This window comes from Streptomyces sp. NPDC006339 (assembly GCF_040612775.1).
Taxonomy (GTDB): Bacteria; Actinomycetota; Actinomycetes; order Streptomycetales; family Streptomycetaceae; genus Streptomyces.
The window spans coordinates 54,040-103,843 of record NZ_JBEXQW010000030.1 but is presented as its reverse complement, the minus strand read 5'-3'; the positions used below and the strand labels follow the sequence as shown (position 1 = coordinate 103,843).

At 71.8% G+C, this 49,804-nt stretch carries 49 protein-coding genes and 1 pseudogene (1 of these 50 cut by a window edge); 25 read left to right on the top strand and 25 right to left on the bottom strand.

From position 1 onward, the window contains the following. Positions 1 to 207: 207 nt before the first annotated feature. The gene (locus ABZ135_RS24315; RefSeq protein WP_356698344.1) at positions 208 to 753 is read left to right on the top strand and encodes a helix-turn-helix domain-containing protein; all 546 of its coding nucleotides are present in this window, start codon (positions 208 to 210) and stop codon (positions 751 to 753) included. An 83-nt stretch (positions 754 to 836) separates the two neighbouring features. On the opposite strand, the gene ABZ135_RS24310 is transcribed toward ABZ135_RS24315, so the two are convergent. Both ABZ135_RS24310 and ABZ135_RS24305 read right to left on the bottom strand, forming a co-directional pair. Next, positions 837 to 1,814, bottom strand: a complete 978-nt coding sequence (locus ABZ135_RS24310; protein ID WP_356698343.1) for a DeoR/GlpR family DNA-binding transcription regulator — start codon at positions 1,812 to 1,814, stop codon at positions 837 to 839. A 188-nt stretch (positions 1,815 to 2,002) separates the two neighbouring features. Further along, a complete protein-coding gene (locus tag ABZ135_RS24305; RefSeq protein ID WP_356698342.1) occupies positions 2,003 to 3,442 on the bottom strand; it encodes an NAD(P)H-quinone dehydrogenase in 1,440 nt (479 codons plus the stop codon). A gap of 229 nt (positions 3,443 to 3,671) precedes the next feature. Here ABZ135_RS24305 and ABZ135_RS24300 point away from each other — a divergent pair, with 229 nt between their 5' ends. From ABZ135_RS24300 to ABZ135_RS24285, 4 genes are all read left to right on the top strand, one after another. Next, a complete protein-coding gene (locus ABZ135_RS24300) occupies positions 3,672 to 4,109 on the top strand; it encodes a gamma-glutamylcyclotransferase (protein ID WP_356698341.1) in 438 nt (145 codons plus the stop codon). A 217-nt stretch (positions 4,110 to 4,326) separates the two neighbouring features. Next, positions 4,327 to 5,130 (top strand): purine-nucleoside phosphorylase, encoded by an 804-nt coding sequence (locus ABZ135_RS24295; RefSeq protein WP_356698340.1) that lies wholly within the window; start codon positions 4,327 to 4,329, stop codon positions 5,128 to 5,130. A 186-nt stretch (positions 5,131 to 5,316) separates the two neighbouring features. Then, the gene (locus ABZ135_RS24290; protein WP_356698339.1) at positions 5,317 to 6,975 is read left to right on the top strand and encodes a phospho-sugar mutase; all 1,659 of its coding nucleotides are present in this window, start codon (positions 5,317 to 5,319) and stop codon (positions 6,973 to 6,975) included. 266 nt (positions 6,976 to 7,241) lie between these two features. Next, positions 7,242 to 8,402: a mannosyltransferase family protein gene (locus ABZ135_RS24285; protein WP_356698350.1), complete on the top strand. Its 1,161-nt coding sequence runs from the start codon at positions 7,242 to 7,244 to the stop codon at positions 8,400 to 8,402. 60 nt (positions 8,403 to 8,462) lie between these two features. On the opposite strand, the gene ABZ135_RS24280 is transcribed toward ABZ135_RS24285, so the two are convergent. The 3 genes from ABZ135_RS24280 to ABZ135_RS24270 form a co-directional block, all read right to left on the bottom strand. Then, complete coding sequence (locus ABZ135_RS24280; protein ID WP_356698338.1) at positions 8,463 to 9,113, bottom strand: PH domain-containing protein; 651 nt, start codon at positions 9,111 to 9,113, stop codon at positions 8,463 to 8,465. Between the two features lie 62 nt (positions 9,114 to 9,175). Next, positions 9,176 to 9,832 carry a class F sortase gene (locus tag ABZ135_RS24275; RefSeq protein WP_356698337.1) on the bottom strand — a complete coding sequence of 219 codons (657 nt, stop codon included), beginning with the start codon at positions 9,830 to 9,832 and terminating at the stop codon, positions 9,176 to 9,178. Positions 9,833 to 9,928: 96 nt separating this feature from the next. Then, a complete protein-coding gene (locus ABZ135_RS24270) occupies positions 9,929 to 11,116 on the bottom strand; it encodes a hypothetical protein (RefSeq protein ID WP_356698336.1) in 1,188 nt (395 codons plus the stop codon). 263 nt (positions 11,117 to 11,379) lie between these two features. Here ABZ135_RS24270 and deoC point away from each other — a divergent pair, with 263 nt between their 5' ends. From deoC to ABZ135_RS24255, 3 genes are read left to right on the top strand one after another with little or no spacing between them, the layout of a single operon-like run. Continuing rightward, positions 11,380 to 12,339, top strand: a complete 960-nt coding sequence (deoC, locus tag ABZ135_RS24265) for a deoxyribose-phosphate aldolase (RefSeq protein ID WP_356698335.1) — start codon at positions 11,380 to 11,382, stop codon at positions 12,337 to 12,339. A 5-nt stretch (positions 12,340 to 12,344) separates the two neighbouring features. Then, positions 12,345 to 13,781 (top strand): aldehyde dehydrogenase family protein, encoded by a 1,437-nt coding sequence (locus ABZ135_RS24260; RefSeq protein ID WP_356698334.1) that lies wholly within the window; start codon positions 12,345 to 12,347, stop codon positions 13,779 to 13,781. Next, entirely contained in the window at positions 13,774 to 14,664 is an 891-nt protein-coding gene (locus tag ABZ135_RS24255) for an aldehyde dehydrogenase family protein (RefSeq protein WP_356698333.1), read from the top strand. Before ABZ135_RS24260 ends, ABZ135_RS24255 begins: the two co-directional genes overlap by 8 nt. A 52-nt stretch (positions 14,665 to 14,716) precedes the next feature. Here ABZ135_RS24255 and ABZ135_RS24250 read toward each other — a convergent pair whose 3' ends face one another. Beyond that, a complete protein-coding gene (locus ABZ135_RS24250) occupies positions 14,717 to 15,460 on the bottom strand; it encodes a TetR/AcrR family transcriptional regulator (protein ID WP_356698332.1) in 744 nt (247 codons plus the stop codon). Between the two features lie 125 nt (positions 15,461 to 15,585). Between ABZ135_RS24250 and ABZ135_RS24245 the strand changes: the two genes are divergently transcribed. Both ABZ135_RS24245 and ABZ135_RS24240 read left to right on the top strand, forming a co-directional pair. Then, on the top strand, positions 15,586 to 16,176 hold the full coding sequence (locus ABZ135_RS24245) for an NAD(P)H-dependent oxidoreductase (protein ID WP_356698331.1): 591 nt from the start codon (positions 15,586 to 15,588) through the stop codon (positions 16,174 to 16,176). A 2-nt stretch (positions 16,177 to 16,178) separates the two neighbouring features. After that, positions 16,179 to 17,732, top strand: coding sequence for an MDR family MFS transporter (locus ABZ135_RS24240; protein ID WP_356698330.1), 1,554 nt, complete (start codon positions 16,179 to 16,181; stop codon positions 17,730 to 17,732). Here the strand turns inward: ABZ135_RS24240 and ABZ135_RS24235 are convergent. After that, on the bottom strand, positions 17,665 to 18,057 hold the full coding sequence (locus ABZ135_RS24235) for a hypothetical protein (RefSeq protein WP_356698329.1): 393 nt from the start codon (positions 18,055 to 18,057) through the stop codon (positions 17,665 to 17,667). The genes ABZ135_RS24240 and ABZ135_RS24235 overlap by 68 nt on opposite strands. Positions 18,058 to 18,120: 63 nt before the next feature. On the opposite strand from ABZ135_RS24235, the gene ABZ135_RS24230 reads away from it, so the two are divergent. Beyond that, positions 18,121 to 18,819, top strand: a complete 699-nt coding sequence (locus ABZ135_RS24230; RefSeq protein WP_356698328.1) for a uridine kinase — start codon at positions 18,121 to 18,123, stop codon at positions 18,817 to 18,819. 143 nt (positions 18,820 to 18,962) lie between these two features. Here the strand turns inward: ABZ135_RS24230 and ABZ135_RS24225 are convergent, their stop codons facing one another. Further along, on the bottom strand, positions 18,963 to 19,685 hold the full coding sequence (locus tag ABZ135_RS24225; protein ID WP_356698327.1) for a SigE family RNA polymerase sigma factor: 723 nt from the start codon (positions 19,683 to 19,685) through the stop codon (positions 18,963 to 18,965). 169 nt (positions 19,686 to 19,854) lie between these two features. Here ABZ135_RS24225 and afsQ1 point away from each other — a divergent pair, with 169 nt between their 5' ends. The 5 genes from afsQ1 to ABZ135_RS24200 all read left to right on the top strand — a co-directional run bounded on the left by afsQ1 (position 19,855) and on the right by ABZ135_RS24200 (position 23,650). Further along, on the top strand, positions 19,855 to 20,532 hold the full coding sequence (gene afsQ1 / locus ABZ135_RS24220) for a two-component system response regulator AfsQ1 (protein WP_265869013.1): 678 nt from the start codon (positions 19,855 to 19,857) through the stop codon (positions 20,530 to 20,532). Beyond that, positions 20,529 to 22,094, top strand: coding sequence for a HAMP domain-containing sensor histidine kinase (locus ABZ135_RS24215; protein ID WP_356698326.1), 1,566 nt, complete (start codon positions 20,529 to 20,531; stop codon positions 22,092 to 22,094). Before afsQ1 ends, ABZ135_RS24215 begins: the two co-directional genes overlap by 4 nt. Next, a complete protein-coding gene (locus ABZ135_RS24210) occupies positions 22,091 to 22,720 on the top strand; it encodes a hypothetical protein (RefSeq protein ID WP_356698325.1) in 630 nt (209 codons plus the stop codon). Before ABZ135_RS24215 ends, ABZ135_RS24210 begins: the two co-directional genes overlap by 4 nt. 119 nt (positions 22,721 to 22,839) lie before the next feature. Continuing rightward, complete coding sequence (locus ABZ135_RS24205; protein ID WP_356698324.1) at positions 22,840 to 23,361, top strand: VanZ family protein; 522 nt, start codon at positions 22,840 to 22,842, stop codon at positions 23,359 to 23,361. An 88-nt stretch (positions 23,362 to 23,449) separates the two neighbouring features. Then, entirely contained in the window at positions 23,450 to 23,650 is a 201-nt protein-coding gene (locus tag ABZ135_RS24200; RefSeq protein ID WP_356698323.1) for a PspC domain-containing protein, read from the top strand. 77 nt (positions 23,651 to 23,727) lie between these two features. Here the strand turns inward: ABZ135_RS24200 and ABZ135_RS24195 are convergent, their stop codons facing one another. Further along, entirely contained in the window at positions 23,728 to 24,159 is a 432-nt protein-coding gene (locus tag ABZ135_RS24195; RefSeq protein ID WP_356698322.1) for a hypothetical protein, read from the bottom strand. Between the two features lie 184 nt (positions 24,160 to 24,343). After that, positions 24,344 to 25,498 (bottom strand): adenosine deaminase, encoded by a 1,155-nt coding sequence (locus ABZ135_RS24190; RefSeq protein WP_356698321.1) that lies wholly within the window; start codon positions 25,496 to 25,498, stop codon positions 24,344 to 24,346. 108 nt (positions 25,499 to 25,606) lie between these two features. On the opposite strand from ABZ135_RS24190, the gene ABZ135_RS24185 reads away from it, so the two are divergent. Then, entirely contained in the window at positions 25,607 to 26,380 is a 774-nt protein-coding gene (locus ABZ135_RS24185; protein ID WP_356698320.1) for a GNAT family N-acetyltransferase, read from the top strand. An 88-nt stretch (positions 26,381 to 26,468) separates the two neighbouring features. Next, positions 26,469 to 27,242, top strand: coding sequence for an alpha/beta hydrolase (locus ABZ135_RS24180; RefSeq protein WP_356698319.1), 774 nt, complete (start codon positions 26,469 to 26,471; stop codon positions 27,240 to 27,242). Here the strand turns inward: ABZ135_RS24180 and ABZ135_RS24175 are convergent. Further along, the gene (locus tag ABZ135_RS24175; RefSeq protein ID WP_356698318.1) at positions 27,231 to 28,184 is read right to left on the bottom strand and encodes a LysR family transcriptional regulator; all 954 of its coding nucleotides are present in this window, start codon (positions 28,182 to 28,184) and stop codon (positions 27,231 to 27,233) included. The two genes, ABZ135_RS24180 and ABZ135_RS24175, sit on opposite strands and share 12 nt — an antisense overlap. A gap of 62 nt (positions 28,185 to 28,246) precedes the next feature. Here ABZ135_RS24175 and ABZ135_RS24170 point away from each other — a divergent pair, with 62 nt between their 5' ends. The 3 genes from ABZ135_RS24170 to ABZ135_RS24160 all read left to right on the top strand — a co-directional run bounded on the left by ABZ135_RS24170 (position 28,247) and on the right by ABZ135_RS24160 (position 31,333). Beyond that, positions 28,247 to 29,506: an MFS transporter gene (locus ABZ135_RS24170; protein WP_356698317.1), complete on the top strand. Its 1,260-nt coding sequence runs from the start codon at positions 28,247 to 28,249 to the stop codon at positions 29,504 to 29,506. Positions 29,507 to 29,585: 79 nt separating this feature from the next. Beyond that, on the top strand, positions 29,586 to 30,281 hold the full coding sequence (locus tag ABZ135_RS24165; protein ID WP_356698316.1) for a L,D-transpeptidase: 696 nt from the start codon (positions 29,586 to 29,588) through the stop codon (positions 30,279 to 30,281). A gap of 101 nt (positions 30,282 to 30,382) precedes the next feature. Then, positions 30,383 to 31,333 (top strand): sigma-70 family RNA polymerase sigma factor, encoded by a 951-nt coding sequence (locus ABZ135_RS24160; RefSeq protein ID WP_356698315.1) that lies wholly within the window; start codon positions 30,383 to 30,385, stop codon positions 31,331 to 31,333. Positions 31,334 to 31,388: 55 nt separating this feature from the next. Here ABZ135_RS24160 and ABZ135_RS24155 read toward each other — a convergent pair whose 3' ends face one another. Both ABZ135_RS24155 and ABZ135_RS24150 read right to left on the bottom strand, forming a co-directional pair. Further along, the gene (locus ABZ135_RS24155; RefSeq protein ID WP_356698314.1) at positions 31,389 to 33,473 is read right to left on the bottom strand and encodes a hypothetical protein; all 2,085 of its coding nucleotides are present in this window, start codon (positions 33,471 to 33,473) and stop codon (positions 31,389 to 31,391) included. 128 nt (positions 33,474 to 33,601) lie between these two features. Continuing rightward, the gene (locus tag ABZ135_RS24150; protein ID WP_356698313.1) at positions 33,602 to 33,958 is read right to left on the bottom strand and encodes an STAS domain-containing protein; all 357 of its coding nucleotides are present in this window, start codon (positions 33,956 to 33,958) and stop codon (positions 33,602 to 33,604) included. Between the two features lie 44 nt (positions 33,959 to 34,002). Between ABZ135_RS24150 and ABZ135_RS24145 the strand changes: the two genes are divergently transcribed. Further along, positions 34,003 to 34,662, top strand: a complete 660-nt coding sequence (locus ABZ135_RS24145) for an HAD family hydrolase (protein WP_356698312.1) — start codon at positions 34,003 to 34,005, stop codon at positions 34,660 to 34,662. Positions 34,663 to 34,770: 108 nt separating this feature from the next. Here ABZ135_RS24145 and ABZ135_RS24140 read toward each other — a convergent pair whose 3' ends face one another. The 6 genes from ABZ135_RS24140 to ABZ135_RS24115 all read right to left on the bottom strand — a co-directional run bounded on the left by ABZ135_RS24140 (position 34,771) and on the right by ABZ135_RS24115 (position 41,772). Next, positions 34,771 to 36,048 (bottom strand): thymidine phosphorylase, encoded by a 1,278-nt coding sequence (locus ABZ135_RS24140; RefSeq protein ID WP_356698311.1) that lies wholly within the window; start codon positions 36,046 to 36,048, stop codon positions 34,771 to 34,773. A gap of 82 nt (positions 36,049 to 36,130) precedes the next feature. After that, positions 36,131 to 36,475 (bottom strand): cytidine deaminase, encoded by a 345-nt coding sequence (locus ABZ135_RS24135; RefSeq protein WP_356698349.1) that lies wholly within the window; start codon positions 36,473 to 36,475, stop codon positions 36,131 to 36,133. A gap of 56 nt (positions 36,476 to 36,531) precedes the next feature. After that, entirely contained in the window at positions 36,532 to 37,821 is a 1,290-nt protein-coding gene (locus ABZ135_RS24130; RefSeq protein WP_356698310.1) for an ABC transporter permease, read from the bottom strand. Continuing rightward, a complete protein-coding gene (locus tag ABZ135_RS24125) occupies positions 37,818 to 38,930 on the bottom strand; it encodes an ABC transporter permease (protein ID WP_356698309.1) in 1,113 nt (370 codons plus the stop codon). Before ABZ135_RS24125 ends, ABZ135_RS24130 begins: the two co-directional genes overlap by 4 nt. Next, positions 38,927 to 40,534: an ABC transporter ATP-binding protein gene (locus tag ABZ135_RS24120; protein WP_356698348.1), complete on the bottom strand. Its 1,608-nt coding sequence runs from the start codon at positions 40,532 to 40,534 to the stop codon at positions 38,927 to 38,929. Before ABZ135_RS24120 ends, ABZ135_RS24125 begins: the two co-directional genes overlap by 4 nt. A gap of 197 nt (positions 40,535 to 40,731) precedes the next feature. Next, on the bottom strand, positions 40,732 to 41,772 hold the full coding sequence (locus ABZ135_RS24115) for a BMP family ABC transporter substrate-binding protein (protein WP_356698308.1): 1,041 nt from the start codon (positions 41,770 to 41,772) through the stop codon (positions 40,732 to 40,734). A gap of 570 nt (positions 41,773 to 42,342) precedes the next feature. Here ABZ135_RS24115 and ABZ135_RS24110 point away from each other — a divergent pair. From ABZ135_RS24110 to ABZ135_RS24100, 3 genes are all read left to right on the top strand, one after another. Beyond that, positions 42,343 to 42,639 (top strand): hypothetical protein, encoded by a 297-nt coding sequence (locus ABZ135_RS24110; protein WP_356698307.1) that lies wholly within the window; start codon positions 42,343 to 42,345, stop codon positions 42,637 to 42,639. Between the two features lie 33 nt (positions 42,640 to 42,672). Next, positions 42,673 to 43,002 carry a hypothetical protein gene (locus ABZ135_RS24105; RefSeq protein ID WP_356698306.1) on the top strand — a complete coding sequence of 110 codons (330 nt, stop codon included), beginning with the start codon at positions 42,673 to 42,675 and terminating at the stop codon, positions 43,000 to 43,002. Between the two features lie 607 nt (positions 43,003 to 43,609). Continuing rightward, positions 43,610 to 43,873: a hypothetical protein gene (locus tag ABZ135_RS24100; RefSeq protein WP_356698305.1), complete on the top strand. Its 264-nt coding sequence runs from the start codon at positions 43,610 to 43,612 to the stop codon at positions 43,871 to 43,873. 14 nt (positions 43,874 to 43,887) lie between these two features. Here the strand turns inward: ABZ135_RS24100 and ABZ135_RS24095 are convergent. The 6 genes and pseudogenes from ABZ135_RS24095 to ABZ135_RS24070 form a co-directional block, all read right to left on the bottom strand. Continuing rightward, positions 43,888 to 44,753, bottom strand: a pseudogene (locus tag ABZ135_RS24095) (IS5 family transposase). Between the two features lie 31 nt (positions 44,754 to 44,784). Further along, complete coding sequence (locus tag ABZ135_RS24090; protein WP_356698304.1) at positions 44,785 to 45,369, bottom strand: S1 RNA-binding domain-containing protein; 585 nt, start codon at positions 45,367 to 45,369, stop codon at positions 44,785 to 44,787. Between the two features lie 101 nt (positions 45,370 to 45,470). Next, positions 45,471 to 46,706: an amidohydrolase gene (locus tag ABZ135_RS24085; RefSeq protein ID WP_356698303.1), complete on the bottom strand. Its 1,236-nt coding sequence runs from the start codon at positions 46,704 to 46,706 to the stop codon at positions 45,471 to 45,473. A 116-nt stretch (positions 46,707 to 46,822) separates the two neighbouring features. Then, entirely contained in the window at positions 46,823 to 47,920 is a 1,098-nt protein-coding gene (locus ABZ135_RS24080) for a hypothetical protein (protein ID WP_356698302.1), read from the bottom strand. Further along, the gene (locus ABZ135_RS24075) at positions 47,917 to 48,813 is read right to left on the bottom strand and encodes an N-acetylneuraminate synthase family protein (RefSeq protein WP_356698301.1); all 897 of its coding nucleotides are present in this window, start codon (positions 48,811 to 48,813) and stop codon (positions 47,917 to 47,919) included. The genes ABZ135_RS24080 and ABZ135_RS24075 overlap by 4 nt, the downstream gene beginning before the upstream one ends. 14 nt (positions 48,814 to 48,827) lie before the next feature. After that, positions 48,828 to 49,804: the 3' portion of an acylneuraminate cytidylyltransferase gene (locus ABZ135_RS24070; RefSeq protein WP_356698300.1), read on the bottom strand. The gene runs 214 nt beyond the window's last position; 977 of the gene's 1,191 nt are visible here — the last part of the coding sequence; the start codon falls outside the window, past its right edge; its stop codon occupies positions 48,828 to 48,830.

Below are 49,804 nucleotides of genomic sequence, written 5' to 3'. Positions count from 1 at the left end.
TCAACGCCCACAAGTCCGGCACCATCAAGGGCCTCACCGCCGAGGTCGGCGCCTCCCTCACCTCCGGCGCCGCCATCTGCGAGATCAAGGACTGACGTCCGGCACCGGTACGGTACGCGTACGGTACGAAGGGCCCGCAGGCATCCACCGCCTGCGGGCCCTTCGTGACACCCGGCCGGTCATCGGCGGAAGGAGCAGGGAGGAAGGATGCGCGCCGACGCCCGCCGCAACCACGCGCGCCTGCTCGCCGAGGCCCGCGCCGCCTTCGCCGCGCACGGCACGGATGCCTCCCTGGAGGACATCGCCCGCCGCGCCGGAGTCGGCATCGGCACGCTCTACCGGCACTTCCCGAGCCGCGAGGCGCTGCTCGGCGCCGTCTTCCAGGACGCCCTCGCGGCGCTGCTCGACCGCTCGGCGGAACTCGCCGAGGCGCCCGACCCGTGCGCCGCGCTCGTCAGTTGGCTGCGCACGCTGATCGCCCATGCGGGTGAGTATCGCGGGCTGGCGATCGTGCTCATGTCGGTGGCGGAGGACGGGAGTTCGGTCCTCGCGGGATGCGGTGAACCGCTCCGTGCGGCGGGCGAGCCGCTGCTCGCCCGGGCCCGCGAGACCGGTGCGGTGCGGGCGGACGTGTCGATCGGCGACCTGATGAAGCTGACCCACGCCATCGCCCTGGCCGCCGAACGCTCACCGGAGGACCCGGAGTTGGCCGACCGGCTGCTCGACCTGACGGTACGGGGACTGCGGGCCTGACGGTACGGCCGCAGGGGCCCGGCGGGACTCGTACGAGAACGGCGCGGTCGTACGAGCACGGCGGAAGGGCCGACCGGTCGGGGTCAGCGGCGGCGCATGTCCGCGACGCGCGCCGTCCGTTCGGGCGCCAGCACCTCGTTCGTGAGCGCGCCGCCCGGTCCGCCGGGGCCGCCGCGGAACTGGCCGCCCGGCATCCGGCCGCGCTGCCCGGGCAGCGGAAGGTCACGGCGCGGGCGTCCGCCCGGGGGGTGCGGCTGCTCGCCTCCGTGCGCCGGGGCGCCCGTGCCGGCGACCGCGATCTGCACGCCCTGGTCGGCCAGGGCCTGGAGCTCGGTGGCGGCCCGCTCGTCGTGGGCCGGCGGCTCGTCCGTGACGAGACGGGTGATGACGTCGGTCGGCACCGTCTGGAACATGGTGTCGGTGCCGAGCTTGGTGTGGTCGGCGAGGACCACGACCTCCGCCGCCGCCTGCACGAGCGCCCGGTCCACGCTCGCGGAGAGCATGTTGGACGTGGACAGGCCGCGCTCGGCGGTCAGTCCGCTGCCGGAGAGGAAGGCGCGGGAGACCCGCAGGCCCTGGAGGGACTGCTCGGCCCCGCTGCCCACCAGGGCGTAGTTGGAGCCGCGCAGGGTGCCGCCGGTCATGACGACCTCGACCCGGTTGGCGTGGGCGAGGGCCTGGGCGACCAGCAGCGAGTTGGTCACGACCGTGAGGCCGGGCACGCGGGCGAGCCGGCGGGCCAGCTCCTGCGTGGTGGTGCCGGCGCCGACGACGATGGCCTCGCCCTCGTCGACGAGGCTCGCGGCGACGTCGGCGATGGCGGTCTTCTCGGCGGTCGCGAGATGGGATTTCTGCGGGAAGCCGGACTCTCGCGTGAACCCGCCCGGCAGTACCGCACCGCCGTGCCGGCGGTCGAGGAGTCCTTCTGCCTCGAGCGCCCGCACGTCTCGCCGTACGGTCACTTCTGAGGTCTGGACGACGCGGGCGAGCTCGCGGAGCGACACGGCTCCATTGGCGCGCACCATTTCGAGGATCAACTGGCGACGTTCTGCAGCGAACACGAAACTGACAGTAACGTGACCGGCCGATAGTTTTCAGCACTATGCGCCGAATTGCAGAAGATGCACACAGGCGGGGTCCCCAAGTGGTATGGGGGACCCCGCCTGTGATCGTTCTATGCCCCGGCTTGCCGGGGGTTGTCCGAGTCGGCGAACCGTTCCCGCAGGCGGGACGGTGTCCGGACGGGCCGTTACGCCTCGCCCGCCGTCTTTCGGGTGTGCAACTGCCGTGCCACTTCCGCGATCGAGCCCGACAGGGAGGGGTACACGGTGAAAGCATTTGCGATCTGTTCGACGGTCAGATTGTTGTCGACCGCGATCGAGATCGGGTGGATCAGCTCGCTCGCGCGCGGGGCGACGACGCAGCCGCCGACCACGATCCCGGTGCCGGGACGGCAGAAGATCTTGACGAAGCCGTCCCGGATGCCCTGCATCTTGGCGCGCGGGTTGCGCAGCAGCGGCAGCTTGACGACGCGGGCGTCGATCTTGCCGGCGTCCACGTCGGCCTGGGTGTAGCCGACCGTGGCGATCTCCGGGTCGGTGAAGACGTTGGAGGAGACCGTCTTCAGGTTGAGCGGGGCCACCGCGTCGCCGAGGAAGTGGTACATCGCGATCCGGCCCTGCATGGCCGCCACCGAGGCGAGCGCGAAGACGCCGGTGACGTCACCGGCCGCGTACACGCCCGGCGCCGAGGTCCGCGAGACCCTGTCGGTCAGGATGTGACCGGAGTCCTTCAGCCGGACCCCGGCCTCCTCCAGGCCCATCCCGGCGGTGTTCGGGATGGCGCCCACAGCCATCAGGCAGTGGGTGCCGGAGATGACCCGGCCGTCGGAGAGGGTGACCTCGACCCGGTCGCCGACCCGCTTGGCGGACTCGGCGCGGGAACGGGCCATGACGTTCATGCCGCGACGGCGGAAGACGTCCTCCAGGACCGCGGCGGCGTCCGGGTCCTCGCCCGGGAGCACGCGGTCGCGGGAGGAGACGAGGGTGACGCGGGAGCCGAGCGCCTGGTACGCGCCGGCGAACTCGGCACCGGTGACACCGGAACCGACCACGATGAGCTCCTCGGGGAGCTCCTTCAGGTCGTAGACCTGCGTCCAGTTCAGGATCCGCTCGCCGTCCGGCTTGGCGTCCGGCAGCTCGCGCGGGTGACCGCCGGTGGCGATCAGGACGGCGTCGGCGGTCAGCGTCTCCTCGCTGCCGTCGGCGGCGGTCACGACCACCTGGCGGGAGCCGTCCATGGCCTGCCGCCCGGAGAGCCGGCCGCGGCCGCGCAGCACGCGGGCGCCCGCCCGGGTGACGGAGGCGGTGATGTCGTGCGACTGGGCGAGCGCGAGCCGCTTCACACGGCGGTTCACCTTGCCCAGGTCCACGCCGACCACACGGGCCGACTGCTCGATGTGCGGGGTGTCGTCCGCGACGATGATGCCCAGCTCCTCGTACGAGGAGTCGAAGGTGGTCATCACCTCGGCGGTGGCGATCAGGGTCTTGGAGGGCACGCAGTCGGTCAGGACGGACGCGCCGCCGAGGCCGTCGGTGTCGACGACGGTCACCTCCGCGCCGAGTTGGGCGCCCACCAGGGCCGCCTCGTATCCGCCGGGTCCGCCGCCGATGATCACGATCCGGGTCACTGGGATCTACGCCTCGCGCTCTCGTTCTGCCGGGGGGTCCCCCCGCTGGGATGCAGTGCGTACGCCATTGTCCCGCACGCTTCAAGTGCGTACCGCATTGTCCCGCATCGCACGGGCGCGCCGCGCGCCGGGGTGGAGCCGGGACGTCCGCCGCCCTCCAGGCCGAGCATAGGCGGCGGACGCCCCGGACGGGGCCGGTCACCCGGCGCCCTCCCGTACCCTCGACCCCATGTCGCTCTACGCCGCCTACGCCGGCAACCTCGACGCGCGGCTGATGAGTCGCCGCGCACCGCACTCGCCGCTGCGCGGCACCGGCTGGCTGAACGGCTGGCGACTGACCTTCGGCGGCGAACAGATGGGCTGGGAGGGCGCCCTGGCCACGATCGTGGAGGCCCCGCGCTCCCAGGTCTTCGTGGCGCTCTACGACATCGCCCCCATGGACGAGGACTCCATGGACCGCTGGGAGGGCGTCGGCCTCGACGTCTACCGCCGCATGCGCGTCCGGGTCCACACCCTCGACGGCCAGGAGCCGGCCTGGGTCTACGTCCTCAACGCCTACGAGGGCGGTCTCCCCTCGGCCCGCTACCTGGGCGAGGTCGCCGACGCGGCCGAATCCGCGGGCGCCCCGCACGACTACGTGATGGAACTGCGCAAACGCCCCTGCTGACGGGCCGGGCGCGCGGGGGGACGCGGCGGGTCGGCGGGACCGGGGACCGGGCCCTCCCTCTCTCGCCCCGCACCTCTCGTCGGAAACGACAAGACAACGATCGCAGGTCCGTGCGGGCCGTCATCTACGCGCGTAGGGATTCTCGGGCTAGGCTTCTGCGCGTATCAAATCCGTCCGGGGCTTCCCTCGGACCCCCCTCCCCGAGGCGAGAGAGTCAGTGAACGCTACTGCCACCCCGTACGAGGCCGCCGAGGCCGCCGCAGCGCGCCTCCGCGAGCTGACCGGCGTCGAGAACCACGACGTCGCCCTGGTCATGGGCTCCGGCTGGGCCCCCGCCGTCGACGCTCTGGGCGCGCCCGAGTCCGAGTTCCCGGTCACCGAGCTGCCCGGCTTCCCGCCGCCGGCCGTCGAGGGCCACGGCGGCAAGATCCGCTCGTACAAGATCGGTGAGAAGCGCGCCCTGGTCTTCCTCGGCCGCACCCACTTCTACGAGGGCCGCGGTGTCGCGTCCGTCGCCCACGGCGTCCGCACCGCCGTCGCCGCCGGCTGCAAGACGATCGTCCTGACCAACGGCTGTGGCGGTCTGCGCGAGGGCATGCGCCCCGGCCAGCCGGTCCTGATCAGCGACCACATCAACCTGACGGCCGCCTCCCCGATCGTCGGCGCCAACTTCGTCGACCTCACCGACCTGTACTCGCCGCGCCTGCGCGCGCTGTGCAAGGAGGTCGACGAGACCCTGGAGGAGGGCGTCTACGTCCAGTTCCCCGGCCCGCACTACGAGACCCCGGCCGAGATCAACATGGTCCGCGTCATGGGCGGCGACCTGGTCGGCATGTCCACGGTCCTGGAGGCCATCGCGGCCCGTGAGGCCGGCGCCGAGGTCCTGGGCATCTCCCTCGTCACCAACCTGGCGGCGGGCCTCTCCGGCGAGCCGCTGAACCACGAGGAGGTCCTCCAGGCCGGCCGTGACTCGGCGGCGCGGATGGGCGAGCTCCTGACCCGGGTGCTGGACCGCATCTGACGGCCGGCGGGCCCACCGCCGTGAGGCTCCTCCCCGGCCCCGCCCCGTCCCGCCCGTCCCGTACGGGGCCGGGGGCCTGCCCCCGGTTCGGGAAGGGGCGGGGTGGGGAAGGCGCTCCGCGCAGCGGCCCCCGTCGCCCGCACCGCCCCGCACCACCCGCCCGCACCACCCGAAAGGCACACCACCGTGACGCAGGACGACCTCCTCGCCCGGGCCCAGGCGTGGCTCGCCGAGGACCCCGACCCGGAGACCCGTGAGGAGCTCGGCGCGCTCCTCGACCGCGGCGCCGCCGCGCACGACGAACTCGCCGCCCGCTTCGCCGGCACCCTGCAGTTCGGCACCGCCGGACTCCGCGGCGAGCTGGGCGCGGGCCCGATGCGGATGAACCGCGCGGTGGTCATCCGCGCCGCCGCCGGCCTCGCCGCGTACCTCAAGGCCAAGGGGCAGGACGGCGGGCTCGTCGTCATCGGTTACGACGCCCGCTACAAGTCCGCCGACTTCGCGCGCGACACCGCCGCCGTGATGACCGGTGCCGGGCTGCGCGCCGCGCTGCTGCCGCGCCCGCTGCCGACGCCCGTCCTGGCGTACGCCATAAGGCACCTGGGCGCCGTCGCCGGCGTCGAGGTGACCGCGAGCCACAACCCGCCGCGCGACAACGGCTACAAGGTGTACCTGGGCGACGGCTCGCAGATCGTGCCGCCGGCCGACGCGGAGATCGCCGCCGAGATCGACGCGGTGCGCGCGCTCGCCGACGTGCCCCGGCCGGACAGCGGCTGGGAGGTGCTCGGCGACGAGGTCCTGGACGCCTACCTGGCCCGTACGGACGCCGTCCTGACCCCCGGCTCCCCCCGGACCGTGCGGACCGTCTACACGGCCATGCACGGCGTCGGCAAGGACGTCCTGACGGCCGCCTTCGCCCGGCACGGCTTCCCGCCGCCGGCGCTGGTCGCCGAGCAGGCGGAGCCGGACCCGGCGTTCCCGACGGTCGCGTTCCCGAACCCGGAGGAGCCGGGCGCCATGGACCTCGCCTTCGAGGCGGCCCGGGCCGTGGACCCCGACATCGTGATCGCCAACGACCCGGACGCCGACCGCTGCGCCGTGGCCGTGCCGGACGCCTCCGTCGAGGGCGGCTGGCGGATGCTCCGCGGCGACGAAGTGGGCGCGCTGCTCGCCGCGCACCTGGTGCACAAGGGTGCGCGGGGCGTGTTCGCGGAGTCGATCGTGTCGTCCTCGCTGCTCGGCCGGATCGCCGCGGCGGCGGGCGTCGGCCACGAGGAGACGCTGACCGGCTTCAAGTGGATCGCCCGTGTCGAGGGCCTGCGGTACGGCTACGAGGAGGCGCTCGGATACTGCGTCGACCCGGAGGGCGTGCGCGACAAGGACGGCATCACGGCGGCGCTGGCCGTCGCCGAGCTGGCCTCGGAGCTCAAGGAGCAGGACCGCACGCTCACCGATCTGCTCGACGACCTGGCGGTGGCGCACGGTCTGCACGCCACGGACCAACTGTCGGTGCGGGTCGAGGACCTGAGCGTCATCGCGAACGCGATGGCGGCGCTGCGCGGGAAGCCGCCGGTCAAGCTGGCCGGGCTGACGGTCGTCTCGGCGGAGGACCTGACGAAGGGCACGGAGTCGCTGCCGCCCACGGACGGTCTGCGCTACTACCTGGAGGGCGACTACAAGGCCCGGGTGATCGTCCGTCCGAGCGGCACCGAGCCCAAGCTCAAGTGCTACCTGGAGGTCGTGGTGCCGGTCGCGGACGCGAGCGGGCTGGGTACGGCGCGGGCCACGGCCGCCGACATCCTGGCCGCGATCAAGAAGGACCTGGCGGAGGCCGCCGGCCTGTGAGGCCGCGGCCCTCGCCTGGGACCGGCGCCCGTGAACGCCGGAGGGCCCGTACGGAATCGTTTCCGTACGGGCCCTCGCCTGTTCCCGGCACGCGCCCCCGTCCCCCGGCCCCCGCCCTCCGTCCCCGTACGGCGGCCCCTCCCGCTCCTCTTCCGAGTGAATCGGGTACGGCAGGTGACGTAACGCGCGTCCTCCTCCCCGGACGCCGGGGCGAGGGTGACCCGGTGTCCTCCGTGTCCTCCGTGTCCTCCGTGTCCTCGGTGCTGATCCCGCGCCCCTCCGCCCCCACCGGGCGCGGCCCCGTCCCTGGACCTCGCCACGGGCTGCTGCGGCGGGCGGCCCCCGCCCTGCTGGGCTATCTGGCCGTACGGCTCCTCGGCCTCCTCGTCCTGGCCCGCTGGACGCACCTCAAGGGCCACGGCGTGTGGCCGACGATCGCCACCTCGTGGGACTCCGGCTGGTACCTGGGGATCGCCGACCACGGTTACGACCAGGAGCTCGGCACCCGCACCAACCACAACAACCTGGCCTTCTTCCCGCTCTACCCGGTCCTGATCAAGGCCGTCGCGGCCGTCACCCCGGGCTCGCGCGCCTCCGTCGCCCTGGTGCTCGCCGTGCTCTGCTCGCTGGTCGCCGCGCTGGGGGTGTTCGCGGTCGGCGACCAACTGCACGGGCCGCGTACGGGCGCGGTCCTGACGGTGCTGTGGGGTGCGGCGCCGGCGGCGGTGGTGCAGTGGATGGGCTACACGGAGTCGCTGTTCACGGCGCTCGTGGCCTGGTCGCTGTACGCGGTCCTGGACGGCCGCTGGACGTGGGCGGCGGGCCTCGCGGTGGCGGCGGGACTCACCCGCCCGACCGGGATCGCGCTGGCCGCGGCCGTGTCGGTGACCGCCCTGCTCGCGGCGCGCCGGGCCACGGGCCGGGCCCGGGCCGTGGCGCTGGCGGCCGCCTGCGCGGCCCCGCTGGGATGGCTGGGCTTCGTGGGCTGGGTGGGGCTGCGGCTCGGCCGGTGGGACGGCTACTTCGCGGTGCAGCGGACCTGGGAGAACGAGTGGGACGGCGGGGTGCGCACCCTGGAGGTGCTGCGGGAGCTGCTGGTCTACTCGCGCCGCCCGCACCTCTTCCTGGTGGCGGTCTCCGTGGTCCTGATCGTCTTCACGGCCCTGTACGTGCTGTCGCTGGTGGACCGGCAGCCGCTGCCGCTCCTCGTCTTCAGCGGGGTGCTGCTCCTCGTGGTCCTGGGAAGCGGCGGTGTCTATTTCCCCCGGGCCCGCTTCCTCCTGCCGGGCTTCCCGCTGCTGCTGCCGGTGGCCCTGGCCGTGGCCCGCGCCCGCCTCCCGGTCGCCGCCCTGGTGCTCGGCGGGGCGGCGCTGTCCTCGGCGTGGCTGGGCGGCTACATGCTCCTGGTGTGGCCGGGCCCGCCGTGAGCCGTACGGCGGGGCCGGGAGAGCGCGTCAGCGCAGGGCCAGCAGGATCGGGAGAGCGCGTCAGCGCAAGGCCAGCAGGATGACGAGCAGGACCAGCCCGACGACGGCCGGCGCGATGATCTCGTACGCCCATCGGATGAGGGGCTCGCCCTGGGCCTCGGGCCGCCTGCCGAGGCGCTCGGCGAGCTCGCGCAGATCGGCGACCGTCTGGTCGGCGGGGGCGATGCGGGACTCGGTGTCGGTGACGTCGGCGGTGGCCGAGGTGCGGCCGAGCGGGTCGTCCTGGGAGGCGGTCGCGGCGCGGCGGGCGGCGCGCTTGCGCTGGCGCAGGGAGACCGGGATGGCCCAGAGCTGGTACTTGGTGCCGTCCTGGCCGAAGACCTCGCTGGAGTAGCTCGCGCGGATGTCGGCGATGGAGGCCCAGGGCAGGGTGATGCTGCGGAAGGGGTTGCGGATGCGCAGCCGCCGGTCGTCGGCGTAGACGGCGGGCCGGATGGTGAAGGCGACGATCAGCGGGACGAGGAAGAGCAGCGTCGCGAGCGACACCCAGGGGGTGCTGCCCTCTCCGCGGATGATCGAGTCGGCGCCGAAGAACAGGGTGAGGGCGAGCAGGAAGACTCCCCCGGCGATGCCCATGCGCGAACGGAACACCTGTTCCTTGCGGGCGGGCTCGGAGGGCTGTGCGGCGGGCGGCGGCTCGGGCGTCGTCATGCGCCCGATTCTGCCTCAGCCCCCGCCCCGCCGTCGCAGACGGCCGGGGGCCGACCTGCCGATCAGGCGGCCGGGGGCACCAGGTCGGCGTAGACGACGATGTTGTCGGGGCGATGGCCGTCGACGAGCTCGCCGCCGCAGGTGATCAGCCGCAGCTCGGGGCGCGAGGTGTCGCCGTACACCTTGCCGGTCGGGAACGCCTTCTTGGCGACCTGTTCCAGCTCGCGCACCCGGAACACGGCGTCGGTGCCGTCGGCGCGGGTGACGGTGATGCGGTCGCCGACCCGGATCCGGCCGACGTCTTTGAGTACGGCGGGGCCCTGCGCGGTGTCGTAGTGGCCGATGAGGATCGCGGGCCCGGTCTCGCCGGGTGTGACGCCCTTCTCGTACCAGCCGATCCGGTCGGCCTGGCCGACCGACGGCACCTCCACCGTGCCGTCGGCGTTCAGCCCGAGCCGCAGCACGGGGCCGGTGTCGACCCCGGCGGCGGGCACCTTCACACGGACGGGAAGCGAGCGTGGCATCGGTGCCGCCGCCCGGCCCGTCGGCGCGGGTGCGGCGGTGACCGTGACGCGGGGGGCCGGGACGGCGTGCCGCGCGGATGCGGGGCGGCCGGAGCCTTCGGAGCCGTCGGGGCCGGGCGCGGGTGCGGCGCATCCGGCGAGCGTGGCGGTGGCGACGGCGCCCGCGAGGACGAGGAGAAGACGGCGGCGGGTCATGGCGTGCTCCGGGGAACGGGCCGGCGGGCCGCCGAGGAGGGGGCGGCCCGCCGGGTGGGACAGCGGCGCGGTGAGGGGTGTCCGCCGCGGGGGATGTCAGTGACGGTCGGCGGCGGAGGCGGAGGCGGCGGCGCGACGGCGCAGGGCCGTGAAGCCGAGACCCGCGGCGACGACCGCCGCGACGCCCGCACCGGACGCGAGCAGCGCGGTGTCGGCGGCGCGCTCGGCGCTGCCGAGCTCGGCTCCGGCGGCGACTCCGCCCTGGGGCACGACGGTGGTCTGGCCGCCCTGGGTGCCGGTCTGCGTGCCGGTCTGCGGGGCGGTGGTGGCCGGGGTGGTGGGCGCGGCCGTGGGCTTGCCGCAGTCCTTCGGGAGCTTCGGGAAGTCGACCCAGCGGTAGGGGGTGTCGCCGCCCTGGGTGCGCTGGCCGAAGGCCGGGGTGGTGGTGTGCGCGCCCTTGATCTTCAGACCGTTGCGCTCCTCGACGGGGTGCCGGCGGTCGGCGGTGGCGACGACCTTGCCCGTGTCGTCCTTCAGGACGGCCTTGGGTCCCTTCTTCAGGTCGTTGGTGAGCGTGACCGTCCAGTACGGGAAGACGGAGGCGACCTTCTGGGTGACGGTGCAGCCGTCGGCCGTGGGTCCGGAGAGCACGGTGCCTGCGGCCGGCGCGGGCTTCGGGTTCACCTTGGCGCCGAGGTAGAGCGGGGCGGCCTGCCGGTTCGAGCCGGGGACGTACGCGGCGAACTCGCCGCCGCCGGTGCCCAGGACGACGACGGACTTGCCGTACGTCCAGACGGAGCGGACCGGGTCGTAGGTGTAGGTGTAGCCGCGGCCCTCGCCGTTCTTGTCGACCGCCTGGAGGCCGAGGCGGCCGTCCTTCGCGTTCCTGCCGAGCTCCACGACGGTGCCGTCGGCCAGGCGGTAGAGGCCGAGGGGCGTCTCGGGGGTGTTGTTGCCCGCCCACGCGAGCGTGCGGCCGTCCTCGAAGAGGACGAGGAAGACGCCGTTGTGGTGGGCGGCGGCCGGGCGGCCGAGCGCCTCGATGGTGCCGATCGAGGAGCCTCGTACGAACGCCTCGGCGCGGTGGTGCACCGGTCCCAGCTTGTAGATCTTGACGACCGTGCCGTCGAAGAGGGTCTCGGTCCGAACGAGGGTTCCGGTCGGGTTCTCCGCGGCGGCGGCCGGTCCGTCCGCCGCGAGGGCGGTGCCGGTGGCGAGGACCGGGGTGATCGCCAGGCCCGTGAGGAGGGCGGTGGCGAGAGCGGTGCGGAGGGCGGTGCGCATAACGACTCCAGGAAATGGTCAGGTGCTGGATGGAAGAGCCGCATGCCGCTGACATCTCGTTCGGTTGGGGCCGTTGAGTTCTGGCTGGCTGCGGAAGAAACGTTACGGAGGCCGCATGCCGGAGCGGTCCGCTCCTTGTCACAGGCATGTGACAGGACTCACCCGCGCCCCCTCTTCCCCGCACCCACCTGCGCTTTCGCATGCTCGTCCGAGCAGGGCCCTGTACAGGCCGCTACGCGCGTAGATATGCTCGACTGGTGACCATGCCCACCACTGCACCCGCAGCACATGCTTTCGCCGACGTGACCGCGTCCGACAGCGCGCTGCGCCGCTTCCTCCACGGGCTGCCCGGCGTCGACGCCGTCGGCCTGGAGGCGCGCGCCGCGTCGCTCGGTACGCGTTCGATCAAGACCACGGCCAAGGCGTACGCCATCGACCTGGCCATCTCCATGATCGACCTGACGACGCTCGAAGGCGCGGACACCCCGGGCAAGGTCCGGGCGCTCGCCGCCAAGGCCGTCCATCCCGATCCGACCGACCGCACGACCCCGACGACCGCCGCCGTCTGCGTCTACCCCGACATGGTGGCCACCGCCAAGGCCGTCCTGGAGGGCTCCGGCGTCAAGGTCGCCTCCGTCGCCACCGCCTTCCCCGCCGGGCGCGCCGCGCTGCCGGTGAAGCTGGCCGACACGGCCGACGCCATCGCCGCCGGCGCCGACGAGATCGACATGGTCATCGACCGTGGCGCCTTCCTCGCCGGCCGCTACATGGAGGTCTACGAGCAGATCGCCGCCGTCAAGGCGGAGTGCGGCGACCGCGCGCGCCTGAAGGTGATCTTCGAGACGGGCGAGCTGTCCACGTACGACAACATCCGCCGCGCCTCCTGGCTCGGCATGATGGCGGGCGCGGACTTCATCAAGACCTCGACCGGCAAGGTCGCGGTCAACGCCACCCCCGCCAACACGCTCCTCATGCTGGAGGCCGTGCGCGACTTCCGCGCGCAGACCGGCGTCCAGATCGGCGTGAAGCCCGCGGGCGGCATCCGCAACACCAAGGAAGCCATCAAGTTCCTGGTCCTGGTCAATGAGACCGTCGGCGAGGACTGGCTGGACAACCACTGGTTCCGCTTCGGTGCCTCCAGCCTGCTCAACGACCTGCTGATGCAGCGTCAGAAGCTGGCGACCGGCCACTACTCCGGCCCCGATTACGTGACGGTGGACTGATCAACATGGCATCTGCATTCGAGTACGCACCGGCGCCCGAGTCCCGGTCCGTCGTCGACATCGCGCCCTCCTACGGCCTGTTCATCGACGGCGAGTTCACGGACGCGGCCGACGGCAAGGTCTTCAAGACCGTCTCGCCCTCCACCGAGGAGGTCCTGTCCGAGGTCGCCCAGGCCGGCACCGAGGACGTGGACCGCGCGGTGAAGGCGGCCCGCAAGGCGTTCGAGAAGTGGTCGGCGCTGCCCGGCTCCGAGCGCGCCAAGTACCTCTTCCGGATCGCCCGGATCATCCAGGAGCGCAGCCGCGAGCTCGCCGTCCTGGAGACCCTGGACAACGGGAAGCCGATCAAGGAGACCCGCGACGCGGACCTCCCGCTGGTCGCCGCGCACTTCTTCTACTACGCGGGCTGGGCCGACAAGCTCGACCACGCCGGCTACGGCGCGAACCCGCGCCCGCTGGGCGTGGCCGGCCAGGTCATCCCGTGGAACTTCCCGCTGCTCATGCTGGCGTGGAAGATCGCCCCGGCGCTCGCGACCGGCAACACGGTCGTCCTGAAGCCCGCCGAGACCACCCCGCTCTCCGCCCTCTTCTTCGCGGACATCTGCCGCCAGGCCGGGCTGCCGAAGGGTGTCGTCAACATCCTCCCGGGTTACGGGGACGCCGGCGCCGCGCTCGTCGGGCACCCGGACGTGAACAAGGTCGCCTTCACCGGCTCGACCGCCGTCGGCCGGGCCATCGCCAAGGCCGTGGCCGGCACCGACAAGAAGCTCACCCTGGAGCTGGGCGGCAAGGGCGCCAACATCGTCTTCGACGACGCCCCCGTCGACCAGGCCGTCGAGGGCATCGTCACCGGCATCTTCTTCAACCAGGGCCAGGTGTGCTGCGCCGGATCGCGCCTCCTCGTGCAGGAGTCGATCCACGACGAGCTGCTCGACTCGCTCAAGCGCCGCCTGAGCACCCTGCGCCTGGGCGACCCGCTCGACAAGAACACCGACATCGGCGCCATCAACTCCGAGGAGCAGCTCGCCCGGATCACCAGGCTGGTCGAGCAGGGCGAGGCGGAGGGCGCCGAGCGCTGGTCCGCCGCCTGCGAGATCCCGACCTCGGGCTACTGGTTCGCGCCGACGCTCTTCACGAACGTCACACAGGCGCACACCGTCGCCCGTGACGAGATCTTCGGCCCGGTCCTGTCCGTGCTGACCTTCCGCACCCCCGACGAGGCCGTCGCCAAGGCCAACAACAGCCAGTACGGCCTGTCGGCGGGCATCTGGACGGAGAAGGGCTCCCGCATCCTCGCGGTGGCGAACAAGCTCCGGGCCGGGGTCGTCTGGGCCAACACGTTCAACAAGTTCGACCCGACCTCGCCCTTCGGCGGCTACAAGGAGTCGGGCTTCGGCCGCGAGGGCGGCCGCCACGGTCTGGAGGCCTACCTCGATGTCTGATCAGACCCGTCTGAGCGTCTTCAAGACCTACAAGCTGTACGTCGGGGGCAAGTTCCCCCGCTCCGAGAGCGGCCGGGTGTACGAGGTGACGGACTCCAAGGGCAAGTGGCTGGCCAACGCGCCGCTGTCCTCCCGCAAGGACGCGCGCGACGCGGTCGTCGCCGCGCGCAAGGCGTTCGGCGGCTGGTCCGGCGCGACCGCGTACAACCGGGGCCAGATCCTCTACCGCGTCGCCGAGATGCTGGAGGGGCGCAAGGGCCAGTTCGTGCACGAGGTCGCGCACGCCGAGGGCCTGTCGAAGAACAAGGCGGCCGAGGTCGTCGAGGCCGCGATCGACCGCTGGGTCTGGTACGCCGGCTGGACGGACAAGATCGCGCAGGTCGTCGGCGGGGCGAACCCGGTGGCGGGCCCGTTCTTCAACCTGTCCACCCCGGAGCCGACCGGTGTCGTCACCGTGATCGCCCCGCAGGAGTCGTCCTTCCTGGGCCTGGTCTCGGTGATCGCCCCGGTCATCGCGACCGGCAACACGGCGGTCGTGATCGCCTCGGAGAAGGCCCCGCTGCCGGCGCTGTCCCTCGGCGAGGTGCTGGCCACCTCCGACCTGCCGGGCGGTGTCGTCAACATCCTGTCCGGCAAGGCGGCCGAGATGGGTCCGCACCTGGCGGCCCATCTGGACGTCAACGCGATCGACCTCACGGGCGCGGACGCCGATCTGGCCCGCGATCTGGAGATCGCCGCGGCGGACAGCCTCAAGCGCGTCCTGCGCCCGCGCGCGGAGGACTTCGCCGCCTCCCCGGGCACGGACCGGATGACGGCGTTCCTGGAGACGAAGACGGTCTGGCACCCGACGGGTTCGCTGGGCGCCTCGGGCTCCTCGTACTAGTCCCCCCGCGCGGCCGAGCGGCCCCCGACCGATTCCGGTCGGGGGCCGTTCGTCATGCTCCGCCGCGCTCGACGAGCCCGGCGACGCCGTCCAGAACGCATTCCAGGCCGGTCTCGAAGGTCCACGCGGCGTCGTCCTTGCGCGCCGCGCCCCGCGTGTAGCGGAGGTAGGTGGGATAGCGCCCGGTGCCGAGCAGATAGCTCATCTGCGGGGCGAGGCCCCGGCGGGTCTCGTCGCCGTTCTCCCAGCCCCGTTCGCGCATGTACGCGCGCAGCGAGACCTCGGCCTGGACGGCTCCGTGGACGTAGGCGCTGACGGCACGGAAGGCGGCCATCATCGTGTCGACGTCGAGCCCGAGGCCGTCGAGCGCGGCCAACTGGCGTTCGGCCGCGGCCATCCGGTGGGGGGTGAGCGCGAAGAGCGGGGCCGGGAGCTGGGCGAGCCAGGGGTGGCGCAGCATCGACTCCCGGGTGCACCGGGCGTGGGCGCGCAGCGTCTCCCGCCAGTCCGCGCCGGCCGCATCGGCCCCGGGCGGTTCGAGTTCGGCCGACACCTGGTCGACCATGAGCGACCACAGCTCGTCCTTGCCGTCCACGTGCCGGTAGGCGGCCATGGGCGCGACGCCCAGTTCGGCGGCGATCTTCCGCATGGTGACGGCGGCGAAGCCCTCCCGGTCCGCGATCCCGACCGCGACCTCGGCGATCCGCCGCGGGGTGAGCGTGGTCCTGGGCGCCGCCGCGGGTCGTTCCAGGCGCTCCCAGAGCGAGACGCTCTCCGTCTCGTCCTTCTTCGGCACTCCGGCCTCCTCGTGTCGCGTACAGCGTATGCCTTGTGGACGCCGTACACGCCGACGTGTACGTTGTACACCCGTAGGTATACGACGTACACATCGCCGTCCGTATCTCCGTCCCAGGGGGACCCATGAGCACTCCGCTGCGCCTCGCCGTGATCCAGGGCTCGACCCGCGACGGCCGCCTCGGCCCCACCGTCGCCGCCTGGCTGGCCCGGCACGCCACCGCCCGCCCCGACATGTCCGTCGACCTGGTCGACCTCGCCGAGACCCCGCTGCCCACCGTCTTCCCGCAGCTCGGCCAGGGACCGGCCGACGCGGCGGACCGGGAGCTGCTCGCCGCCGTGTCCCCGCGGCTCGCCGCCGCCGACGCCTTCGTCGTCGTGACCCCGGAGTACAACCACAGCTTTCCTGCGTCCCTGAAGAACGCGATCGACTGGCACAACAAGGAGTGGCACGCCAAGCCCGTCGGCTTCGTCGCCTACGGCGGCTTCTCCGCCGGACTCCGCGCCGTCGAGCACCTGCGCGCCGTCTTCGCCGAGCTGCACGCCGTCACCATCCGCGAGGCGGTCGGACTCCAGGGCGTGTGGGGGCGGTTCGACGGCGAGGGCCGGGCCGTCGACCCCGCCACCGACAGCGCCGCCAAGGCGATGCTCGACCAACTCGCCTGGTGGGGCGAGGCCCTGCGCGACGCCCGCGCCAAGAAGCCCTACGGAGCCTGACGATGACCCCGCCCCGGCCCTCGGGCATCCCCTACCTCGGCATCTCCGGGCTCATGCTCGGCATCGTCCTCGGCACCCTCGACGGCACCGTCGTCGGTACCGCGCTCCCCACCATCGTCGGCGAGCTCGGCGGCCTCGACCGGCTGTCCTGGGTGGTGACCGCCTATCTGCTCACCGCCGCCGTGTCCACGCCCCTCTGGGGCAAGCTCGGCGACCTCCACGGCCGCAAGGGCGCCTATCTGTCCGCCGTCGGCGTCTTCCTCGCCGGCTCGGTCCTCTCCGGACTCGCCCAGACCATGGACCAGCTCATCGCCTTCCGCGCGCTCCAGGGCATCGGCGCCGGCGGTCTGATGGTCGGCGCGTTCGCCCTGATCGGCACCCTGGTCGCCCCCGAGGACACCCCCAGGGTCCAGGCGATCACCGGCACCATGCTGCCGCTCGCCTTCGCCGGCGGCCCCCTCGTCGGCGGCCTCCTCACCGACCACCTGAACTGGCGCTGGGCCTTCTACGTCAACCTGCCCGTCGGCCTCGCCGCCCTGCTCCTCGTCTCCCTCACCCTGACCGCGCCCACCACCAGGGTCCGTGCCCGCATCGACTGGGCCGGCGCCCTGCTCCTCACCACCGGCATCCTGGCCCTCACCCTGCTCGCCACCTGGGCCGGCACCACCCACGCCTGGACCTCGCCGCGGATCCTGGCCCTCGCCGCCGTCGCGGTGGCCGCGCTCACCGCGTTCGTACGGGTCGAGCGGCGCGCCCAGGAACCCGTCATCCCGCCCCGGCTCTTCCGCGGCCGCAACTTCGCCGTCGCCCAGGTGCTCAGCCTCCTGGTCGGCGCCGCCATGCTCGCCGCGATGAACTACCTGCCGCAGTACCTGCAGTTCGTCCGCGGGCAGTCGTCGACGGCGAGCGGACTGCTGCTGCTCCCGCTGATGCTCGGCATGGTGGCCGTCCAACTGGCCACCGGCCGCAGCGTCGCCCGCACCGGCCGCTACCGGCACCACCCGATCATCGGCGGCGCGCTGATGACCGCGGGCGCCCTGCTCCTGCTGCTCCTGGACCTGAACACGCCGACCGCCGTCGCCTCGGCGCTCACCGTGGTCCTCGGCGCGGGCATGGGCTTCCTGATGCAGTCGACCATGCTGATCACGATGTACGGCGCGGAGCCGCGCGACATGGGCGCGGCGAGCGGCACGGTCACCCTCGTCCGCACCCTCGGCGGCTCGCTCGGCGTGGCCGTGCTCGGCGCGGTCTTCACCGCCCGGCTCGCCGGCCATGACACCGACCGCACCCCGGCCCAGGTCGCGACGCTGCCCGAGCCGGTACGGGACGCCTTCCGGGCGGCGCTGACGAGCGGGCTGCACGGGGTGCTCCTGGGCACCGCGCTGCTGTCCGCGTTCGCCTTCGCCGCCGCCTGGCTCGTACGGGAGGTTCCGCTGCGGCCGTCCGGGGCCGCCGGCCCCGCCGCTCCCGCGGCGCCTCCCGCGACCGCTACGGAAGCAGGCTCTGGCTCAGCGGTCCCGCCACCGGCAGATCGGCCAGCGCCCCGCCCTTCGTGACGTGGTCGGTGACCAGGCCGGTGCCGACCGGCTTGAAGTCGGCGACCTGGGTGCCGACGCCGTTGTCCAGCGGGTCCACGCCGGTGTTGGCCAGCGGGTCGAGCTGAAGGTGCGTCAACGGCGCCACGCCGTGGCCGACGCCCTCCAGGGCGGCGGCTCCGTCCACCCGGGTCAGCGAGTCGGACGGGAGCGGGACGCCCACCCCCTCGGCCGCCTGGGCGCCGGCGCCCGCGCCGAACACGGCGGCGCCGGCCGCCGTGACGGTGAGTCCGGCCTTCAGCAGGGCGCTGCGGCGGGGGGTCCGGGGGTGTGCGTGACGGGCCATGGAAGGTCCTTCCGGGGACTTTCGAGGGGTGACGGAGCGGCCACCGAGCGTAGTGGAGGTGTGATGCTCGATACCAACGGGCCGCCTCGGGGGTCCCCTGCACGGGGGAATGGTTCACACTGGTGTCCCGTGAGTTCCCAACCGATCCCGACCCGGGTCGTCCTGCTCGCGGGCCCCTCCGGCTCCGGCAAGTCGTCCCTCGCCGCCGTCACCGGCCTGCCGGTCCTGCGCCTCGACGACTTCTACAAAGAGGCCGACGACCCCTCCCTCCCCCTCGTCGACGGCAGTGCGGACATCGACTGGGACTCCCCGCTGTCCTGGGACGCGGACGCCGCCGTCGCCGCGATCGCGGAGCTGTGCCGTACCGGACGGACCGACGTGCCCGTGTACGACATCGCCACCAGCTCCCGCGTGGACCGCGAGACCCTCGACATCGCGCGCACGCCGCTGTTCGTGGCGGAGGGCATCTTCGCCGCCGACATCGTGGCGCGCTGCCGCGAACTCGGGGTGCTCGCCGACGCGCTGTGCCTGCGCGGCCGCCCGGCCACGACCTTCCGCCGCCGGCTGCTCCGCGACCTCAAGGAGGGCCGCAAGTCGGTGCCCTTCCTGCTGCGTCGCGGCTGGCGCCTGATGCGCGCCGAGCGTTCGATCGTCGCCCGCCAGACGGCTCTGGGCGCCCACCCCTGTGCCAAGGACGAGGCCCTGGGCCGGCTCGCCGCCGCGGCCGCGGGCCGCCGCCTGGTCCCGGCCGCCCGCGCCTGACCCCGTGACGCCGCGTCCGGACCGGCCGGTCCGCGCACGGGGCGAGGGCCGGACAGGATCCCCCGATCCTGTCCGGCCCTCGCCGTTTTCCCCCGTACCCCCGTACGGTCCCCCGTGTTCTCCCCCGTGATCCCCCCGTTCCTTCAGGCCACCAGCTCGCCGAAGGACTCCTCCTCGTCACGGCCGAAGCTCAGCACCTGGTCCTCGCGCAGTCGCCGCAGCGAGCGCCAGATGCTCGACTTCACCGTGCCGACACTGATGTCCAGGATCTCCGCGATCTCCGGGTCGGTGCGGCCCTCGTAGTAGCGCAGCACCAGCATCGTCCGCTGCAGCTCGGGCAGCCGGGCGAGCGCCTGCCACAGGACGGCCCGCAGTTCGGTGCCGCGCATGGCGTCCGTCTCGCCGGCCGTCTCCGGCAGCTCCTCGGTCGGGTACTCGTTGAGCTTGCGCCGGCGCCAGGCGCTGATGTGCAGGTTCGTCATCGTGCGGCGCAGGTAGCCGCCGACCGCGGCCTTGTCGCTGATCCGGTCCCAGGCGCGGTACGTGGAGAACAGCGCGCTCTGGAGCAGGTCCTCGGCCTCGAAGCGGTCACCGGTCAGGTGGTAGGCGGTGGCGTACAGGGAGGCCCGGCGCTCCTGGACGTAGGCCGTGAACTCGGCCTCCGACCGGCTGGAACGCTCCCCCGTGGCCTCCCCGTACACCGCTCCCCCGTCAGCGACGGCCGCCATGTACGGCGCCTTGCGCTGACGCCCGACGCTGCGAACGCACCCCCGCCCGTTCACACCGCCGGACTTCTCCGAGCTCCGCGTGACGTCGTGGAGACGCGTGACAACTGCGCTCGAGGTGGTGCTGTGCAGTGCGTTCATCTCGCGCCCCCCGTCGGTTGGAGTCCGTAGGTCCTTGATGGGGAAAAGCCTGCCCGGCCGACTTCATGGCGGTGTCCGCCGACTGTCACAGCCGTGTCACAGGCGGGGGCGGCAGGGAAGCGTGACCGGACGGTCGAACTGTGACGGCCGCATGGGACAGAATGAGGCCGTGCCTTTCCTGTTGCTGATCGAGGACGACGACGCCATCCGCACGGCCCTCGAACTCTCCCTGTCTCGCCAGGGCCACCGTGTGGCCACCGCGGCGACGGGCGAGGACGGCCTGAAGCTGCTGAAGGAACAGCGGCCCGACCTGGTCGTACTGGACGTGATGCTGCCCGGCATCGACGGCTTCGAGGTGTGCCGTCGCATCCGGCGCACCGACCAGTTGCCGATCATCCTGCTGACGGCCCGCAGCGACGACATCGACGTGGTCGTCGGCCTGGAGTCCGGCGCCGACGACTACGTGGTCAAGCCGGTGCAGGGCCGGGTGCTCGACGCCCGGATCCGCGCGGTGCTGCGGCGCGGCGAACGGGAGGCCACCGACTCGGCGACCTTCGGCTCGCTGGTGATCGACCGCTCGGCGATGACCGTGACGAAGAACGGCGAGGACCTCCAGCTCACCCCGACCGAGCTGCGGCTGCTCCTGGAGCTGAGCCGCCGGCCCGGCCAGGCCCTGTCGCGGCAGCAGTTGCTGCGGCTGGTGTGGGAGCACGACTACCTGGGCGACTCGCGGCTCGTCGACGCCTGTGTGCAGCGGCTGCGGGCCAAGGTGGAGGACGTACCGTCCTCGCCGACCCTGATCCGTACCGTACGGGGCGTGGGCTACCGGCTGGACGTTCCTGCGTGAGCAAAGGGATCATCTCGGTGCTGCGGTTCACCAGTCTGCGGCTCCGTCTCGTCGTCGTCTTCGCCCTGGTCGCGCTCACCGCGGCCGTGTCCGCCTCGGGCATCGCGTACTGGCTGAACCGCGAGGCCGTGCTCAAGCGCACCCAGGACAGCGCGCTCAACGATTTCCGGCAGGAGATGCAGAACCGGGCGGCGACGCTGCCGCCGCGTCCCACCGAGGACGAGCTGCGGCGCACCGCCGAGCAGATGGCGAGCGGCAGCGCCGGCTACAGCGTGCTGCTCATCGGGGAGCGGGACGCGGGCAAGCCGATCGTCGGCGCCTCGAACCCCGACGTGTTCACGCTCGCGGACGTGCCGCGCCCGCTGCGGACGGCGGTCGGCACCAGGCGGCCGGTGACGGACGCCAACGACTACCCGTACCACCTGTTCTGGCAGCGGACGCAGCGCGGCTCGACGCCGTATCTGGTGGGCGGGACGAAGATCGACGGCGGCGGGCCGACGGGCTACATGTTCAAGTCGCTGGCTGCGGAGAAGGCGGACCTGAACTCGCTGGCCTGGTCGCTCGGGATCGCCACCGGCCTCGCGGTGATCGGCTCGGTGCTGCTCGCGCAGGTCGCGGCGTCGACGGTGCTGCGGCCGGTGCACCGGCTCGGGGAGGCGGCCCGGCAGCTCGGCGAGGGCAAGCTGGACACCCGGCTGCGGGTCTCCGGCAACGACGAACTGGCCGATCTGTCCCGGACGTTCAACAGCGCGGCCGAGTCGCTGCAGAAGAAGGTCGCGGACATGAGCGCGCGGGAGGAGGCGAGCCGCCGCTTCGTCGCCGACATGTCGCACGAGCTGCGCACCCCGCTGACCGCGCTGACCGCCGTGACGGAGGTCCTCGAGGACGAGCAGGACACGCTCGACCCGATGATCGCCCCGGCGGTGGCGCTGGTGGTCAGCGAGACGCGCCGGCTGAACGACCTGGTGGAGAACCTGATGGAGGTGACCCGCTTCGACGCGGGCACCGCCCGTCTCGTCCTCGACGACGTGGACATCGCCGACCAGATCACCGCCTGCATCGACGCGCGGGCCTGGCTGGACGCGGTGGACCTGGACGCCGAGCGCGGCATCGTGGCACGCCTCGACCCGCGCCGCCTCGACGTGATCCTGGCCAACCTGATCGGCAACGCCCTGAAGCACGGCGGCTCGCCGGTGCGGGTCTCCGTGCGGACGGAGCCCGCGGCGGAGACCGCCGAGGACGGGGAGGAGGCCGGGGAGGACCTGGTGATCGTGGTGCGCGACCACGGGCCCGGCATCCCCGAGGAGGTCCTGCCGCACGTCTTCGACCGCTTCTACAAGGCGAGCGCCTCGCGGCCCCGGTCGGACGGCAGCGGGCTCGGCCTGTCGATCGCCATGGAGAACGCGCTGATCCACGGCGGGTCGATCACGGCCGCCAACTCGACGGACGAGGACGGCCGGGTGGACGGCGCGATGTTCGTGCTGCGACTGCCCCGGGACGCCTCGGGGATCGCGCGGGAGCTGCAGACCCGCAGCAGCCAGGGCGAGGTGGAGGAGAGTTGAGACGTCGCCGTACGGGACGCGTGGTCCTGGGCGCGGTGGGCGCCGTACTGCTCGCGGGCTGCGGCATCCGTACGACCTCGGTGCCGGTGGACGCGGGCCCGGCGCCCTCGCGGGTGCCGTGCAGCGTGGCGGACGGCGCGGGAGCCTCCGCGCAGGGGGCGCCGCTGCGGGTGTACCTGCTGTGCGGGGCACAGTTGGAGGCGGTGGAGCGCAGGTCGCCGCTGCCGGAGGAGAAGGTGTCGGGCGACCCGGTGCGCACCGCGTCGGCGCTGCTCGCCCAGTTGCAGAGCGAGCCGTCGGAGGAGGAGCGGCAGGCCGGCTTCGCCACGGCGGTGAAGGGGCCGCTGCGGGTGGGCGGGGGTCATCGCGGCGATCCGGCGGGCACGCTGCGGCTGAGCCGTCAGCCGGAGGACCTGCCGCCGACGGTGCTCGCCCAGATCGTGTGCACGTTCGCCGAGAGCGCGGCGGGTGCGGGCGGCACGTCGGTGGTGCTCGGCGGCCCCGGGAAGTACGAGCCGCGGCGCTACGGCTGTACGCGGGAGCTGAAGGAGCGCCCTGAGTCGCCGGTCCCCTCGGCCCCGGCCGCTCCCGGGGCGTCGGCGGACGCCTCGGCGCCGGCCTCCTGACACGAGGCCGGGAACCCGGCGGAACCGATTCCGCCGGGAAGCGCGTCTTGGGGGGCGTGCAGCGTCAAGGTTCGGGCGGTTCGGACGGTTCGGGCGGCAGTGTCGCCAAGGTCGTACGCGTGGCGGGGTTCCTCCTCCTCCTCGCGCATCTGCTGCTCGTCGCCTGGGTGACGCTTCGCCCCCGCGACGTGGCCTGGGTGACGGCCCCCAATCTGACCCCCTTCGCCGGGATCAGACTCGACCTGGCGCTCGGTCCGGCCGAGGCCGCCCGCCGCATCGGCGGCGGACTGCTACTCCTGGCCCCGCTCGGGGTGCTGCTCCCGATGGCCGACGGACGGCTCGCCGTCTCGCCGTGGGCGTCCCTGGCCCGTACGACCGCGGCGGGGGCGCTGGTGTCGCTCGCGGTGGAGCTGTTGCAGACGGCGGTGCCCGGACAGGTCGTGGACGTGGACTCGGTGCTCCTGAACACGGCGGGGGTGGCGCTGGCGCACCTGCTGCTCGTGCCGGCGGGGCGGGCGCGGCTGCGCCGCTGCCGGCGCGGGCGCCGGACGGCGGGCGGCGGGTCCTCCTCCGGGAGGAGGCGGCAGCGGTCTTCTCAGGGGGCGACCCCGACGATTCCCAGGGTCGGGATCGCCCCGTAGACCGACGCTTTGTCCCCCTGCCGGGGCGAGGATGGAGACAGATCGAGGGCCGGAGAGCGGTCCCCGAAAGACTCCGAAGGAGCCCACCATGGCCGCACTGACCCGCCCTCGTGACGGACGCGTGATCGGCGGAGTGTGCGCGGCGCTGGCCCGGCGCTTCGGCCTCTCCGCCACGACGATGCGCGTGATCTTCGTGGCCTCGTGCCTGCTGCCCGGCCCGCAGTTCCTGCTGTACGTGGCGCTGTGGGTGCTGCTGCCGGCGGAGAAGGCGCCGAGCACGGCCTGGTAGTCGCGACCGCTCGTCGCGGGCAACGCCCGAGGGCGCCCCTCCCGGTGCGGGGAGGGGCGCCCTCGGCGCGTACGGGCTCAGAGGCCGAGGCCGCCCACCGGCAGACCGCCGAGGCCGCCGACCGGCAGGCCGCCGAGGAGGCTGCCGGCCGCGCCGAGCGGGGTGGCGTCGAGGCCGCTCTTGGCGCCCTCGATCGGGAGGTTCTGCGCCTGCTCCTGGAGCTCGCCCGGGAGGGTCTGGGCCTGCTCGACCGCGCCCGGGAGGGTCTTGACGACGCCCTCCTGGACACCGGTGCCGAGGGCGCCCTGGCCGCCGGCCACGGCCTCGCCGGCACCCGAGGGGAGCTCGGTCAGGTCCTCGCCGAGGGGCACGGTGTTGGTCACCAGGCCGAGCGCGTCGGAGCCGAGCGGCAGCGACGCCGGGGCGGCGGAGGCCGTTCCGGCGGCAGCGGCGGCGAAAGCGGCACCGAGAGCGGCGACACCGAGCGTCTTGGCGGCAGACTGCTTCATCAGAAAATCTTCCTCGGGAATCTCGGATGTCTCGGGGCGTCGGGGAAGGCCCGAGAGCAGGGGAATTGCGGGGAATGCAGAGTGGCTACGCAAACTAACCAGCGAAACGCCCCGCCCGCAAACACCGAAATGCGGCCGGGCGTGGTGCGCCCGGCCGCTCCGACCATCGTCCCGATGGCCGGGATCAGTCCGTCCGGCGGGAAGAGTCGCTGGTGGTGGCGGTCTGCTGGAACAGCCATTCGGACTTCAGCTCGGCGTATCCGGGCTTGATGACATCGTTGATCATCGCGAGTCGTTCATCGAAAGGAATGAACGCTGATTTCATCGCATTGACCGTGAACCACTGCATGTCGTCGAGCGTGTAGTCGAATGCCTCGACAAGGAATTCGAATTCCTTGCTCATGCTGGTGCCGCTCATCAGCCGGTTGTCGGTGTTGACCGTGGTGCGGAAGTGCAGCTTGCGGAGCAGGCCGATCGGGTGCTCCTTGTACGAGGCCGCGGCGCCGGTCTGCAGGTTGGAGGTGGGGCACATCTCCAGCGGGATCCGCTTGTCGCGGACGTAGGCGGCGAGCCGGCCGAGGCTGACCGTGCCGTCCTCGGCGACCTCGATGTCGTCGATGATCCGCACGCCGTGGCCGAGTCGGTCGGCGCCGCACCACTGGAGGGCCTGCCAGATCGAGGGCAGTCCGAACGCCTCGCCCGCGTGGATGGTGAAGTGGTTGTTCTCGCGCTTCAGGTACTCGAAGGCGTCGAGGTGCCGGGTGGGCGGGAAGCCGGCCTCGGCGCCCGCGATGTCGAAGCCGACGACGCCGGAGTCGCGGTAGCGGTTGGCGAGTTCGGCGATCTCCAGGGCGCGGGCGGCGTGCCGCATCGCGGTCAGCAGGGCGCCGACGCGGGTCCGGTGCCCGTTGGCGCGGGCCTGCCGCTCGCCCTCGCGGAAGCCCTCGTTGACGGCCTCGACGACCTCTTCGAGGGTGAGCCCGGCCTCCAAGTGCTGCTCGGGGGCGTACCGCACCTCGGCGTAGACGACGCCGTCCTCGGCGAGGTCCACGGCGCACTCGGCGGCGACGCGGACGAGCGCCTCGCGGGTCTGCATGACGGCGCAGGTGTGCGCGAAGGTCTCCAGGTAGCGCTCCAGGGAGCCGGAGTCGGCGGCCTCCCGGAACCAGATGCCGAGCTTGTCCGGCTCGGTCTCGGGGAGGCGGTCGTAGCCCTGGGCCCGGGCGAGTTCGATGATCGTTCCGGGGCGCAGCCCGCCGTCGAGGTGGTCGTGCAGGAGGACCTTCGGCGCGCGGCGGATCTGGTCCGCGGTGGGGGTGCTGGGGATCTGGCTCGTCATTGCGGCACTCTAGCGCCTACGCGCGTAGAGCGCGCCCCTTCGGCGCCGTATCCGGAGGGGCGGTTTTTCCGGTGCGGACCACGGCTGCCTCCCCCTAGCCTGGCGGGCATGACCTCTGTCGCGACCGACCCCGAACTGCGCCGGATCCACGGCTTCCTGTCCGCTTTCACCCGGCGGCAGGCGGAGCGGACGGTGGGCATCCCGGGCGGGTTCGCCGCGCTGAACGACACCTTCCCGCTGTCGCGGGCCGACAACCACGTGCTGGTCGAAGGCCCCACCGACCCGGAGGCGCTGCCCGGCCGGGTGGAGGAGGTGCTGGGGCATCTGCCGCACCGGGCGGTGTACGTCCTCGACCCGGTGACCGCCGAGGCGTGCGCGGGGCCGCTGGCGCGGGCCGGCTACACCCGCACGGCGGTCGTCCTGATGCGGCACACCGGCCCGGTGCCCGAGCGCGGCGGGGCCCGCGAGGTGGACCTCCCCGCGCTGCGCGGGCCGCTGGCCGAGAGCTGGCGGCGGTTCCTGCCGGGCGCCGGCGACGAGGTGGTGCGGACCCTGGTGGAGCGCCGGGTGGTCCGCCGCCGGGGCGCCCCCGACGTCCGCTTCCTCGCGTCGCACGACGAGTGGGGCGAGGTGGCGTCCTGGGGCGATCTGTACCTGGACCCGGCCGCGGGGGTGGCCCAGATCGAGGACCTGGTCACCGCCGAGTCCCACCTCGGGCAGGGCCACGCCGGGGTGGTCCTGGACACGGCCCTGCGCATGGCCGCCGAGGCCGGCTGCACGACCCGCTTCCTGACGGCGTTCGCGGACGACTGGCCGCGCCGGTGGTACGAGCGGCGGGGGTTCGTGCCGGTGGGGAGCGTCGACTGCTTCGAACGGGAGTAGCGGGGGCGGCCGTTCGCGCGAGGGGCGATACGTAACAGAGACCGCGCGTACGGCTGCCGTACATCTCGGCTTCTGAGACTGTTCCGTCATGGCGCACTACGCACTCGTGGGACCGACCGGATCCCGGACGCCCCGGCTCGGTCGGCCCGTCGGAGCGACGAACCCGGTCACCGAGGTGGGCGGGGTGGTTCTGCTGCTGCCGGACGGGGAGCCGGTCTCCGCGCGGGGGCCCTCGGTGCGGGGGTACGCCGGGATGCTGCCGCTGGGGCGGCGGCTGGTGCGGGCCGGGCGGGGGGACGGTCTGGTGGCACACGTGGTGCGCTATCGGGGGCGCGGCTGGAACGGCGCCGACGCGCAGTTGGCGGCGGACGCCTCCTGGGCGGTCTCCGAGGCGGTACGGCGCTACGGCGACGTCCCGGTGTGTCTCGCGGGGCGCGGGATGGGCGGACGGGCGGCTCTGCGGGCCGGCGGGCACACGGGGGTGGCGGCGGTCCTGGCGGTCGCGCCCTGGCTGCCGGAGGACGACCGGGCGGCCGAACCGGAGCCGGTGCGGCAGTTGGCGGGCCGGCGGGTGCTGATCGTCCACGGCACGAACGACGCGCGGACCGACCCCGAGCTGTCCTACCGCTTCGCGGAGCGGGCGAAGAAGTCCAACCGCGAGACCTGCCGCTTCGAGGTGCACACGGACGGCCACGCGCTGCGCCAGTACGCCGACGAGGTCCACGCCCTGGCCGCCGACTTCGTGCTCTCCGCGCTGTTCGCCCGCACGCCGAGCCGGCCGCTCGCGGACGCGATGGCCGCGCCGCCGCCGCTGGGTCTTCGGATGCCGCTGGCGGCGGGGTTCGGGGCCTCATTCCGGTAGCAGGCTGCCCCGCTTGCTCAGCAGGAACTTCTTGAAGGCGGCGACCGGCGGGGTGTCCGGGTGCCCGTCGAGCCAGGCCACGCCGATCTCGCGGACCGCGCGCGGGGAGGTCACGCCGAGTTCGACGACGCCGGGGCGGGCCACCGCCGGCGGGGGCAGGAGGGCGACGCCGAGACCCGCGGCGACCAGGCCGCGCAGCGTCTCGGCCTCCTCGCCCTCGAAGGCGACGCGGGGCTTGAAGCCGGCCTGCGCGCACAGGTCGTCGGTGATGCGGCGCAGGCCGTAGCCCGGCTCCAGGGTCACGAAGGTCTCGTCGGCGGCCTCCGCGAGGCGGATCCGCTTGCGGGAGGCGAGCCGGTGGTCGTCGGGCACGACGAGCCGCAACCGCTGTTCGTCGAGGCGGCGGGCGACGAGGTCGGGGGCGTCGGGCACCGGCGAGGTCAGGCACAGGTCGAGGTCACCGGCCCGGAGCCGTTCGATCATCGCCTCGCCGTAGTTCTGGACCAGGGTGAAGCGGACCCGGCGGTGGTCCACCCGGAAGGCGCGGATGAGTCCGGGCACGGTCTCCGAGCCCATGGTGTGCAGGAAGCCGAAGGCGACCCGGCCCGCCGTGGGGTCGGCGTCGGCCCGTACCGTGTCGGCGGCCCGCTCCACCTCGGCGAGGGCGCGCTCGGCGGCGGTGAGGAAGCGGCGGCCGGCCGGGGTGAGCGACACCGTACGGCCGCGGCGGGCGAACAGGGCGACGCCCAGGTCCTGTTCGAGCCGGACCATGACCCGCGACAGCGTCGACTGGGGCACGCCCATCTCGGCCGCCGCCCGAGTCACGTGCTCGTGGCGGGCGACGGCGGCGAAGTACGCAAGGCGCGGCGCGAGCAGCGGTCCCATGTCTTCTTCGTTACTGTTCGGTGACAGCCGATGCTGTGACCTGTACTCATGCACCATGGGAACGATTACAGCAGTTCCGTGCATTGGACGCATGAAATGGAGCGGCCTACGTTCGTGACATGCCTTCCGCCAGTACCAAGGCGGCCGTCACCAACGCGGTCGCCGACTCCCGCCTCTCCCCCGGAACCGCCGGCTACCGCCGGATGAGCCTCGCGCTGTTCGCCGCGGGTGTGGCCACCTTCGCCCTCCTCTACTCCACCCAGGCCCTGCTGCCCGCCGTCTCGGCCGAGTTCGGCGCCACCGCGTCGGCCGCCTCCTGGACGGTCTCCGCCGCGACCGGTGCGCTGGCCCTGTGCGTCCTGCCGCTGAGCGCGCTCTCCGAGCGCTTCGGCCGGCGCTCGATGATGACGGTCTCGCTCGCGGTCGCCGTCGTCGTCGGTCTCCTCGTCCCGCTCGCGCCGAACCTGGAGAGCCTGGTCGCGCTGCGCGCGGTGCAGGGCGCGGCGCTGGCCGGCGTCCCGGCCTCGGCGATGGCCTTCCTGGCCGAGGAGGTGCGCCCGAAGGCGCTGATCGCGGCGATCGGCCTGTTCGTGGCGGGCAACTCCATCGGCGGCATGAGCGGCCGGATCGTCACCGGCTGGGTCGCCCAGGTGTGGGGCTGGCGGGCGGCCCTGGCGGCCGTCGGTCTGCTGGCCGTGGTCTGCGCGCTCGCCTTCCGGGCCCTCATCCCGAAGGCCCGGCACTTCACGCCCGGCTCGCTGGACCCGCGGGCCCTCGCGCGGACCGTCCGCACGCATCTGGCGGACCCGCTGCTGCTGCGCCTGTACGCGATCGGCGCGCTGTTCATGACGGTGTTCGGCGCTGTGTACACGGTGATCGGCTACCGCCTCGTCGAGGCGCCGTTCTCGCTCCCGCAGGGCGTGGTCGGCTCGGTCTTCCTGGTCTATCTGGTGGGCACGGTCTCCTCGGCGGCGGCCGGCGGGCTGGTCGGCCGGCTGGGCCGGCGGGGCGCGCTGTACCTCGCCGTCTCGACGACGGCGGCCGGGCTGCTGCTCTCGCTCGCCGACGCGCTGGCCGCCGTCCTCGCGGGCCTGGTGCTGATCACCGCCGGTTTCTTCGCCGGTCACGCGGTCGCCTCCTCCTCGGTGAGCCGCACCGCGAAGACCGGCCGCGCGCAGGCGTCGGCGCTGTACCAGTCGGCCTACTACCTGGGCAGCAGCGCGGGCGGCACGCTCGGTGCGGTCGCCTTCCACGCGGGCGGCTGGGCCGGGACGGTGCTGATCGGTCTGGTGGCGGTCCTCGGCGTCGTGTCGATCACCCTGTACGGCACGCACAGCGCCCGGGCCGAGGCGCGCCGGCACCGGCTCGCCGCCTGCTGAATCCGGCGGCCGCGGCACTGCAACTGTTCGACTCCCCCGAGCGTCAAAAAGGTCAGGACTCGAGGGGGAGTTGACGGACATGGACGGAATACGCAGACGAGCGGGCATCGGGCTCGCCGTCACGTCTCTGGTGGTACCGCTGACGGTGGCGCTCGGCACCGCCCCGGCGCAGGCGGCGTCGTGCAACGTGACGACCGGCCCGTACCAGAAGCAGGTGGAGAAGTTCCTCGGCCGGCCGGTGGACGGCAGGCAGTCGGCCGCCGACTGCACGGCGATCCAGGCATTCCAGCGCAAGCACGGCATCACACCGACGATGGGCTACGCCGGGACGATCACCTGGCGCACCATGTCGACGATGCTGGCGCAGAAGGCGGCCGGGACCAATCCCAACAAGGACGGCAGGTGTCCGACCAACAAGGGCCGGATCGCCTGCGTCGACCTGACCCGCCAGCTCACCTGGATCCAGGACGGCTCGCGGCTGAAGTACGGCCCGGTGCCGGTGCGCACCGGCAAGGACGGCACGGAGACCCGTACCGGCCTCAAGAAGGTGTACTGGCGCAACATCAACCACTGGTCGACGCTGTACCACGTGTCGATGCCGTACGCGCAGTTCTTCGACGGCGGGCAGGCATTCCACTCGACCACCAAGTCGATGTGGAACCCGCCGGGTTCCGGCGGCTGCGTCAACATGACGACCAAGGACGCCAAGGCGTACTGGAGCCTGCTGAGGAACGGTGACGACGTCTACGTCTACGGTCGCAAGCCCGGAACGTGACGGAACCTCCGCGGAGTTCGCCCCCGCTGTCGGTGGGCTGCGGTAGCTTCCCCTCGTCGGCGCCGAACGGGCGTCGATGAGGGGCGAGTGGGGTGGACCGCATGAGCGACCAGTTGGAGAAGTACCGCACCGAGCTGACCGGTTACTGCTACCGGATGCTGGGCTCCGCCTTCGAGGCGGAGGACGCGGTGCAGGACACCATGGTGCGGGCCTGGCGCTCGCTGGACTCCTTCGAGGGCCGCTCGTCGCTGCGGTCCTGGCTGTACCGGATCGCGACGAACGTCTGCCTGGACTCGCTCAGCGCCGGTAACCGGCGGGCCCGTCCGATGGACCTGACGGATCCGACGCCGGTGGCCCAGGCCCGGCTCAACGAGCGCCCGGAGATCACCTGGCTGGAGCCCGTGCCGGACGGCCGGGTGCTGCCCTCGGTGGCGGACCCGGCGGAGACGGCGGTCTCGCGCGAGACGGTGCGGCTCGCCTTCGTGGCGGCGCTCCAGCACCTGCCGCCGAAGCAGCGCGCGGTGCTGATCCTGCGCGAGGTCCTCGCGTGGAAGGCGAGCGAGGTCGCCGAGCTGCTCGACACGACCGTCGCCTCCGTCAACAGCGCGCTGCAGCGGGCCCGGGCCACGCTCTCCGAGCAGGCGCCGGCCGCCTCCGACGGCGCGGACCCGCTGGACGAGGAGCAGAAGGCGCTCCTGGAGCGGTATGTGGCGGCCTTCGAGGGCTACGACATGAAGGCCCTGACGGCGCTCCTGCACGAGGACGCGACGATGTCCATGCCGCCGTACGACCTGTGGCTGCGCGGCCACGACGACATCGTGGGCTGGATGCTGGGCGTCGGCGAGGTGTGCCGGGGCTCCAAGCTGGTCCCGACGGTGGCGAACGGCCAGCCGGCCTTCGCGCACTACCACCCGGACCCGGAGGGCGGCTACGCGCCGTGGGCGCTGATCGTGCTCCAGTTGCACGACGGCAAGATCGGCGGGATGGACTTCTTCCTGGACACCAAGCGGTGGTTCCCGCTGTTCGAGCTGCCGGAGCGGCTGGAGGCGTAGTCCGCCGGTGCCGGGAGGGGGCGGGGTCGTCGGTGACGGCCCCGCCCCCTTGGGTTCAGGAGGGGTAGGGGCCGGTCACCTTCGGGCAGGACGGGTCGAGCCGCAGGGTGGCGAGGTCGCGGCCGACCAGGCCGTACGCCTGCCAGGTGCCCGGGACGAAGGCGAGCTGCGGGTTGGTGTACCACTCGTCGTCGAGGGCGGTGGCGAGCTGCTGGGCCTGGGTGAGGCCGGGGCCGATCAGGTGCACGTCACCGTTGAAGAAGGTGGCGGCGAACACCTTGCCGTTGTGCACCTCGATCTCGCCGTAGCCCGGCAGGTCGCCCTGGTGGACGATCTGGCGCGTGGCCAGGTTCATGGCGAACCAGCGCTTGGCCGTCGTGGGCGTGCGCTTGTAGACGCCGTACAGGACGCCTTCGTGGACCTTGATGTCCTGAAGGGTGTCGTAGCCGTCCGCCGTGAAGGGGTCCATCGCCCAGAGCAGCCTGCCCTGTTCGGCGTCGAAGGCGGCGATGCTGGCGGCGGTGTTCCACGAGGCGGACGGGGCGCCGCCACCGCCGCGCACGTCGGTGCCCACGTAGACGGTGCCGTCCGGGCCCACGCTGAGGCTCATCATGCTCTCGTTGGTCACGACGGGGAACGTCTCGGGGGTGTACGTCGTCGGCTCGGCCACGGCCGGGCCGGCGAACCGGAAGACGTTCAGCGCGCCCTGGAGGCCGGTGCCGAGCGGAGCGGTCGCCACGAGGATCCGGTCGCGGGCGGCGTCGTACTCCATGTCCCACGGCCGCTGCTGGTCCGCCGGCAACTGGCCCACGACGGTGACCGGATGGGTCTCCGCCCCCGGGTCGTCCGGCACCGGGACGACCTCCGCCGGATCGATCATGATGATGCGGCCGCTGGGGTACAGCGCCGAGTAGATCTTGCCGTTGCGCTCCACGAGCGTCTTGGCCTCGCCGGGGATCTCGACGTACCGCTTGCCGCCCCCGGGCGTGTGGACGTTCACGATGAAGTGACCGCCGACCCAGACCCTGCCGTCGGAGCCGCGCAGGATGGACTGGGGCCGCTCCTTGCCCTCGCTCAGCCCGGCCGGCTTCAGCTTGGTGTACGACGACTGGCCGGTGGTGAGGTCCATCTGCCAGACCTTGCCGAAGCCGGCGAATCCTGTGAGGGTGGTGCCGTCCAGGGAGAGGCCGCGGGTCTCGTCCTGCGGTACCGGCTTGCCCAGGTGCCTGGGTTCCGCGTAGCCCGTCTTGTACTCGTAGACGTTGCCGTCCGGACGGGTCGACAGGTACATCGTGTAGTCCGGGGCGAGGGTGACCATGTCGGCCGTCTCGGCGTCGCCCGCGGGGCTCTTGATCGTGACCGTCCGCGGGTCGGTGCCGTCGGTCTTCACGTCGTACAGCGTGCTGCCGCTGGTGCCGCGCACGCGGGTCTTGCCGACGGCGACCGTGGTGAAGCCGGCACCGCCCTGCGCCAGGACGCGGACGGCGCCCGTGGACCGGTTGATGGCGACCATCTTCTTGGTGTCGAGCAGACCGGCGTAGACGTTGGTCTCGTCGGCGTCGAGGGACCGGACGTAGCGCTCGCCCGTGGCGAGGACCCCGAAGTCGCGGACGGCGCCGGTCGGGGGCTTGTACTCGTACACCCGCCCGTCGTTGAAGGTGCCCGCGTAGAGCGTCCCGTCCGGGGCCGCGGTCAGGCTCCAGATGAAGTCGCCCTCGCCGCCGAAGGTCTTGAGGTGCTTCACCTCGCGGGTGACGAGGTCGTAGCTGTAGAGGGCGGCCTCGACGTACGTGCCGATGTAGATCTTGCCGTTGTACGCCGCGAGCCCGTAGGCGCCCTCGGGGGCGCCGGGGCCGGGGCCGTCCGGGATCTCCCGCTCGCTGCCGGCGACGACCGTCTTCTTCCCGAGGTCGTACTCGGCGATCACCACGGGCTTGCGGCCGCGGCTCGTGACGAAGGCGCGGCCGTCGTGCACGAGGGAGCCGCTGATCGCCCAGGTCGACGAGGCGGTGCCGTGCGTCTGCCGGCCGGGGACGGTGCAGTCCGAGATGACGGCGGCGGTGGCGGAGGGCGCGGGCCACAGCGGCCACATGACCGCCAGCAGGGCGGCGAGGAGGGGCAACAGCAGGCGACGGGGCACGGGGGGACCTCCAGGGTGTCCGCAAAGGGGGGCATGCGGACGAGGACGGCCAACCCCCTCGTGATCGCACGCGCGTTCAATCGGCGCTCATGAGATCACGCGGGGTACGGGCGCTCGACGCCGGTCCCTCAGTCGTCGCCGGCGCCGTCGTGGGCGCTGCCGGTCGCGCCGTCGAGCACCCCGTCGAGCACGCCGTCCAGGCCCGTGAACGCGAGCAGCGCCCGCAGTTCGGGCCCCACTCCCTCGACCCGCATGCGGTGGCCGTGTCGGACGGCGGTGAGCCGGATCCGGGCGAGGGCGTCGACGACGGCGAGGCCGGCCGGCACGAGGGCGTCGACGACGCAGACGACGTCCGCGGGTTCGGCCGCCGCGAGGCGGGCGCACAGACGGCCGACGTCGTCCGGTGCGGGCCGCCCGGGCAGCCGCAGTTCGAGGGTGCGAGAGGTGTCCACACCGGGCAGACCGCCGAGGGGTCCGGAACTCATCGACGCCCGCACACGTGTCCGATCCGCCCTCTAGCATCGGCACCATGACTGATGATCGCGTCGAGCTGGTGATCTTCGACTGTGACGGCGTTCTGGTGGACAGCGAGCGGATCTACTGCCGGGTGGACCGGGAGGTGTTCGCGCGCGTCGGTGCCGTGTTCACCGAGGACGAGATGGCCGAGCTGTTCGTGGGCTCGGCCCACGACGCCCTCACGGCCCTGGTCGAGCAGCGGGCGGGCCGGTCGCTGCCGGTGGACTGGCACGAGCCGTTCCGCCCGCTGTACGAGGAGGCGCTCGACGCGGAGCTGACGGTGGTCGAGGGCGTCACGGACGTCCTCGACGCCCTCGACGTCCCCTTCTGTCTGGCCTCCAACGGCAGCCACGCCTCGATCCGCCGCAATCTCACCCGCACCGGCCTGCTCGACCGCTTCGAGGGCCGGATCTTCAGCGCCCGTGACGTGGCCCGCGGCAAGCCGGCCCCGGACCTCTTTCTGCACGCGGCGGCCACGATGGGCGTCCCGCCCGAGCGGTGCGCGGTGGTCGAGGACAGCGCGTACGGAGTCCGGGCGGCCCGCGCGGCCGGCATGCGGGCCTTCGGCTACAGCGGCGGCCTGACCCGCGCGGACCGGCTGGCGGGCGAGCGGACGGTCGTCTTCGAGGACATGCGGCGGCTGCCGGGACTGCTGGGCGTGACGCCTGCCTGAGCCGGCGGGACCCGCCCGGTGGCTCCGGCCGCCTCCTCGCCTTCGTACCGAACGGGGCCGGTGGAGATCCACCGGCCCCGTTCCCCCGCGGGCGTCCTCGGCGGATGCCTAGGCGATGCGGTCCAGGACGATCGGGTTCGGGGTGAAGGACGTGCCGGCCGCCGCGATGTCCCACGCGCCCTCGAGGGACTTCAGGGCGTAGTCGAACTTCTCCGGGGTGTCCGTGTGGAGGGTAAGCAGCGGCTGGCCCGCGGTCACCGTGTCGCCCGGCTTGGCGTGCAGCTCGACGCCCGCGCCGGCCTGCACCGGGTCCTCCTTGCGGGCGCGGCCGGCGCCCAGGCGCCAGGCGGCGATGCCGATGTCGTACGCGTCGAGGCGGGTCAGGACGCCCGAGGAGGGGGCCGTGACGACGTGCTGCTCGCGGGCGACCGGGAGGGTGGCGTCCGGGTCGCCGCCCTGGGCGGCGATCATGCGGCGCCACACGTCCATCGCGGAGCCGTCGGCGAGGGCCTTCGCCGGGTCGGCGTCCTTGATGCCGGCCGCGTCGAGCATCTCGCGGGCGAGCGCCACGGTCAGCTCGACGACGTCCGCCGGGCCGCCGCCGGCGAGGACCTCGACCGACTCGCGGACCTCCAGCGCGTTGCCGGCGGTCAGGCCGAGCGGGGTCGACATGTCGGTGAGCAGCGCGACCGTCTTCACGCCGCTGTCGGTGCCGAGGGCGACCATGGTGGAGGCGAGCTCGCGGGCGTCCTCGATGGTCTTCATGAAGGCGCCGGTGCCGACCTTGACGTCGAGGACCAGCGAGCCGGTGCCCTCGGCGATCTTCTTGGACATGATCGAGGAGGCGATCAGCGGGATGGCCTCGACGGTGCCGGTGACGTCCCGGAGGGCGTAGAGCTTCTTGTCGGCGGGCGCCAGGCCGTCGCCGGCCGCGCAGATGACCGCGCCGGTGGTGTCGAGGACGTGCAGCATCTCCTCGTTGGACAGCAGCGCCCGCCAGCCGGGGATGGACTCCAGCTTGTCGAGGGTGCCGCCGGTGTGGCCGAGGCCGCGGCCGGAGAGCTGCGGGACGGCCGCGCCGCAGGCGGCGACCAGCGGGGCGAGCGGCAGGGTGATCTTGTCGCCGACGCCGCCGGTGGAGTGCTTGTCGGCGGTGGGGCGGGAGAGGGAGGAGAAGTCCATGCGCTCGCCGGAGGCGATCATGGCGGCGGTCCAGCGGGCGATCTCGTCGCGGTTCATGCCGTTCAGCAGGATCGCCATGGCCAGGGCGGACATCTGCTCGTCGGCGACCTCCCCGCGGGTGTAGGCGTCGATGACCCAGTCGATCTGCTCGGGGCTCAGCTCGCCCTTGTCCCGCTTGGTGCGGATGACGGAGATGACGTCCATGTGGCAGTGCCTCTTTCTACGCGCATAGAGGGGGAAAGGATGAGCGGCCCTTCCATCGTGCCGGAAGGGCCGCTCCGAGGTGTTACTTCGCCAGGTGGTCCGGGCCGAACGCCTGCGGGAGCATGTCCGCGAGGGTCACCATCCCGGCGGGCGTCTCCATGACGAGCTCGGGGCCCCCGAACTCGTACAGGAGCTGCCGGCAGCGACCGCACGGCACCAGGGACTCGCCGCGGCCGTCGACGCACACGAAGTGCGTCAGGCGGCCGCCGCCGGTGGCCTGGAGCTGGGAGACCAGACCGCACTCGGCGCACAGGCCGAGGCCGAACGAGGCGTTCTCGACGTTGCAGCCGGAGACCACCCGCCCGTCGTCGACCAGCGCCGCCGCCCCCACCGGGTAGCCGGAGTACGGGGCGTACGCGTGCGACATCGCCTCCCGGGCGGTCTCCCTCAGGAGCGCCCAGTCGGCCTCGGGCAGGCCGGGCGTCACTTGCCCTGGCCCTTCCGGTACCGCATGCCGTCGGCCTTCGGCATCCTCAGACGCTGTGCGGAGAGGGAGAGCACCAGCAGGGTCACCACGTACGGGGTGGCGCTGACGAACTCGACCGGAACGGTGTCCGTGCCGAGGTACCAGATCAGCACGCCGACCGCGATGACGGCGCTGATGGCGACCGTGATCCAGCGCTTCTTGTACGCCTTCCAGAGCGCGATGCCCACGAGGATGGCGAAGAGCAGCAGAAGCAGCGCGTGCACGGACTGGCCGCCGCTGCGCAACTGGAGCGCGTCGGCGAAGCCGAACAGGCCGGCGCCCATGGCGAGCCCGCCCGGGCGCCAGTTACCGAAGATCATCGCCGCGAGGCCGATGTAACCACGGCCACCCGTCTGTCCCTCGTTGTAGATGTGCGAGGTGACCAGCGACAGGAAGGCGCCACCGAGTCCGGCGAGACCACCGGAGACGATCACGGCGATGTACTTGTATTTGTAGACGTTGACACCCAGCGACTCAGCGGCGATGGGGTTCTCGCCGCAGGAACGCAGGCGCAGACCGAACGCGGTCCGCCAGAGGACGAAGAACGACCCGATGAGCAACAGCACCGCGAGGATGGTCAGCAACGACAGGTTGGTCACCAGGCCGCCGAGGATGCCCGCGAGGTCCGAGACCAGGAACCAGTGGTGCTTCTCGACGTCGGCCAGCCAATCAGACAGTCCCGGCACCGTGATCGAGGTGATGTCCTCGGAGGGCGGGGACTGCTTGGGGCTGCCGCCCTTGGCCGCGGCCTCCCCGGTGTTGAACCACAGCTTGGCGAAGTACGTGGTGACACCGACCGCGAGGATGTTGATCGCGATGCCGGAGATGATGTGGTCGACGCCGAAGGTGACGGTGGCGACGGCGTGCAGGAGACCACCGAACATTCCGCCCACGACGCCGGCGAGCACACCGATCCACGGGCTGGTCTGCCACCCCGCCCAGGCACCGAAGAACGTGCCGAGGATCATCATGCCTTCGAGGCCGATGTTGACCACGCCGGCACGCTCGGCCCACAGGCCGCCGAGTCCGGCGAGGCCGATCGGCACGGCGAGCGAAAGGGCGGCACTGATCTGGCCGGCCGAGGTGAGATCCTGCGCGCCCGTGATGGCGCGGACGGCGGACAGAGCGATGAGGCCGCCCGCGACGATCAGAAGGATCACGGGCAGGGACAGCCGGGTGCGGCCGCCCTTGCCGCCGGCCGCCTTGGGGGCAGCGGGCGGTGGGGTGGAAGTCGCCGTGGCGGTCACGCCGACACCTCCGTCTTGTCGTTGGATCGGGCCTGGGCCGCGAGCTTCTCGCCGACCTGACGCTGCTGGCGCTTGAGACCGAAACGGCGCACGACCTCATAGGCGATGACGACGCAGAGGACGATGACGCCCTGCATGACACCGACGATCTCCTTGTCGTACCCCTCGAATTCGAGCTTGCCGCTGCCGCGCTCCAGGAACCCCCAAAGGATCGCACCGAGGGCGATGCCGACCGGATGGTTGCGTCCGAGGAGGGCGATGGCGATTCCGGTGAAGCCGATGCCGACGGGGAAGTCGCCGCTGTACTCGTACGAGTCGTTCAGCAGGGTCGGCATGCCGATCAGGCCGGCCATGCCGCCCGAGATCAGCATGGACGTGACGACCATCTTCTTGACATTGACGCCACTGGCCGCGGCGGCCGTGTCGGACTGGCCGACAGTGCGCAGGTCGAAGCCGAAGCGGGTGCGGGAGAGGGTGAACCAGTAGCCGACGCCCGCGATGACGGCGATCACGACGAAGCCCCAGATCGGGTCCGGCGTGGTCGGGAACTCGAAGAAGTGCGAGGACTCCGGCAGCGGGGTGGTGGAGACCTTGGTGCCTGCCGCGTCCAGGTGGCCCAGGCGGCCGGGCTGGAGCAGGTAGCCGATGATCGCGGTAGCGATCATGTTCAGCATGATCGTGGCGACGACCTCGCTGACGCCGCGGGTGACCTTCAGGACACCGGCGATGCCCGCCCACATGGCTCCGACGATCATCGCGGTGATGATGATCAGCGGAATCTGCACGATGCCGGGCAGGGTGAGCGCGCCACCGACGGCGGCGGCGAAGAAGGCCGCGAGACGGTACTGGCCGTCGACGCCGATGTTGAACAGGTTCATGCGGAAGCCGATGGCCACCGCGAGGCCCGCCAGGTAATACGTCGTCGCCTTGTTGATGATGTAGACCTGGCTGTCCGACTTGAGACCGTAGTCGAACATGATCCCGAAGGCACTGAACGGCTCCTTGCCGGTCGCGGCCAGGACCAGGGCTGTGATCAGGAAGGCGGCGACGACGGCGAGAAGCGGCGCCGCGATGCCGAGGAGCAGCCGCTCCTTGTCGATCTTCTTCATCGGGCCTCGTCCTCCGGGCCATCGGTGGCCTCGGGGCTTGCACCCGCGGGGCTCTCATCGTGCTCAAGGTGGCCGGTGGCGGCACCGGTCATGGCCGAGCCCAGCTCCTCCGGCGTGATCGTGGCCGGGTCGGCGTCGGCTACCAGCCGTCCGCGGTACATCACGCGGAGGGTGTCGGACAGGCCGATCAATTCGTCCAGGTCGGCGGAGATGAGCAGGACCGCCAAGCCCTCGCGCCGCGCTTCGCGGATCTGGTCCCAGATCTGCGCCTGGGCGCCGACGTCCACGCCGCGGGTGGGGTGCGCGGCGATCAGCAGTTTGGGGTTGTGGCTCATCTCGCGTCCGACGATCAGCTTCTGCTGGTTGCCGCCGGAGAGGGAAGCCGCGGTGACGTCGATACCGGGTGTGCGCACGTCGTACTCGCGCACGATCCGCTCGGTGTCCTTGCGGGCGGCTTTGAGATCGAGGATGGCGCCCTTGGAGTTCGGCTTCTCGGTGACGTGGCCGAGGATGCGGTTCTCCCAGAGCGGGGCCTCCAGGAGCAGGCCGTGCCGATGGCGATCCTCAGGGATGCAGCCGATGCCGTCCTCGCGGCGGGTGCGGGTCGGCAGGTGGGAGATGTCCTTGCCGTCCAGCGTGACGACACCGCGGTCCGCCTGACGCATGCCCATGATCGCGTCGACAAGCTCGGACTGACCGTTGCCCTCGACGCCGGCGATGCCGAGCACCTCACCCTTGTGAATGGTGAAGTCGATGCCGTCGAGGACCGCGCGGACGACACCGTCGGGGTCGACGGCGCTCAGCGACAGGTCTCGGACCGTCAGCATCGGCACATCCGTGACCGTCGACTCGCGGGTCTCCGGAGAGGGCAGCTCGCTGCCGACCATCAACTCGGCGAGCTGCTTGGGAGTGGTGTTACGCGGGTCGGCGGTACCGACGGTCGTACCGCGCCGGATGACCGTGATGTCGTCGGCGACCGACAGAACTTCACCCAACTTGTGGGAGATGAAGATGACCGTGAGGCCCTCCGCCTTGAGTTCGCGCAGGTTGTCGAAGAGTGCGTCCACCTCCTGCGGCACCAGAACGGCGGTCGGCTCATCGAGGATCAAGGTGCGGGCACCGCGGTAGAGGACCTTGAGGATCTCCACACGCTGCCGGTCGGCAACACCGAGGTCCTCGACCAGGACGTCCGGGCGGATACCGAGGCCGTACGCGTCCGAGATCTCCTTGATCTTGGCGCGGGCCTTGTCGCCGATGCCGTACAGCTTCTCGGAACCGAGGACGACGTTCTCCAGGACGGTGAGGTTGTCCGCGAGCATGAAGTGCTGATGCACCATGCCGACGCCGCGAGCGATCGCATCGCCAGGGCTGTGGAACGTCACCTTCTCGCCATCGACCGTGATGGTGCCCTCGTCCGGCTTCTGCATGCCGTAGAGGATCTTCATCAGGGTGGACTTGCCCGCGCCGTTCTCGCCCACGAGGGCGTGCACGGTGCCGCGGCGCACGGTGATGTCGATGTCGTGGTTGGCCACGACGCCGGGGAAACGCTTGGTGATGCCGCGGAGTTCTACGGCGTTGGGACTGCTGGGGCTGGAGGCTTTGATGGCGCACTCTCCTAGGCAGGGAGCGTGAGGAGGACGATGCTGGAACGCAGGCGCTGTCGGTGGCGAAAAATACCCTGTCCGGTCGACGCTACGCGCGTAGCGTCGACGAACTGACTCAACTGCCCACGGGGGAACTACGGAAGAGGGCCCGGAGTGTCGGCCGAAGCCACACTCCGGGCCCCTCTGCGCATGGTGGATCAGAGGGTCGTGGCGACCTTGATCTGACCATCGACGATCTTCTTCTTGGCCTCGTCCAGCTTGGCCTGAATGTCCTTCAGGTGGCCACCCGTCGTGGTGAGGGAGACGCCGTCCTCGGCCAGGGAGTAGGAGTGCTCGCCAGACAGCGGCTTGCCGTCCTTGACGGACTTGATGAGCTCGAAGACGCCGGTGTCCACGTTCTTGACGACCGAGGTCATGATCGAGCCGGCGTACTTCGACAGCGCCGGGTCCTTGGCCTGGTCGGAGTCCACACCGATGGCCCAAGCGCCAGGCTTGGCGGCGACCGCCTCGATGGCACCGGCACCCGAACCGCCGGCGGCGGCGAAGATGACGTCGATGCCCTTGTCGAGCATGCCCTTCGCGGCGGCCTTGCCCTTGTCCGGGGCACCGAAGCCGGAGAGGTCCGTACCGGTGGAGAGGTACTGGATCTGGACGGAGGCGTTCGGCTTGGTCTCCTTGACACCCTGCTGGAAGCCGGCGGCGAACTTCTTGATCAGCGGGAGGTCGACACCGCCGATGAAGCCGATCTTGCCGTCCTTGGACTTCAGCGCCGCGGCGACGCCGGCGAGGTACGAGCCCTGCTCCTCGGTGAAGACGATCGAGTCGACGTTCTTCTTCTCGGAGACCGAGTCGATGAGACCGAAGGTGGTCTTCGGGTACTTGGCGGCCACCGCGTCGATCGCGTCCTTGTAGGCGAAGCCGACACCGATGACCGGGTTGTAGCCGCCCTCGGCGAGGGAGGCCAGGCGCTGCTCGCGGTCAGCCGGAGTCTCACCCGTCTTGGCCGTGAGCTCCTTCGTCTCGACACCCAGCTCGGCCTTGGCCTTGTCGAGACCGCGGGCGGCGGAGTCGTTGAAGGAGTTGTCACCCCGGCCACCGACGTCGTAGGCCATGCCCACCTTGACGGTGCCCTTACCGGAGCCCGTGTCCTCGGTGGACGACTCGCCACACGCGGTGGCGGTGAGTGCGAGAGCCGCGGTGACAGCACACGCGGCGGTGATCTTGGATACCCGGCGCACGAGGAGGTCCCTTCAAGACTGACCGAAAGCGCCTCTTGCGGCGCTGGTTTCGCGGCGATCGTAACGCGCGTAGATGTCAGTTAAAGCCCTGTTCATGAGTCGTTACCGGATCGAAGCGCAGCGGCCGACGACCGGCCACCCGCCCATCCCGCCGGACGGACGACGGCGTCGAACACACTCCGCTTACGGACCCTCACCCGCTCAGTCTCCCACCGGCCCGGCCACCCCTCAACCGGAAGACCACGCGTCAACCCTCGACCACGCATCAAAGGTCCTCCATCAAGCGGATTTATTAATTCCATTTGAAGATGACATACAAAATCATAAAACTTGCCCGCAGAACCGGATGCCTGCTAGAAAGATCGCCGACCACTTGATCAAGCAGCATTTCTGCGCACTACGGGGATACAGGGTCGCCTGACCAGCGGCCCGTACACGGGGACACGAGAACGCTTACGCCGGAAATCCTTCCGAGATTTCCGCTGCACATCCTTGCCCTTTCACCATAGGCGCACCTATGCCTGCCCACGGAAGGGAAACCTCTTGAATCGAGCGTTCGCGGTGACCGGAATGATCACCGCAATGGCGGCCGGGGGCATCGCCATCGCGCCCGCCGCCGCGGCTTCAGGCAGCGTCGGCAACTGCAATACGTGGACATCCAGCCGGGCTCCCTACACCGCCTCCGCCTACTGCAGCAAGATCGCGTGGGGCGACTCCTTCCGCGTCAAGGCGACCTGCGTGGACCCGCGCGGTTCGACCTGGGTCGCCTACGGCCCGTGGCGGAAGAACACCGAGACCTCGACCGTGAAGTGCTCCGACAGCCCCAACGTCGGCGTACTGAAGGTCAGCGTCTCGTTCAGCGCCTGATCCACGTCGCTCCACGGAAACAGAGGGAGAACCTTGAAGAAGACACTCACGGCCACTCTTGGACTCGCACTCGCCACAGGGTCCCTGATCGCAGCACCCTCCGCGTCCGCCGCCTCCAGCAGCGTCGACTGCGAGGTGTGGAAGTCGAGCACGGCCCCGTACACCGGATACGCGAAGTGCACGGGCATGCTTCCCTACCCGCTCGAGGGCGCGAGGGTGAAGGTCATCTGTATCGATCCGCGCGGAAGCAAGTGGACCGTCTACGGCAGCACGCAGGGGAACGGGAAGACTTCGAGCGCCAAGTGCTCCGACAATCCGAGCGTCGGAATCTACAAGGTCGGCGTGGAACGAATCCGCCTCTGACAGCCCGGGCGAAATGCAGGAGGTGGAACGGGGCGACGTCGTCGCGACTTCGCCCCGACAGCCAGGGTTGTGAAATCGCCGATCGTTCCATTCGAATCAGGTGCCATGCTCGGTGGCATCGAGGAGGGCTCCATGTCCAGGTTCACCCGAACAGTCCTCGCGGGGCTCGTCGCGACAGGTAGCTGGCTGGCGCTCGCCGTGCCCGCCGCGGTCGCGGCGCCGGCGTCCGCGACCGCGACCGCGCCTCAGCATGATTGCCGCACGGGGAAGACGACCGGACCACCCTCCCGGGGCGTTGCGTACTGCACCGGCACCCCTTGGCACAGGGTGAAGGTTCGCTGTGTGGATCCCCGAGGATCGCAGTGGTACGCGCACGGCCCCTGGATGCGCTCCGGTCAGTCATCGAGCGTGCAGTGCTCGGCCAATCCCAACGTAGGCATCCTCCGCGTCTTCGCAGAGGTTCGGTCCACTTACCCGGGCCCGTAGATCGGCCTGAGCCGAGGTGACGCCGACAGGACGAGCTGTCCCTGGCCGCAAGAGGCCGGGACAGCTCGTCCTCACGTCTAGGAGCTGTCCGGCCGATCATGCTGCTCGTTAGTGTGCTTGCGTGGCGAAGACGAGCGTGAGCAACGAGACGGACAGCCTGCTCTGCCTGTGGGTGGAGCCTTGGGGAACCGATCACTGGATGCGTCCGGGTGAGGAGTTCACCGTTGTGACGCAGACAGCACCCGAGGAATCCCCGTTCAACATCGTGGTTCACAGCCAGGGCATCACGGTGTGGGTGAACTCCGCCAACGATTCTGAGGTTTTCGACAAGAACGGCAATCCGGCTCCATGCGGGCATCAGCGTCCCGCCGACGAGGCGCTCTGAGGACCGACTCCAGCTCAGGCACGGAGCCAGATGACGAGGGATGCCGCTGTGGCGGTGCCGAGGAAGACGTAGCCCCGCTTGTCGTAGCGAGTGGCAACCGCCCGAAACTGCTTCAGGCGGTTGATCGCCCGCTCGACGGTGTTTCGCTTCCTGTAGCGGTCCTCATCGAAGCCGGGCGGCCGGACACCGCGTGCGCCCTTGCGCAGGCGGGCCGCCTGGCTGTCGGTCTTCTCCGGGATAGTGTGTCGAATTCCCCGCCGTCGCAAGTACTCGCGGATGGGACCGTTGCTGTAAGCCTTGTCGGCCGCGAGGCTGTCCGGCTTCTTGCGCGGCCGTCCCAGGCCAGGTCCGGGCACCCGGATCGGGCGGCAACGGCCGTCCGCGCTCAGGTGAAGCTTGCTGGTGAACCCGCCCCGCGAGCGGCCCAGGCCCTCGCTTCCAGCACCACCTCCACCAGGCGGGCGACGAGACTGTGCCACGGCGTCTCGTCCTGGTGTTCCACTCCTGCGGCCCCCTTTGATCCCGGGGCTGGAGGCGGGTCGGTGCGGGCGCCGGCCGCGTGCTGATGCGCGCGGACGATGGTGGAGTCGACTGAGATGTCCCAGTCGATCTCTCCGGCGGCGTCGGCCGCGGCCTGGACCTGCTGGAGCAAGCGTTCCCAGGTGCCATCGGCCGACCACAGGCGGTGGCGTTCGTAGACGGTCTTCCACGGCCCGAACCGTTCGGGCAGATCACGCCACTGCACCCCGGTCCGCACCCGATGCAGAATCCCATCGATCACCTGCCGATGATCCCGCCACCTGCCACAACGCCCATTGCTCACCGGCAGGAACGGCCGCAGCCGTTCCCACTCAGCATCACTCAGATCACCCCGCCCCATGCTCGCATCAACGGCTGGAGCACGCTGGCCGTCACGTGGCCGGCACGACACCTTCGCGCTGGGCGTTCTTCGGCCTGGAAAGACGGATTCGGCGGGTCGGCAGGTCGATTTCCGTGACGATGACGGTGATCTCCTCTCCGGCCTCCAAGTCCTCCACCGGACTCACCGCGGGCCGACCGTCGATCTCTCTGGAGGGGATCAGCCCGACGATCCCGTCTCCGAGCTCGACGAAGACGCCGATGGGAACGGTCTTCTCCACCGTCCCGCAAATTTCCTGACCCACCGGCGTACGGTCGGCGAACGCCCGCAGGGGGTCAGGCTCCAGCGCCTTCAAGGACAGTCTGGCCTCCAGGTTGTAGGTGTCGAACTGGAGGAACTCGCACGAGACCCGCTGGCCTACGTGAACGACATCGGTGGGGGCGCCTATGTGCCGCCAGGACAGTTCGGGGATGACGATGAACCCAACACCGGGGAAGAGCGGATGGGCAGGTCCGTCGTCCAGGGCCACGAAGACCCCGAACCGCTCGATCGCCGCAACGGTGCCAGACAAGATGTCGCCACGGTGCAAGGTCTCCAAAAACGCCCAAAGTTCCGGGCTCTCAAACTGCCAATCCATACCGTCACCCTGACACACGACATCGCGGGCCGACCATGAGCTCGACAGACTGAAGCCCCGCCGTGCCCCATCAACCGGAACCATGATCGGCCGGACAAGTCCTAGACGGCCGGGGCGGAGGCGTCGAGGAGCGCCGCTCCCGTGAAGAGCTCCACGCCCACCGCGATGGCCCGCTCGTCCACGTCGAAATCACCCGCGTGCAGGTCGCGCACCCGGGTGTCGCCGGGCGTGCGGACGCCGAGGCGGGCCATGGCGCCGGGGACGTGCTCCAGGTACCAGGAGAAGTCCTCGCCGCCGAGGGACTGCTCGGTGTCCTCGATGGCGTACGGCCCGCGGCGGACGGACATCGCGTCGCGGAGCAGCTCGGTGATCACCGGGTCGTTGACGACCGGGGGGACGCCGCGGACGTAGTTCACCGTCGACTTGGCCCGGTGCAGGTTGGCGATCTCGTCGATGGCCGCGTGCACCATGTCGGGCGCCTCGCGCCAGGCGGGGAGGTCCAGGCAGCGGACGGTGCCGGAGAGCTCGGCGTGCTGCGGGATGACGTTGGGGGCGTGGCCGGCCTCGATGCGGCCCCAGGTGACCGAGAGGCCCGATCGGGCGTCGATCCGGCGGGCGAGCACGGCGGGGACGTCGGTGGCGATCCGGGCGGCGGCCGTGACCAGGTCGGTGGTCAGGTGCGGGCGCGCGGTGTGGCCGCCGGGGCCGTCGAGGGTGACCTCCAGGCGGTCGCAGGCGGAGGTGATGGGACCGGGGCGCAGGCCGATCTTCCCGGCGTCGACCTTGGGGTCGCAGTGTACGGCGATGATCCGGCCGACGCCGTCGAGGACACCGGCGGCGACGGCGTCGGCCGCGCCGCCGGGCAGCACCTCCTCGGCGGGCTGGAAGACCAGCCGTACGGCCGCGGGCAGCCGGCCCTGGCGGTCGAGCTCGGCCAGGACCAGACCGGCGCCGAGGGCGGCGGTGGTGTGCACGTCGTGGCCACAGGCGTGGGCCCGGTCGGGCTCGGCGGAGCGGTAGGCGACGGTCTTGGTGTCGGGGATGGGCAGCGCGTCGAGGTCGGCGCGGATCGCCAGCATGGGCCGTCCACGGTCCCAGGTGCCGATGTCGCACACGAGTCCCGTCCCGCCGGGGAGCACCTTCGGGCGCAGCCCGGCCGCCTCGAGGCGGGCCTTGAGCACGGCGGTGGTTCGGAACTCCTGGTTGCCGAGCTCGGGGTGCATGTGCAGGTCCCTGCGGAACGCGATCAGCTCGGTGCGCAGGGGTTCGGACAGCGTTCCGGGCAGCGCTGCGGGCGCCACGTCGGAGCCGGGCTCACGGGACTTCAACTGGTTCACCTTTTGAAGGGTAGGCCCCCCGGAAGATCAACTGGCCCTTGATCACGAAAACTTCAGCCCGATAGGGGATAGAAATCTTGTTTCACAGGCATGACGGTCACCCTGTGTGGGTACGCCTACCCGAATTCGAGCCTTTCAGTACGGGTGGCGGTGCCGGCGACTCCGGCGAGGAAGCCCTGGGCGCGGGGTGAGGCGTTCGCCCGCAGCCACTCCGGGGCGATCTCGCAGACCGCGACCTTCACGCCGGTGCCGGCGAGGGCCAGCGGCAGGGTGTGCACGACCGTGGACGGGAAGCTGACCACGGTGCGGCCGATGGGGCCGCGGCGGGCGATCAGCTCCAGCGGCAGATCGGGGCGGACCACCTCCAGGCCGGTCTCGACGGCGATCCGGTGCAGCTTCTCGGTGCTCTCGCGGCGGTGGGCGAAGTAGCGGGTGGCGCCGTGGGTGCGGGCCAGGGCGGTGACGGCCCGCAGATACTCGTCGGGGTCGACGACCCCGGTCTCCACCAGGGAGGTGCCGACGAGGTCGGCGCCGCGGGTCAGCCGGGGCGGGCCGAAGCGGGACCGGGTCCAGGAGAAGTCGTTGACCAGGACCGTGGTGCCCGGCGGCGGCTCGACCGGCAGCGAGGTGAAGATCTCCACGGTGCGGCGGCGGCCGGGCGCGAGCTTGCGGCGGGCCAGCGAGGTCACCGGGGCGAGGACCAGCTCGCGCGGCCCCCGGCTGCCCCGCCGGTGCCAGCGCACCAGACGCTCGCCGCGCGCGAGCTGCGCGGCGAACTCCATGGTGGCGGTGCCGTCGTCGACGACGGTCACCCGGCGGGGGCCGAAGAGGGTGAGCAGGAGCTGGACGTACCGCGAGAACGGATCCCCGACGATCACCCGCTCGGCCGTCCGCAGCGGCCCGGCGAGCTCGCGCAGGGTCCGCGCGACGGCCCCCTTCCCCTGCCGGGCGTCCTGCCACTTCACGGTGATCCCCTCCTCCCGGGCCAGTTGCGCCATGCGCCGCAACTGGCCTCGGGACATGGGGTCGGTGGGCGACAGGACGACGACGGTCAGCCCGGCGGTCCCGGGGCCCGGCGCGGGGTCGCGGCGGGCGGGCTGCGGGGGGACGGCGTGGAGGGGGCGGGGGGTGTCGTGGAGGGCCGTGGCATGGGCCCATTCCAGGACGTTCAGGAGCTGGACCGGGCTCTCGACGAACGCCAGCCGGCCGGTCATGCGGCGACGAGCCCCTGGACCCGGCGGAGCTTCTTCATGGGGCCGAGCTCCGACTCGTAGACCTTCTTCACGCCGTCGCCGAGCGCGGTCTCGATGGTGCGGATGTCGCGGACCAGGCGCGTCAGGCCCTGCGGCTCGACGGAGGCGGCCTGGTCGGAGCCCCACATGGCGCGGTCGAGGGTGATGTGGCGCTCGACGAAGACGGCGCCGAGGGCGACGGCGGCCAGGGTGGTCTGGAGGCCGGTCTCGTGGCCGGAGTAGCCGATCGGGACGTTGGGGTACTCCTCCTGGAGCGTCTGGATGACGCGCAGGTTGAGCTCCTCGGCCTTGGCCGGGTAGGTGGAGGTGGCGTGGCAGAGCAGGATGTTGTCGCTGCCGAGGACCTCGACGGCGTGCCGGATCTGCTTCGGCGTCGACATGCCGGTGGAGAGGATGACGGTGCGGCCGGTGGCGCGCAGTTCGCGCAGCAGCTCGTCGTCGGTGAGGGAGGCGGAGGCCACCTTGTGGGCGGGGACGTCGAACTTCTCCAGGAAGGCGACGGCCTCGGTGTCCCACGGGGAGGCGAACCAGTCGATGCCGCGCTTCCTGCAGTGCGCGTCGATGGCGCGGTAGTCGTCCTCGCCGAACTCGACGCGGTGGCGGTAGTCGATGTAGGTCATCCGGCCCCAGGGGGTGTCGCGCTCGATGTCCCACTGGTCGCGCGGGGTGCAGATCTCGGGCGTGCGCTTCTGGAACTTGACGGCGTCGCAGCCGGCCTCGGCGGCGGCGTCGATGAGCGCGAAGGCGTTCTGCAGGTCGCCGTTGTGGTTGATGCCGATCTCGCCGGTGATGTAGACGGGCCGGCCCGGGCCCGCGGTCTTGCTGCCGAGGGTGCGGAGGCGGGTGTCGCTCATGGTTCGGGGGTTCCTTACGCGTCGGGGGTGTGGAGCTCGGGTCCGAGGAGCCAGGCGGCGATCTCGCGGATCGCTCCGGAGCCGCCGGGGGTGTGGGTCACCGCGCGGGCGGCGGCCCGTACGGAGTCGTGGGCGCTGCCCACCGCGACGGGCCAGCCGACGAGGTGGAAGCAGGGCAGGTCGTTGACGTCGTTGCCGGCGTAGAGCACGCGCTGCGGGTCGACGCCCCGCTCGTCGCACCACTGCTTGAGGGCGAGGTCCTTGCGGTCCACGCCGTGGAGCACGGGGACGCGGAGCTTGCGGGCGCGGGCGGCGACGACGGGGTTCTGTTCGGTGGAGAGGATCAGGAGCGGGACACCGGCCCGGCGCAGGGCGGCGATGCCGAGGCCGTCGCCGCGGTGCACGGAGACGAACTCGCGTCCGTCGGCGTCGATGTGGACCCGGTCGTCGGTCTGGGTGCCGTCGAAGTCGAGGACCACGGCGTCGACGTCGTCGAGGGTGGGGGTGGCCGGGGTGTCGAGCAGCGGGGCGAGCGCGCGGGCCCGGGCGAGGTCGTGCGGGTCGTCGATCTCCAGGACGCGGGCCGGGTCGGTGACGACGAGCGCGGTGCGGCCGAAGAAGCGGTGGCCGTGGGTGCGGAAGCCGTCGGCGGCCATGGCGTAGACGGCGCCGGTCTCCAGGTACTCGGGCGCGCGGTCCTGCCGGCGGGGGCGGTGGGCCTTGTCGTGGTTGACGCCGGTGGCGCCGCCGGCGTCCTCGGGGTCCTCCCGCCACAGGAAGCCGTGGCTGGGGGCGGCGGTGAAGGCCGTGTCGGCCACGCCCGAGACGATCCTCGCGGCGGTCGCGTCGACCTCCTCCGCGGTGAGGAAGGGGCTGGTGCACTGGACGAGGAGGACCACGTCGACGGTGCGGCCCGAGGTGGCCTCGAAGGCGTCCAAGGCGTGCCGGACGGCGGATTCGCTGGTGGCGGTGTCGCCGGAGAGCTCGGCGG

What these genes read in the sequence shown, in the direction of transcription:
- ABZ135_RS24175 (WP_356698318.1), bottom strand. Translation starts at nt 28,184, where the DNA reads ATGGTGCATGAGTACAGGTCACAGCATCGGCTGTCACCGAACAGTAAC.
- ABZ135_RS24225 (WP_356698327.1), bottom strand. Translation starts at nt 19,685, where the DNA reads ATGAACGCACTGCACAGCACCACCTCGAGCGCAGTTGTCACGCGTCTC.
- ABZ135_RS24185 (WP_356698320.1), top strand. Translation starts at nt 25,607, where the DNA reads ATGACCTCTGTCGCGACCGACCCCGAACTGCGCCGGATCCACGGCTTC.
- ABZ135_RS24140 (WP_356698311.1), bottom strand. Translation starts at nt 36,048, where the DNA reads ATGGACGTCATCTCCGTCATCCGCACCAAGCGGGACAAGGGCGAGCTG.
- ABZ135_RS24270 (WP_356698336.1), bottom strand. Translation starts at nt 11,116, where the DNA reads ATGCGCACCGCCCTCCGCACCGCTCTCGCCACCGCCCTCCTCACGGGC.
- ABZ135_RS24245 (WP_356698331.1), top strand. Translation starts at nt 15,586, where the DNA reads ATGAGCACTCCGCTGCGCCTCGCCGTGATCCAGGGCTCGACCCGCGAC.
- ABZ135_RS24280 (WP_356698338.1), bottom strand. Translation starts at nt 9,113, where the DNA reads ATGACGACGCCCGAGCCGCCGCCCGCCGCACAGCCCTCCGAGCCCGCC.
- ABZ135_RS24150 (WP_356698313.1), bottom strand. Translation starts at nt 33,958, where the DNA reads ATGAGTTCCGGACCCCTCGGCGGTCTGCCCGGTGTGGACACCTCTCGC.
- ABZ135_RS24080 (WP_356698302.1), bottom strand. Translation starts at nt 47,920, where the DNA reads ATGACCGGCCGGCTGGCGTTCGTCGAGAGCCCGGTCCAGCTCCTGAAC.
- ABZ135_RS24230 (WP_356698328.1), top strand. Translation starts at nt 18,121, where the DNA reads ATGCTCGATACCAACGGGCCGCCTCGGGGGTCCCCTGCACGGGGGAAT.
- ABZ135_RS24260 (WP_356698334.1), top strand. Translation starts at nt 12,345, where the DNA reads ATGGCATCTGCATTCGAGTACGCACCGGCGCCCGAGTCCCGGTCCGTC.
- ABZ135_RS24240 (WP_356698330.1), top strand. Translation starts at nt 16,179, where the DNA reads ATGACCCCGCCCCGGCCCTCGGGCATCCCCTACCTCGGCATCTCCGGG.
- ABZ135_RS24090 (WP_356698304.1), bottom strand. Translation starts at nt 45,369, where the DNA reads ATGGATTGGCAGTTTGAGAGCCCGGAACTTTGGGCGTTTTTGGAGACC.
- ABZ135_RS24160 (WP_356698315.1), top strand. Translation starts at nt 30,383, where the DNA reads ATGAGCGACCAGTTGGAGAAGTACCGCACCGAGCTGACCGGTTACTGC.
- ABZ135_RS24125 (WP_356698309.1), bottom strand. Translation starts at nt 38,930, where the DNA reads ATGAAGAAGATCGACAAGGAGCGGCTGCTCCTCGGCATCGCGGCGCCG.
- ABZ135_RS24275 (WP_356698337.1), bottom strand. Translation starts at nt 9,832, where the DNA reads ATGACCCGCCGCCGTCTTCTCCTCGTCCTCGCGGGCGCCGTCGCCACC.
- deoC (WP_356698335.1), top strand. Translation starts at nt 11,380, where the DNA reads ATGCCCACCACTGCACCCGCAGCACATGCTTTCGCCGACGTGACCGCG.
- ABZ135_RS24255 (WP_356698333.1), top strand. Translation starts at nt 13,774, where the DNA reads ATGTCTGATCAGACCCGTCTGAGCGTCTTCAAGACCTACAAGCTGTAC.
- ABZ135_RS24170 (WP_356698317.1), top strand. Translation starts at nt 28,247, where the DNA reads ATGCCTTCCGCCAGTACCAAGGCGGCCGTCACCAACGCGGTCGCCGAC.
- ABZ135_RS24180 (WP_356698319.1), top strand. Translation starts at nt 26,469, where the DNA reads ATGGCGCACTACGCACTCGTGGGACCGACCGGATCCCGGACGCCCCGG.
- ABZ135_RS24195 (WP_356698322.1), bottom strand. Translation starts at nt 24,159, where the DNA reads ATGAAGCAGTCTGCCGCCAAGACGCTCGGTGTCGCCGCTCTCGGTGCC.
- ABZ135_RS24315 (WP_356698344.1), top strand. Translation starts at nt 208, where the DNA reads ATGCGCGCCGACGCCCGCCGCAACCACGCGCGCCTGCTCGCCGAGGCC.
- ABZ135_RS24135 (WP_356698349.1), bottom strand. Translation starts at nt 36,475, where the DNA reads ATGTCGCACGCGTACGCCCCGTACTCCGGCTACCCGGTGGGGGCGGCG.
- ABZ135_RS24145 (WP_356698312.1), top strand. Translation starts at nt 34,003, where the DNA reads ATGACTGATGATCGCGTCGAGCTGGTGATCTTCGACTGTGACGGCGTT.
- ABZ135_RS24110 (WP_356698307.1), top strand. Translation starts at nt 42,343, where the DNA reads ATGATCACCGCAATGGCGGCCGGGGGCATCGCCATCGCGCCCGCCGCC.
- ABZ135_RS24235 (WP_356698329.1), bottom strand. Translation starts at nt 18,057, where the DNA reads ATGGCCCGTCACGCACACCCCCGGACCCCCCGCCGCAGCGCCCTGCTG.
- ABZ135_RS24300 (WP_356698341.1), top strand. Translation starts at nt 3,672, where the DNA reads ATGTCGCTCTACGCCGCCTACGCCGGCAACCTCGACGCGCGGCTGATG.
- ABZ135_RS24190 (WP_356698321.1), bottom strand. Translation starts at nt 25,498, where the DNA reads ATGACGAGCCAGATCCCCAGCACCCCCACCGCGGACCAGATCCGCCGC.
- ABZ135_RS24075 (WP_356698301.1), bottom strand. Translation starts at nt 48,813, where the DNA reads ATGAGCGACACCCGCCTCCGCACCCTCGGCAGCAAGACCGCGGGCCCG.
- ABZ135_RS24165 (WP_356698316.1), top strand. Translation starts at nt 29,586, where the DNA reads ATGGACGGAATACGCAGACGAGCGGGCATCGGGCTCGCCGTCACGTCT.
- ABZ135_RS24200 (WP_356698323.1), top strand. Translation starts at nt 23,450, where the DNA reads ATGGCCGCACTGACCCGCCCTCGTGACGGACGCGTGATCGGCGGAGTG.